The 57671-nt window shown below is 36.6% G+C and carries 53 protein-coding genes and 1 tRNA gene (2 of these 54 cut by a window edge); 28 read left to right on the top strand and 26 right to left on the bottom strand.

Going from position 1 to position 57671, the window contains the following annotated elements; genetic code table 11:
- From J2X31_RS03260 to J2X31_RS03230, 7 genes are all read right to left on the bottom strand, one after another.
- Positions 1 to 3, bottom strand: partial view of an ABC transporter permease gene (locus J2X31_RS03260; protein ID WP_310024363.1) — the 5' end (the start) only. Its footprint begins 2418 nt before the window's first position; only the first 3 of its 2421 coding nucleotides appear in the window; it begins with the start codon at positions 1 to 3; its stop codon lies off the left edge, out of view.
- 33 nt (positions 4 to 36) lie between these two features.
- The gene (locus J2X31_RS03255) at positions 37 to 837 is read right to left on the bottom strand and encodes a head GIN domain-containing protein (protein ID WP_310024361.1); all 801 of its coding nucleotides are present in this window, start codon (positions 835 to 837) and stop codon (positions 37 to 39) included.
- Positions 838 to 918: 81 nt separating this feature from the next.
- Positions 919 to 3351 carry an ABC transporter permease gene (locus J2X31_RS03250; RefSeq protein WP_310024360.1) on the bottom strand — a complete coding sequence of 811 codons (2433 nt, stop codon included), beginning with the start codon at positions 3349 to 3351 and terminating at the stop codon, positions 919 to 921.
- 70 nt (positions 3352 to 3421) lie between these two features.
- Complete coding sequence (locus J2X31_RS03245; RefSeq protein ID WP_310024359.1) at positions 3422 to 5845, bottom strand: ABC transporter permease; 2424 nt, start codon at positions 5843 to 5845, stop codon at positions 3422 to 3424.
- Between the two features lie 127 nt (positions 5846 to 5972).
- Positions 5973 to 6674, bottom strand: a complete 702-nt coding sequence (locus J2X31_RS03240; protein ID WP_310024358.1) for an ABC transporter ATP-binding protein — start codon at positions 6672 to 6674, stop codon at positions 5973 to 5975.
- A 66-nt stretch (positions 6675 to 6740) separates the two neighbouring features.
- Positions 6741 to 7151, bottom strand: a complete 411-nt coding sequence (locus tag J2X31_RS03235; RefSeq protein ID WP_310024357.1) for a hypothetical protein — start codon at positions 7149 to 7151, stop codon at positions 6741 to 6743.
- A 2-nt stretch (positions 7152 to 7153) separates the two neighbouring features.
- Positions 7154 to 8392 (bottom strand): efflux RND transporter periplasmic adaptor subunit, encoded by a 1239-nt coding sequence (locus J2X31_RS03230; protein WP_310024356.1) that lies wholly within the window; start codon positions 8390 to 8392, stop codon positions 7154 to 7156.
- A 142-nt stretch (positions 8393 to 8534) separates the two neighbouring features.
- Between J2X31_RS03230 and J2X31_RS03225 the strand changes: the two genes are divergently transcribed.
- From J2X31_RS03225 to J2X31_RS03215, 3 genes are all read left to right on the top strand, one after another.
- Complete coding sequence (locus J2X31_RS03225; RefSeq protein ID WP_310024355.1) at positions 8535 to 9878, top strand: sigma-54-dependent transcriptional regulator; 1344 nt, start codon at positions 8535 to 8537, stop codon at positions 9876 to 9878.
- Positions 9879 to 10081: 203 nt separating this feature from the next.
- Positions 10082 to 11401, top strand: a complete 1320-nt coding sequence (locus tag J2X31_RS03220) for a sensor histidine kinase (protein ID WP_310024354.1) — start codon at positions 10082 to 10084, stop codon at positions 11399 to 11401.
- 26 nt (positions 11402 to 11427) lie between these two features.
- Positions 11428 to 12195: a DUF1444 family protein gene (locus J2X31_RS03215; protein WP_310024353.1), complete on the top strand. Its 768-nt coding sequence runs from the start codon at positions 11428 to 11430 to the stop codon at positions 12193 to 12195.
- Between the two features lie 27 nt (positions 12196 to 12222).
- Here J2X31_RS03215 and J2X31_RS03210 read toward each other — a convergent pair whose 3' ends face one another.
- From J2X31_RS03210 to trmB, 3 genes are all read right to left on the bottom strand, one after another.
- On the bottom strand, positions 12223 to 12561 hold the full coding sequence (locus J2X31_RS03210; RefSeq protein WP_310024351.1) for an MGMT family protein: 339 nt from the start codon (positions 12559 to 12561) through the stop codon (positions 12223 to 12225).
- A gap of 101 nt (positions 12562 to 12662) precedes the next feature.
- On the bottom strand, positions 12663 to 13298 hold the full coding sequence (locus tag J2X31_RS03205; protein ID WP_310024348.1) for a LysE family transporter: 636 nt from the start codon (positions 13296 to 13298) through the stop codon (positions 12663 to 12665).
- A 1-nt stretch (position 13299) separates the two neighbouring features.
- On the bottom strand, positions 13300 to 13974 hold the full coding sequence (gene trmB, locus J2X31_RS03200; RefSeq protein WP_310024347.1) for a tRNA (guanosine(46)-N7)-methyltransferase TrmB: 675 nt from the start codon (positions 13972 to 13974) through the stop codon (positions 13300 to 13302).
- A gap of 391 nt (positions 13975 to 14365) precedes the next feature.
- Here trmB and J2X31_RS03195 point away from each other — a divergent pair, with 391 nt between their 5' ends.
- Positions 14366 to 15505 (top strand): glycosyltransferase, encoded by a 1140-nt coding sequence (locus J2X31_RS03195; RefSeq protein ID WP_310024346.1) that lies wholly within the window; start codon positions 14366 to 14368, stop codon positions 15503 to 15505.
- Here the strand turns inward: J2X31_RS03195 and J2X31_RS03190 are convergent.
- Both J2X31_RS03190 and J2X31_RS03185 read right to left on the bottom strand, forming a co-directional pair.
- Positions 15398 to 16453, bottom strand: a complete 1056-nt coding sequence (locus J2X31_RS03190; protein ID WP_310024344.1) for a sensor histidine kinase — start codon at positions 16451 to 16453, stop codon at positions 15398 to 15400. The genes J2X31_RS03195 and J2X31_RS03190 overlap by 108 nt on opposite strands.
- A gap of 111 nt (positions 16454 to 16564) precedes the next feature.
- Entirely contained in the window at positions 16565 to 17248 is a 684-nt protein-coding gene (locus J2X31_RS03185) for a response regulator transcription factor (protein ID WP_310024342.1), read from the bottom strand.
- A gap of 190 nt (positions 17249 to 17438) precedes the next feature.
- On the opposite strand from J2X31_RS03185, the gene J2X31_RS03180 reads away from it, so the two are divergent.
- From J2X31_RS03180 to J2X31_RS03150, 7 genes are all read left to right on the top strand, one after another.
- Positions 17439 to 20228, top strand: a complete 2790-nt coding sequence (locus tag J2X31_RS03180) for a TonB-dependent receptor (RefSeq protein ID WP_310024341.1) — start codon at positions 17439 to 17441, stop codon at positions 20226 to 20228.
- Positions 20229 to 20261: 33 nt separating this feature from the next.
- A complete protein-coding gene (locus J2X31_RS03175; protein WP_310024339.1) occupies positions 20262 to 21686 on the top strand; it encodes a beta-helix domain-containing protein in 1425 nt (474 codons plus the stop codon).
- Positions 21687 to 21757: 71 nt separating this feature from the next.
- Positions 21758 to 22318, top strand: coding sequence for a hypothetical protein (locus tag J2X31_RS03170; protein ID WP_310024338.1), 561 nt, complete (start codon positions 21758 to 21760; stop codon positions 22316 to 22318).
- 179 nt (positions 22319 to 22497) lie between these two features.
- Positions 22498 to 22830 (top strand): T9SS type A sorting domain-containing protein, encoded by a 333-nt coding sequence (locus tag J2X31_RS03165; RefSeq protein WP_310024335.1) that lies wholly within the window; start codon positions 22498 to 22500, stop codon positions 22828 to 22830.
- A gap of 111 nt (positions 22831 to 22941) precedes the next feature.
- Positions 22942 to 23880 carry a T9SS type A sorting domain-containing protein gene (locus J2X31_RS03160; protein ID WP_310024334.1) on the top strand — a complete coding sequence of 313 codons (939 nt, stop codon included), beginning with the start codon at positions 22942 to 22944 and terminating at the stop codon, positions 23878 to 23880.
- Positions 23881 to 23970: 90 nt separating this feature from the next.
- The gene (locus tag J2X31_RS03155) at positions 23971 to 24765 is read left to right on the top strand and encodes a T9SS type A sorting domain-containing protein (RefSeq protein WP_310024332.1); all 795 of its coding nucleotides are present in this window, start codon (positions 23971 to 23973) and stop codon (positions 24763 to 24765) included.
- Between the two features lie 76 nt (positions 24766 to 24841).
- Positions 24842 to 25822: a LuxE/PaaK family acyltransferase gene (locus tag J2X31_RS03150; RefSeq protein ID WP_310024686.1), complete on the top strand. Its 981-nt coding sequence runs from the start codon at positions 24842 to 24844 to the stop codon at positions 25820 to 25822.
- On the opposite strand, the gene J2X31_RS03145 is transcribed toward J2X31_RS03150, so the two are convergent.
- The gene (locus tag J2X31_RS03145; protein ID WP_310024330.1) at positions 25823 to 26266 is read right to left on the bottom strand and encodes a retropepsin-like aspartic protease; all 444 of its coding nucleotides are present in this window, start codon (positions 26264 to 26266) and stop codon (positions 25823 to 25825) included.
- A gap of 113 nt (positions 26267 to 26379) precedes the next feature.
- Here J2X31_RS03145 and J2X31_RS03140 point away from each other — a divergent pair, with 113 nt between their 5' ends.
- The 4 genes from J2X31_RS03140 to J2X31_RS03125 all read left to right on the top strand — a co-directional run bounded on the left by J2X31_RS03140 (position 26380) and on the right by J2X31_RS03125 (position 29515).
- A complete protein-coding gene (locus J2X31_RS03140) occupies positions 26380 to 27147 on the top strand; it encodes a TatD family hydrolase (protein WP_310024327.1) in 768 nt (255 codons plus the stop codon).
- 65 nt (positions 27148 to 27212) lie between these two features.
- Positions 27213 to 28349 carry a 1-acyl-sn-glycerol-3-phosphate acyltransferase gene (locus J2X31_RS03135; RefSeq protein ID WP_310024326.1) on the top strand — a complete coding sequence of 379 codons (1137 nt, stop codon included), beginning with the start codon at positions 27213 to 27215 and terminating at the stop codon, positions 28347 to 28349.
- Positions 28339 to 29367 carry an asparaginase gene (locus J2X31_RS03130; protein WP_310024325.1) on the top strand — a complete coding sequence of 343 codons (1029 nt, stop codon included), beginning with the start codon at positions 28339 to 28341 and terminating at the stop codon, positions 29365 to 29367. Before J2X31_RS03135 ends, J2X31_RS03130 begins: the two co-directional genes overlap by 11 nt.
- A 61-nt stretch (positions 29368 to 29428) precedes the next feature.
- Positions 29429 to 29515, top strand: a tRNA-Ser gene (locus tag J2X31_RS03125).
- 264 nt (positions 29516 to 29779) lie between these two features.
- Here the strand turns inward: J2X31_RS03125 and J2X31_RS03120 are convergent.
- Genes J2X31_RS03120 through J2X31_RS03110 form a run of 3 tightly spaced genes read right to left on the bottom strand, consistent with a single transcriptional unit; the run spans position 29780 to position 32755 of the window.
- The gene (locus tag J2X31_RS03120) at positions 29780 to 30412 is read right to left on the bottom strand and encodes a response regulator transcription factor (protein ID WP_310024324.1); all 633 of its coding nucleotides are present in this window, start codon (positions 30410 to 30412) and stop codon (positions 29780 to 29782) included.
- 7 nt (positions 30413 to 30419) lie between these two features.
- Positions 30420 to 32264, bottom strand: a complete 1845-nt coding sequence (locus J2X31_RS03115) for a tetratricopeptide repeat-containing sensor histidine kinase (RefSeq protein WP_310024323.1) — start codon at positions 32262 to 32264, stop codon at positions 30420 to 30422.
- Positions 32265 to 32272: 8 nt separating this feature from the next.
- Positions 32273 to 32755, bottom strand: coding sequence for a hypothetical protein (locus J2X31_RS03110; RefSeq protein ID WP_310024322.1), 483 nt, complete (start codon positions 32753 to 32755; stop codon positions 32273 to 32275).
- Positions 32756 to 33109: 354 nt separating this feature from the next.
- Here J2X31_RS03110 and J2X31_RS03105 point away from each other — a divergent pair, with 354 nt between their 5' ends.
- The 5 genes from J2X31_RS03105 (at position 33110) to J2X31_RS03085 (ending at position 36475) form a co-directional block, all read left to right on the top strand.
- A complete protein-coding gene (locus J2X31_RS03105; protein ID WP_310024319.1) occupies positions 33110 to 33442 on the top strand; it encodes a hypothetical protein in 333 nt (110 codons plus the stop codon).
- Between the two features lie 233 nt (positions 33443 to 33675).
- Positions 33676 to 33855 (top strand): hypothetical protein, encoded by a 180-nt coding sequence (locus J2X31_RS03100; protein WP_310024318.1) that lies wholly within the window; start codon positions 33676 to 33678, stop codon positions 33853 to 33855.
- 62 nt (positions 33856 to 33917) lie between these two features.
- A complete protein-coding gene (locus tag J2X31_RS03095; protein WP_310024316.1) occupies positions 33918 to 34853 on the top strand; it encodes a DUF6895 family protein in 936 nt (311 codons plus the stop codon).
- Positions 34854 to 34857: 4 nt separating this feature from the next.
- Positions 34858 to 35727: a hypothetical protein gene (locus J2X31_RS03090; protein ID WP_310024315.1), complete on the top strand. Its 870-nt coding sequence runs from the start codon at positions 34858 to 34860 to the stop codon at positions 35725 to 35727.
- Positions 35717 to 36475 carry a phytanoyl-CoA dioxygenase family protein gene (locus J2X31_RS03085; protein WP_310024312.1) on the top strand — a complete coding sequence of 253 codons (759 nt, stop codon included), beginning with the start codon at positions 35717 to 35719 and terminating at the stop codon, positions 36473 to 36475. The genes J2X31_RS03090 and J2X31_RS03085 overlap by 11 nt, the downstream gene beginning before the upstream one ends.
- 659 nt (positions 36476 to 37134) lie before the next feature.
- Here the strand turns inward: J2X31_RS03085 and J2X31_RS03080 are convergent.
- Entirely contained in the window at positions 37135 to 37449 is a 315-nt protein-coding gene (locus tag J2X31_RS03080; protein ID WP_310024310.1) for an HPF/RaiA family ribosome-associated protein, read from the bottom strand.
- A gap of 177 nt (positions 37450 to 37626) precedes the next feature.
- Here J2X31_RS03080 and J2X31_RS03075 point away from each other — a divergent pair, with 177 nt between their 5' ends.
- The gene (locus tag J2X31_RS03075; protein ID WP_310024309.1) at positions 37627 to 38337 is read left to right on the top strand and encodes a porin family protein; all 711 of its coding nucleotides are present in this window, start codon (positions 37627 to 37629) and stop codon (positions 38335 to 38337) included.
- Here the strand turns inward: J2X31_RS03075 and J2X31_RS03070 are convergent.
- From J2X31_RS03070 to J2X31_RS03045, 6 genes are all read right to left on the bottom strand, one after another.
- A complete protein-coding gene (locus J2X31_RS03070; RefSeq protein ID WP_310024307.1) occupies positions 38332 to 38937 on the bottom strand; it encodes a hypothetical protein in 606 nt (201 codons plus the stop codon). The two genes, J2X31_RS03075 and J2X31_RS03070, sit on opposite strands and share 6 nt — an antisense overlap.
- A 12-nt stretch (positions 38938 to 38949) precedes the next feature.
- On the bottom strand, positions 38950 to 39837 hold the full coding sequence (locus tag J2X31_RS03065; protein ID WP_310024305.1) for a carboxypeptidase-like regulatory domain-containing protein: 888 nt from the start codon (positions 39835 to 39837) through the stop codon (positions 38950 to 38952).
- A 41-nt stretch (positions 39838 to 39878) separates the two neighbouring features.
- A complete protein-coding gene (gene rpoN, locus J2X31_RS03060; RefSeq protein WP_310024304.1) occupies positions 39879 to 41342 on the bottom strand; it encodes an RNA polymerase factor sigma-54 in 1464 nt (487 codons plus the stop codon).
- Positions 41343 to 41425: 83 nt separating this feature from the next.
- Positions 41426 to 41818 (bottom strand): GxxExxY protein, encoded by a 393-nt coding sequence (locus tag J2X31_RS03055; protein WP_310024303.1) that lies wholly within the window; start codon positions 41816 to 41818, stop codon positions 41426 to 41428.
- 136 nt (positions 41819 to 41954) lie between these two features.
- On the bottom strand, positions 41955 to 43388 hold the full coding sequence (asnS, locus tag J2X31_RS03050; RefSeq protein ID WP_310024302.1) for an asparagine--tRNA ligase: 1434 nt from the start codon (positions 43386 to 43388) through the stop codon (positions 41955 to 41957).
- Between the two features lie 324 nt (positions 43389 to 43712).
- Positions 43713 to 46133 carry an efflux RND transporter permease subunit gene (locus J2X31_RS03045; protein ID WP_310024684.1) on the bottom strand — a complete coding sequence of 807 codons (2421 nt, stop codon included), beginning with the start codon at positions 46131 to 46133 and terminating at the stop codon, positions 43713 to 43715.
- A gap of 185 nt (positions 46134 to 46318) precedes the next feature.
- Here J2X31_RS03045 and J2X31_RS03040 point away from each other — a divergent pair, with 185 nt between their 5' ends.
- The 6 genes from J2X31_RS03040 (at position 46319) to J2X31_RS03015 (ending at position 53294) form a co-directional block, all read left to right on the top strand.
- Entirely contained in the window at positions 46319 to 48586 is a 2268-nt protein-coding gene (locus J2X31_RS03040) for a cation:proton antiporter (protein ID WP_310024300.1), read from the top strand.
- A gap of 108 nt (positions 48587 to 48694) precedes the next feature.
- Positions 48695 to 49024, top strand: coding sequence for a DMT family transporter (locus J2X31_RS03035; protein WP_310024298.1), 330 nt, complete (start codon positions 48695 to 48697; stop codon positions 49022 to 49024).
- A gap of 40 nt (positions 49025 to 49064) precedes the next feature.
- Positions 49065 to 49820 carry a sensor histidine kinase gene (locus J2X31_RS03030; RefSeq protein ID WP_310024681.1) on the top strand — a complete coding sequence of 252 codons (756 nt, stop codon included), beginning with the start codon at positions 49065 to 49067 and terminating at the stop codon, positions 49818 to 49820.
- A complete protein-coding gene (locus J2X31_RS03025; RefSeq protein WP_310024297.1) occupies positions 49786 to 50505 on the top strand; it encodes a LytR/AlgR family response regulator transcription factor in 720 nt (239 codons plus the stop codon). Before J2X31_RS03030 ends, J2X31_RS03025 begins: the two co-directional genes overlap by 35 nt.
- A gap of 120 nt (positions 50506 to 50625) precedes the next feature.
- Positions 50626 to 52896, top strand: coding sequence for a cation:proton antiporter (locus J2X31_RS03020; protein WP_310024295.1), 2271 nt, complete (start codon positions 50626 to 50628; stop codon positions 52894 to 52896).
- A gap of 2 nt (positions 52897 to 52898) precedes the next feature.
- Positions 52899 to 53294, top strand: coding sequence for a hypothetical protein (locus J2X31_RS03015; protein ID WP_310024294.1), 396 nt, complete (start codon positions 52899 to 52901; stop codon positions 53292 to 53294).
- On the opposite strand, the gene J2X31_RS03010 is transcribed toward J2X31_RS03015, so the two are convergent.
- The 3 genes from J2X31_RS03010 to pyrH form a co-directional block, all read right to left on the bottom strand.
- Positions 53295 to 55787: a DUF5686 and carboxypeptidase-like regulatory domain-containing protein gene (locus tag J2X31_RS03010; protein ID WP_310024293.1), complete on the bottom strand. Its 2493-nt coding sequence runs from the start codon at positions 55785 to 55787 to the stop codon at positions 53295 to 53297.
- Between the two features lie 117 nt (positions 55788 to 55904).
- On the bottom strand, positions 55905 to 56468 hold the full coding sequence (frr, locus tag J2X31_RS03005) for a ribosome recycling factor (protein ID WP_310024292.1): 564 nt from the start codon (positions 56466 to 56468) through the stop codon (positions 55905 to 55907).
- 79 nt (positions 56469 to 56547) lie between these two features.
- The gene (gene pyrH / locus J2X31_RS03000; protein WP_310024291.1) at positions 56548 to 57255 is read right to left on the bottom strand and encodes a UMP kinase; all 708 of its coding nucleotides are present in this window, start codon (positions 57253 to 57255) and stop codon (positions 56548 to 56550) included.
- A 170-nt stretch (positions 57256 to 57425) separates the two neighbouring features.
- Here pyrH and J2X31_RS02995 point away from each other — a divergent pair, with 170 nt between their 5' ends.
- Positions 57426 to 57671 carry the start of a thioredoxin family protein gene (locus J2X31_RS02995; RefSeq protein ID WP_310024290.1) on the top strand. It continues 348 nt past the right edge of the window, so only the first 246 of its 594 coding nucleotides appear in the window; it begins with the start codon at positions 57426 to 57428; the stop codon falls past the right edge of the window.

Raw genomic sequence — 57671 nt, 5'->3', positions numbered from 1 at the left:
CATGATGGTGTTCGTTTTTTGATGATGAGATGATGATTAACGCTTGGTTACGGAGCCTGAAGAACTCTCACTTTTTTCAACATTCGTTGGGTTTCCAAAAAAGGTAATCGAAGCACTCGAAGAAGCTGTTGCCACTAGTTTTTCTGTAGCATGAATAGTAACGTCGGATGAACTGCTGGATTCTACAACTGCATTTTTAGCGATCAGATTTTTAGCTTTACAATCGGCTGAACTGCTCGATTTGATTGTTATTTTATCGGTTGAACCTGATAATTCAACATCAGCCGAACTGCTGACTTTTACATCAATGGTTTTTGCTATAATATTGGCATCCACATCTCCGCTTGAAGAAGCTTCAATTGTTGCAGTCGAACATTTCACCATTCCGGAAAAACTTCCGCTTGACGAACAATCAATTGTAATATAATTTGCATCCAAGCTGTTTTTGATGAAAATCGAACCCGAAGAACTCGCTCTAAAATCTTCAACTAATGCATTACTGACATATACTTTCAAGACATCAAAATTGATGTTGTTGTAGCTGTTGCTGTAATTTTTTCTTTTGCGTTTGTTCTTCTTTTCAGGTTTTGGGGCGTTTTCGGTATTCAGATAAACACGTAAAGTCGAACCTTCGATTTCGGTTTTGATGTATTGCAACTTCTCGTTATCATCGGTTTCAACTTTCACTTCTTGAGCGGATGATTGGGTATAAATCAACTCAATTCCCTGCGAAACTTTGATTTTAGAGAATTCGCCAACCGTTCGTTTTTCTGAAACTTGGGCATTGCTTAATAAACTGAATAATAATGCTGTTGTAAAGAAGATAACTCGTGTCATAATTTTATTTTTTATTGATTATTTTTTATTTCTATTTATAAGTGATTCCGTTCCAACAATTCCCCTTCGGGGGTTAGGGGGCTATTCATATTTCAAATATTTTAAAACTTCAACCTGTGTCGCTTGATATGCCCGTGACATAACAACAATTAGGGTCAGAATCAACAAAACGACGAACCCAATCACAAAAGGAATTACCGAAATGTCAATACGATAAGCAAAATTCTCCAGCCATTTATCCAACAGGAAATACACAGGGAAAAGAGCAATCACAAATCCGATGAAACAGAAGACGATATATTGCTTTGCCAATTCTTTCAGCAATGTTTTGGTCTCGGCTCCCAGTGTTTTTCTAATTGCAATTTCCTTCATTCTTCGTTGGATGGAATAGGAGGCAAGTGCAAACAATCCGAAAAGGGAAATGCCGATAACAACAAAGTTTAATAGTGAAAACAAATTTCTTTGATAGACATAATTTTGATAGGAACGGGCAAAACTCTTGTCTGCAAAATCATAGCTAAACGGAAAATCGCCATCCACATTTTTTATCCAAAAGGTTTCAATTTCTGCTAAAGCCGATTCCATTTTTTCAGGTTCAATTTTCACATAAATGTTTTCCGCATTCAAAATCATCCATTCGATAGTCTTGTAGTGGAAAAAAGTCATTGGCGGAATTTCTTCCTGTGGTCCATTGATGTGAAAATCTTTTATAACCCCAACAATTTCAAGCTCCTTGTTGTTCCAAGTAATTTTCTTTCCAATTGGGTTTTTCTCATTCATCATCCTTACTGCAGTTTCGTTCAGTAGTATTGAACTAACAGTATCCGATGAAAATCGTGCAGAAATATCCCTTCCTTCCTTGATTTTAATCTTCATCATATCAAGCATTCCAAAATCAATCAGCATGTTTTTACTTTGCACCGTAACCTTGCTATTATAATCAAAACTTGATGAAGCTGTAACCATTTTTCCAAAGGAAAATGAACCTGCAGAAACCGTCTTCACACCATCAATCTTCCCAAGCTCATGTTTTATAAAAGCATAGCGATTGGCTACTTTCTTTATAAAGTCCTTTTCTTCATAATCGTATGGATTTCGGTAATCAATTTGAACAATCTGGTCGCCATTGAAACCAAGGTCTTTCGAACTGAAATAGTCAATTTGCTGATAGACAATGTACGAGCCTACCATGAAAAAAGTGGCAATTGCGAATTGAAAAACCAGCATTCCGTTTCTGAGCCATATACCGTTTTTACTTCTGGAGAAATTACCTTTTAAGACTTTTAGTGTTTCAAAATTAGAAACGTAAAGTGCTGGAAAAATTCCGGCAAGAACGATTATTACAAGTAAAATCAGCATCAATTCCAGATAAAATTCATGTGTATGAATCTTTAATGTTTTTCCTAAAAAGTCATTATAATACGGCAAGGATAATTCTACAATTACGAGTCCAATCAGCAAGGCAATTATTGTGGTGATGGCAGTTTCCAGTAAAAATTGCAAGACAATATTGGTTTTTGAGGCACCCAAAATTTTTCGTACTCCTACTTCTTTTGCTCTTTTGATAGCATTTGCCGTGGCAAGATTGATGTAATTGACAATCGATAATATCAAGATTAAGATTGAAATTCCCATCATGATCAATAAAAACTGCTTATTTCCCTGACCTTCAGGATAGCCATCAACATCTGAATACAGTCTAGCATTCATCAAAGGTTGAAGGTCGATAGCGGTAGGTCTTCCACCTTTTTTATGCCATTCGGCTAAAGTAATCCCTTCGGCTTTTGCCCATTTCAAATCGCGGTTTTCAAAAAGGATACGCTCCATTTTTTTAATAACAGAAGCCGTATCGGATTGGTTCTTAATCTTTAAGAGCAAACCATAATTAAAATTTCCCCATTCAGTAAGGTCTGTTTTTAGTCGCTTCTCCATATCGTTTACCACAACATCAGGAGCCATCGAGGATTTCCCTTGAATACGGTAAACACCACGAACTACATAAATTTTCTTTTTATAATTTACTTGTTTGTTCAAAGCCAATCCATCGCCAAAAAGAGCTTTAGCAACATCTTCAGAGATCGCCATACTGTTTTCATCTGCTACAGCATTCCTGCCATTTCCTTCGATAAATTCAAAAGGAAAAAAAGAAAAGAAATTTCCTTGAACGGCACTAATAGTTGCAACAGTTTTACGGTTTTGCGTCTTGATGGCTTCTTTTTCATACCAGTTTTCAAAAAAGCAATACGCTTCAATTTCTGGAAAATCTTTCTTGAAATAAGGTTCAAATCCCGCCACGTTCGAGGCCCATTTTACACCCCCGCCAATATGAGTAACCGAAAGATATACCTTTTCCTTTTCGGGATTCCAAGCATCATAAGAATGCTCATCGTTCCAATAAAGAATCGCAAAAATCAACCCCGCCATTCCAAGGCTCAACCCCAAAACGTTGAGAGCCGTAAAAAGCTTGTTGTTTTTTATCTGATAGATGAATATGTTAAACCAATTTCTAAGCATCGACTTTCTTTTTAATCTTTTAATCCTTCAATCCTTCAATATTTAAATCATAATCTCCCATCTCCTCAACTCATTCATATTTCAAATACTTCAAAACATCCACCCGTGTCGCCTGATAAGCTCTTGAAAGCACTACAATCAAGGTCAAAACCATCAAGGCTACAAACCCAATCGCAAACGGAATTGCTGATATGTCAATTCGATAGGCAAAATTCTCCAGCCATTTGTCCAAAAGGAAATATACTGGAAAAAGAGCAATTGCAAATCCGATGAAACAGAAAAGAATATATTGTTTTGAAAGTTCTTTTAGTAAGGTTTTGGTTTCGGCTCCTAACGTTTTTCTAATCGCAATTTCCTTCATTCTTCGTTGGATGGAATAGGAGGCAAGTGCAAATAATCCCATCAAGGCAATTACAATAACCACCACATTCAACAACGAAAATAAGTTTCTTTGTTTCACAAACTGACCATACGACCTTGCATATTCCTTGTTTACAAAATCATATACAAAAGGATAGTCAGGATCTACTTTACTCAACCAATATTGCTCGATTCCTGCAACCGTTTCGTCCATCGTTTCAGGGTCTATTTTGATGTAGATGTTATGAAGGTTGTTCAAGAGCCAACCTACATTCTTGAAATGAAAAATCGAAACAGCTTCTATCGGATTATGGGGTCCCTCGATATTGAAATCTTTTACAACGCCTACAATCTTCATCTTCTTTCCATTCCAATCTACTTCTTTTCCAATGGGGTTCTTTTCTTTCATCAACTTCATTGCCGTTTCGTTAATCAGCATTTTGTCAATAGTGTCCGATGTATATTTTTCATCCAAGAACCGCCCTTCTTTCAGTTTGATGTCCATCATTTCCAGCATCCCAAAATCAAGTGCCACATTCTGTCCGTTGATTACTTCATTCTTATAGTTGTAGCTAATCGTGGAGGAAATTCCGTTCCCGAATCCAAGCGTTCCTCCTGCAACTTCCTTTACACCTTTTATTTTCAAGAGCTCGCTTTTTATCCTCAGGTATTTGTCATATTGCATTTGGTTACTGATGCCTTCGCCATAAATATTACGGTAAACGACATCAACAACCTGGTCGCCTTTAAAGCCTAAATCCTTTTTGTTCATAAAATCGATTTGTTCATAAACGATATACGAACCCACAATAAAAAAGGAAGCAATTGCAAACTGTAAAACCAGCATTCCATTACGCAACCATATTCCAGCCTTGCTTCTCCCGAAGTTTCCTTTCAATACCTTCAGCGTTTCAAAATTCGAAACATATAAAGCTGGAAAAACACCCGCTGTAATAATCGTCACAACCAAAATAAGGAGCAGTTGCACAAAAAACGTCTCCGAATTCAAGATTAAAATTTTATCCAAAAACGAATTATAATACGGCAACGACAGTTCTACAATTACCAAAGCAAGCAGTATCGAAACAAAGACATTCAGCGTCGCTTCTGCAATAAACTGCACCACGATATTCCTCTTGCTGGCTCCCAATACTTTTCTAACCCCCACTTCCTTTGCTCTTTTTATAGCATTCGCAGTCGCCAGATTGATATAATTGAAGACCGACAAAACCAATATCAGGATACTCAGTCCCATCATACTCAACAAAAACTGATAATTACCCTTGCCTTCCGCAACACCACCGCTTTTAGTGTGTAGTCTAACGTCAGAAAGAGGCTCAAGGAGCACTTTATGCTCGCCCCATTTTTTTTGATACTCAGCAACAGAAATCCCCATCTTCTTCGCATACACAACCGTCATATTTTCATAGTTCAACGCATCAATCTTGGCTAGAATCGCATCCTTGTCTGAAGCTTTTTTAGCTTTGATGTACAATCCAAAATTAAAATTTCCCCATTGTGTATCATAGTGTTTCAAGGTAGCATCTATAAAATTCACAACCGCCATAGGCTGATAGGCTGCCTTGCCCGTAAGACGGTAAACACCCCTCACAACAAGCTTTTTCCCAGAATAAACCACCTCTTTCCCCACGGCAGGTTCGTTTTTAAACAATTGTTGGGCGGTGTTTTCCGAGAGGCAGATGCTGTTCTCATCCGGCATTGCCGTTTTGATGTTCCCTTCAACAAATTCGAAAGGAAAAAACTCAAAGAAGGTTCGTTGAGCATCCAATATTTTCGAAAACTGAATCTTCTTCCCTCCAGCTGCAATAATTTCATCCGCATAATAATCATTCAAATAGCAGTACGATTCCACTTCAGATGATTTCGCATCAAGATTCGGCCCAACAGCCGCCGATCCCGAAGTCCAAAAAACATTTTCATCAATTTGATTTACCAAAAGAAAAATCCTCTCCTTGTTTGGATTCCAAGCATCATAACTTTTTTCATCATTCCAATAAAGAATCGCGAAAACCAAACTCGCTATTCCAATACTCAACCCCAAAATATTCAGGGAAGTAAAGAATTTATTGTTTTTAATTTGGTACAGGTAAATATGGAGCCAGTTTTTAAGCATTTTTGTTTTGATTAATTATTAATTGTAGCTGATTAGGCCATTTTGGTTGATGATTTTTAGGCTTGTCTTGCGAAACCTGGCAACGCTTTTAAGTGTTTAACGTTCAAAGTCTTTAAATCTTTAAATCTTACTGAACAAATACATCCACATTTCTATTGTTCGTTTTTTCTGAAAGCACCATTCCATCCTTCATAAAAACCGTCTTTTGAGAAAACGAAGCATCATAATCCGAGTGGGTTACCATCAAAATCGTCGCACCGTTAGCGTGCAAATCCGTCAACAATTCCATCACATCGTTACCATTCTTGCTGTCCAGGTTTCCAGTTGGCTCATCCGCCAGAATGATTTTTGGATCGTTGATTAAAGCTCTCGCCACGGCAACCCTCTGTTGTTGTCCACCCGAAAGCTGTTGTGGAAAATGTTTCAAACGGTGCGAAATCGCCAATCGTTCTGCAATGGCTTCTACTTTTTTCTTTCTTTCAGATGCCGAAACGTTGTTGTAAATCAACGGCAACTCAATATTATCATACACCGAAAGCTCATCGATGAGGTTAAAATTTTGGAAGATAAAACCAATGTTCTGTTTTCTGATTTTCGATTTTTCTGATTCGCTCAAGCCAAGCATTTCCTGGTCTAGAAGTTTGTAGCTCCCGCTCGAAGCACTGTCCAGAAGTCCTACAATGTTCAATAATGTCGACTTCCCACAACCCGAAGCACCCATAATTGTGATGAATTCACCTTGTTTCACCTCCAAAGCAATCTCGTTCAATGCTTTTGTTTCCACTTCTTCCGTTCTGAAGATTTTCGATAGATTTTTGATTTGTATCATAATGATTCTTTTTTTATTATTTATCAGCTTGATTAGAGCTGTTCGCTTTTTGATTGATGATTTAATTTATTTTTTTAATTTCCAATTCACAACATACTTTCCTTTAGCATGATCTCCAGTAAAATACAAACGGTATTTCTTGCCTTTTTCCAAGACAATATCTTTTTGCAAATCGCATTTATCGGTTGTATTGCAGTAAAAATACTTGTTTTCGTTTTCATCCAGCAAGGTCACTTCGATTCTTCCTTTTTTAACTTCGGATAACGATCTAAAACTAACTTCTGTTGTCCGATCCACTTCCAAATTAACATAGCAAGAACCGTTAAAGTCAGAAAACGAAGCATTTGTAAAATCTTTTCCGTTGCTATTGCTCCATTTTGAGTCTTTCACTCCATCGATAAAATGGGTGCCGTCTGATTTGATGTTTTGAGCGTTTAAACTCATTACACATAAAAGGGTGATGATGATTGTTTTCATTTTTATTGAAGGTTTAAAATTTGTATTTCTATATAATCCTTATAGTTCGAAGTAACCACTTTTTCTCCACTTTTTAGTCCTTCAAGCACTTCATAATACAACGGATTTTCTCTTCCTAATTTGATGGTTCTTCGTTCGGCCTTGTTGCCGTTTACTACAAAAATCCATTTACCAGCTGTATCTTGCGAAAAACTTCCTTTAGATAAAACTGTTGTCTTGGTTTTTTCCGAAAGCATCAGCCTCACGCCAAAACTTAATCCTTGTCGCAAGTCCAATTCCTTCCCGTTTGTAAATTGCAGTTCCACCTGAAACCTTCCGTTTTTTACTTCCGGAATCACTTTAGAAATCACTACCGGAACCGTTTCATCTTTATAATCAACTGTTCCTTTTTGTCCTTCTGATGTTTTCTCCAGATAAAATTCATCCACATCAGCCATCAATTTATAGCCTTTCATTACATCAATTTTCCCAATGCTTTCGCCCGCCACATAGTTTTTTCCCAAAACAGGTTCAAACGAAGAAATCCTTCCTGCCAAAGGAGCCGTCACCAAGAAATTCTTTTTGTTATTTCTCAAAATCTCCAAGCTTTTCTGCATAATCCCTTGCGATTGATTGATCTGCGAAATCAAGATGGCATTCGCCTGCTTCTCTTTCTGAACACTCTGCTGGATAATATTTTTTCTTTCGGTCTGAAATCGAAAAGCTTCTTTCGTTGTTTCCCATTCATTCTTGGATAAAATCTCTTCCTTGAACAATTTCTCGTTCAGATTATACAAATTCTTTGCATCCAGATAGTCGTGCTCAATCGCCACCAAGTCTTTCGCCAAGTTCAGCTCTTGAGTTCTCAAATCCAGCTTCGCCTTGTTCAAATTATTGATCTGTTCAATCATCGAAGTTTCCTGTGTCATATAACCCAGTTCTGTATTCGGATTATACAACCTCGCCAACGGTTGACCTTTCTGAACAAAATCACCATTCTCAATAAAAATCTCCTGAATCGAACCGCCTTCAATCACATTCAGCAACATAGAATTCAAAGGTTCAACCTTCGCCTGAAACACAATAAAGTCTTCGAAGTAGGCATTTTCGACCGTTTTGATTGTAATTTCATTTCGGTTTACATCAAGACTTCTTTTTTTGGTCAGGGCCGAATAAACAAAATAACTTGCCAATAAAAAAATCGGAAAAGCAATTAAAAGGTATTTATTTTTTTTATTTTTACGAGGAACGATGGTATCCATTTTAAACTATTTGTAAGATGATATAGCAATTTTGTGCCAAAAGTTTAAAGTTTATAAAAGCTTAATTAATAGCGGTTTATATAATTAATAAAAATCCTCAAGTGTCCGATAATGAACACTTTTGTCCGAAAACGAACATGTAATGAAAAAGACAAGCTCTCAAATTTTAGTCATCGACGATCAGGAGGACATTCTTTTTGCTTCGAAAATGGTCTTGAAGAAACATTTCGAGACGATTTTCACCCTTAATGACCCTAAAAAAGTGATTCATCTCCTCTCCGAAAATGAAATTGATGTTGTGCTGTTGGATATGAATTACCGAATCGGTTTTGAAGAAGGACGAGAAGGTATTTATTTGTTAAAAGAAATCAAAACCTTTTCGCCTAAAACCGTAGTGATTTTAATGACCGCTTTTGGAAAGGTGGAAACCGCCGTCGAAGGTCTAAAACTCGGAGCGTTTGATTACATCTTAAAGCCGTGGGACAATGATAAGTTGGTTTCCATCGTAAAATCTGCAGTTGATGAATCACGAAAAGTGAAGAAAAAAGCATCAACCGAAGAAAAAAAGAATACCGTTTTCATTGGTAATTCTCCAAACATTCAAAAAGCGTATTCGTTAGCCGAAAAAGTAGCAAGAACAGATGCAAATGTTTTAATATTAGGCGAAAATGGAACCGGAAAATTTGTTTTGGCTCAATATATCCATCAAAATTCAAATAGAAAAGAACAGCCTTTCATCCACGTTGATTTGGGTTCTTTAAACGATAACATCTTCGAAAGCGAACTTTTTGGTTATGCCAAAGGTGCTTTTACGGATGCCAAAATCGACACTCCGGGAAGGTTCGAATTGGCTCAAAATGGAACCATTTTCTTGGATGAAATAGGTAATGTGCCGTTACATTTGCAGGCGAAATTATTGCAGGTTATCCAAAATAAATCGGTAACCCGTTTGGGAGAAGCAAAACCACGACAACTCAATGTTCGGATTATTACGGCAACCAACATCGATTTGAAGAGCGAGGTGCATCATAAGAATTTTAGGGAAGATTTGTATTACCGTATCAATACGATGGAAATTGTGTTGCCTCCTCTTCGCGAACGAAAGTCCGATATTATACCACTTGCTCAATTTCTTTTGGAAAACATCCTAGAAAAATATGAACGAAGCGAAATAGTTTTCGAAGACAAAGCGTTGGAACAAATGCAAAAACATTTCTGGAACGGAAACATCCGAGAAATGGAAAACAGGATTGAACGTGCCGTAATCCTTTGCGAAAACAATGTGATCACTATTTCTGATTTAGACCTGGATACCATTTCAATAGCAGAAGAAACCAATGAAGACAAGCAGTTGATGGATATCGAAAAGGCAACCATCGAGAAAGTCCTGCAAAAATACAATTATAACATCAGCAAATCTGCCGATGAACTCGGACTTTCAAGGGCTTCATTGTATAGACGAATGGAGAAGTTTGAATTGAAATAGAACACAGATTTCACAAATTTTCACAGATAAGAAATGTTTTTTTATAATCTAATTCCGCAATCTTGTCATTCCGACGAAGGAGGAATCTCATAAAGTAGCTCTTCAAACTCGAATTTGATTATGAGATTCCTCCTTCGTCGGAATGACAAAAAAGAGGAACGTCGGAATTATAAAAAAGAGGATAAGTAAAAGGAAATAAAACTATGAAACACTACAATGCCATTTTCATCCGCATGATTCTGATTCTAATCGGAATCGCAGTTGGCGTTTTCCTATTCCAAAAAGGCTTGGTCTTTTCTGGATTTTTCTGTGCCTTTATTTCTTTTTTGTTGCTGATGGAATTGTATTCGTTTGTAAAGAACACTTTTATATTCTACGATAAAACCATCAGTGCTATTCTAAACAATGATTTCTCTGCCGATTTTTCCAAGCATAAATCCTTTGATAATTATAAGAATCTCTTTAAGCTTTACGATCATTTAAAAAACAATCAGAACGATCAAGTTTCAAAAGATTTGGTGTATCGTTCCATTTTGAACAACATCGAAACGGGTGTTCTTATTTTGCAAAAAGACAATGAGGATTGGAATATTTTCCTGATAAACGATTATTTCTCCAAACATTTTCTCGTGCCAAAAGTTTCGAAATGGCATTATCTAAAAAGTCATCTTCCATCGCTTTGCAAGATTATCGAAGAACGAAATTTCGAAGAAATAAAAACATCCTTGCAAATCAAGATTGACAAGAAGGAAAGCGAAACGTTTATACTTCAAGCTTCATCAACCACTACTTTTAACCAAGAATATTATATTATTTTATTAGATTCCATCCAAAAAGTAATCGAGAAAAAAGAAAAAGAAGCTTGGATTAATTTGATGAAAGTCATTTCGCATGAGCTGATGAATTCCATAACGCCAATTCGTTCCCTGACGCAAAACCTGAACGATTTGATGCAACAGGAATCGCTTTCAAAGGAAGATTTGGATGACATCAAGCAAAGTGTTTCCACAATGATTTACCGAAGCGACCATTTGCAGAATTTCGTGGAGAGTTATAGGAAACTGGCAATGCTTCCAACCCCAAGCAAGGAAAAAACCGAACTCAATCAGTTGATTGAAGGTGTATTGCAAATTATGCAACCACTTTTTAAGAAGGAAAATATTTCGGTCAACAACACGATAAATTTCAATCGTTGGCTATCAGTCGATAAATTGCAGATGGAACAAGTGCTGATTAATCTGCTGACCAACAGCATGTATGCTTTGGAAGGAAAATCTGAAAAACACATCGAAATTTCATCCGAAATAAAAAACAACCGTATCTTCATCATCATTTCAGATTCAGGAAACGGCATCGAAAAGGAAATCGAAGACAAGATTTTCCTGCCATTTTTCACGACCAGAAAAGATGGGGCTGGAATCGGCTTGACCTTATCCAAGAATATTATTGAAGCACACGGTGGTTACCTGAATTATCAGATGGAGGAGGAGCGGACTAAGTTTATGATTTGTTTGATTAGTTAGTTGATTTATAAAGAAAAATCTACAATATGTATAATGAAACTGAATTTTCTCAAGAATTTGCCAAACGCTTAACTCAAAAAGTTGAAGGGCTAAAAATATACTCGATAGATGGACTCGAAATTCTAACAGAGTTTGAAAGTTCAAATAAAAATAGACATTTTCTTCATAATTGCTATTCAGAATATATAAGAGAGCCTGATGACATAGAAGAAATTTTCAAAAAATATCTAAATTCATCAATTAGCTTGTATAAACCTGATGAAACGTTAAATATAAATAGTGTTTTGCCTGTAATTAAAGACAAAAGATTTATTCAGCACTTGATGGATTTGAATGAGAATTTTGAAAAGAATCACTTGTATGAACAGTATAATGATGAATTATTTATTTTTTATGTTCAAGATACAGATACAAATATAAATTACTTAACGAAGGAAGACTTCAAAACACTAAATGTTGATATAAATGAATTAAAGAAAGTTGCAATTAAAAATTTGTCAAATATTATTGAAATCGAAAAACACGGAGAAAATGGTTATTATTTGTTATTAGCAGATGGAAACTATGAATCGAGTTTAATATTACTTGATATTTGGTACAAGGAAAATTTTGAAGTAAAAGGTGAATTCATAATTGGAATTCCTTCACGTGATTTATTGATAATTACTGGAAAAAAAGATATTTATAATTTAGAAAGGCTTAAAAAAACAATAGAAGAAATTAATGAAAATGGAGACCATTTAGTTTCTAAAGATATTTTTGAATACAAAGAAGGAAAATTTATAAAGATGTAAAATACTGAATACTGCGACTGGAAACTGCTAACTAACTTCAGGTTCCCAAAAGTATTTCTCCAAATCAACAATCTGATTGTTCACAATTTTCACACCTTCGCTTTCCAGAAGCTGTTGCATTAAATTAGTACCATCAAAATGATGTTTTCCAGTCAATAATCCTTTTCGATTTACCACTCGATGAGCCGGAACATCATCACGATTATGAGAAGCATTCATGGCCCAACCTACCATTCTTGCAGAACGTACTGTTCCTAAACATTTGGCAATTGCTCCATAAGAAGTCACTCTGCCATAAGGAATTTGCCTCGCGATAGCATAAACTCTTTCGAAGAAATTGTCGTTATCTGGATTTTTTGTAGCCACACATTAATATTTTAAAAAAGCAACTTGAATTTTAAACCATTAAGATATTAAGAAAATTAAGCCTTAATGAAACTTAATTTCTTAATGGTTCAAATAAAAAATTAATCACAATAATAATTAATCACATTGATAAGCGTGATAATCGAAACTAATCCAGTGATCGAACCAATAATATAATTCATATTGTTCAAGATAAAGGCCGTCTTACTTTCCATCTTTTTAAAGAAGGCGATGTAGCAGTAAAACGCAAAGTAAGCACCAATCCCAGAACCAAGTACGAACATATAAACGAAAGGCTTTTCAAACGAAAAAATATTATACGAATAAAGCGTAACACTGATCAAAACATAAAACGGAATCGGGAAAAGATTCAAGGCCGAAAGCAACATTCCTAGAAAAAACCGACTTCTTTTAGTTCGCAATTTTACTTTTTTTTCCTTCGGTTTCATCTTTTTTGAAGTCCAAAAGAAATAGAACGTCAAGGCGAGGAAAATGGCAAGTCCGATTTCGCGAAGTACAATGACCACATCGGGATTTCGGTTGATGAATTTGGCGAAAATAACCGCCAGAAACGTCTGAATCAAAACAATAAAGGTAGCACCTCCAGCAAAAACAAAAGCCCGAGTTCTACCTTCTTCAACACTCACTTTGGCCGCCGTCATGTTTATCAGTCCTGGAGGCGTGATGCCAATTACAGAAGTGATAAATCCTAGAGCAAGCGGTAAAGCTATTGTCATTTTATTTTATTTTGAATCTAATATAAGTAATTGCTTTGTTAATTTCCAAATATTGTTTCTCATAAAACGTCTGGATGCTAGTTACTTCATTTGGACTTCCTTCGTTTTTATAGACATTATGGTTGGCATACAAAACCTCGTGACCTTCACCGTGAAGCAATCCGAGGGTATAACCGTGCATGAATTCGCTGTCGGTTTTCAGGTTCATCACGCCATCTGGTTTCAAGATTTTTTTATACAATTTCAAGAATTCCGAATTCGTCATTCTATGTTTGGTTCGCTTGTATTTGATTTGTGGGTCTGGAAATGTAATCCAAATTTCGTCGACTTCATTTTCTGCAAAAATATGGTCAATCAGTTCGATTTGGGTTCTCACGAACGCCACATTTCGCATTCCGTCGTCAACGGCCGTCTTTGCACCACGCCAAAAACGAGCACCTTTGATGTCAATTCCAACAAAATTCTTATCAGGATAGCGTTCGGCCAAACCCACAGAATATTCTCCTTTTCCACAACCCAATTCTAGAATCAACGGATTATCATTTTGGAAAAAATCCGCGTTCCATTTGCCTTTGAGCGGAAATAAATTCCCTACCACTTCTTCTCTTGTCGGTTGAAAAACATTTTCGAATGTCTCGTTTTCCTTGAATCTTTTTAACTTATTTTTACTTCCCACGACGCTATTTAATATTTTGGTAAAATTAAGGAAATATAAACGAACTCAAATAGTTTTATCTTGCAGTGTGTTAAAATTTTTTCGGGAGCGAATGGCTCGGGCGTTTTCACAAGAGTAGGTTCCCGTCATTCCTTCCATCTCGTCCCAAAAGACGAGATTCCCTCCAGCCGGGGCTAGTGGGTAACCGAATTGTTTGTTTGGAATCTTTTTACATGAGATGCTAAAAAGGATAAAAAGAAGCCTAAAGATTTTATTTTAGCCCCGATGTTGCAATTGTTTGAGCTCTTATCTCGTTATTAAAAAACGAGATAAAGCGAGTTGCTGCAGCGGGAACAAGGATTAAAAATTGCCTGAAGTTTTGCTTCAACTAAATAAGATTTAAATTTTTAAGATGTCTAAAAAAAATATTCTTATCGCACCCTTAAACTGGGGATTGGGCCATGCCACACGTTGCATTCCGATAATTACAGCTTTGGAAAACCAGGGCTTTAATCCTATTGTTGCTTCGGATGGAGTTGCTTTGGAGATGTTGAAAAAGGAATTTCCGCACCTGCAAATGCTCGAATTGCCTTCCTACGAAATTGAATATGCCAAGAACGGCAATAATTTCAAGTGGAAAATGATCAAGAACACGCCAAGAATGATCGAGGCCATCTTGAGCGAAAGGAAAACGGTGAAACGATGGATCAAGGAATATGACATTTCGGGAATCATTTCCGACAATAGGTTGGGGGTTTACAGCAAGAAGGTGAAGTCGGTTTTCATCACGCATCAGCTTAATGTTTTGACGGGAAATACAACTTGGATAACCAGCAAGCTACATCAATTCATCATCAAGAAATACGACGAATGCTGGGTTCCCGATATTGCCGAAACCCCAAACTTGACAGGTAAATTAGGGCACCTTGACAATCCGCATTTCAAGATAAAATACATCGGACCTTTGAGCCGTTTGCATAAAAAAGTGCTTCCGAAAAAATATGATCTGATGGTTATACTTTCAGGTCCGGAACCTCAAAGAGGAATGCTCGAAGAAAAATTAGCCAAGGATTTGTTGGAGTTTAAAGGCGAAGTGGTTTTTATAAAAGGAAAGGTCGAAAAGGAACAAGTGGTAGAGCAAAAAGCGAATATTACGTTCTATAATTTTATGGCTACCGAAGAACTCGAACAGACGTTCAACGAAAGTGAGCTTGTGCTTTGCCGTTCAGGTTATACCACCGTTATGGATTTGGCCCAACTTGGAAAAAAGGCCTTTTTTATTCCAACTCCTGGACAATATGAACAGGAATATTTGGCCAAGAAACTAAAGAAGGAAGGATTGGTTCCGTATAAAAAACAGGAGAAATTCAAGATTGCCCATTTGCTGGAAGTGCCACTTTACAGAGGCTTGCAATCTTTTGAAACCAAGATTACTTGGAGTTCGTTATTTAATCTTTTCGAGGGTAAAGGAGAACTCCGATCCGATACCAAACTGACTTTCTACATAAATTTTCTCATCGTGAGCTTCGATAATATGTTTCACAATAGATAAGCCCAAACCTGAACCACCTTCGGCTCTTGCACCACTTTTATCGACACGGAAAAAGCGTTCAAAAAGTCGCGGAATGTGTTGTTTTTGGATGCCTTCGCCATTGTCTTTCACTCGGATGATGACTTTGTTGTTGACCAAATCTTCAATTCCCACTTCGGTATAGCCGTCTTGTTTTCCGTATTTTATGGAGTTTACAATAAGATTCGTAACCACTTGCTGGATTTTTCCTCTGTCGCCCAAAACCATTATGGATTTTGAATATTTATTGTCGAACGAAAGGATGATGTTCTTTTTCTCGGCTTCCATTTCGAGCAAATCAAAAACGTTCTGAACGAGCTCGACAATGTTGAATTCTTCCATCACAAGATTCAAATCGCCCATTTCAAATTTTGAAATCATGTCCAAATCGTTCACGATATACGTTAATCGTTCAACTCCTTTTTCGGCACGTTGAAGGTATTTTTTGCGAAGCGTTTTGTCGTTCATCGCTCCATCGAGCAAGGTCAGGATATAACCTTGAACGGTAAACAAAGGCGTTTTAAGTTCGTGCGAAACGTTTCCTAGAAATTCCCTTCGATATTCTTCACGGACTTTCAGGGTTTCGATTTCGAGTTTCTTGTCGGTGGCAAATTTTTTCACTTCCCGTGTAAGCGTTGCCATGTCGGTCGTGATGTGCTTCTTTGGAAACGAACTTGCTTCGAGAAACGAAACGTCGTCGTAGATTTTTTTCACCCTTCGGTAGATGAAGAATTCCACACGGTATTGGATGACCAGAAAGGAAAAGATATATAACGAAATGGCAAAAATAAGCAGGAACAGGGTGAGTTTTTCCTGATTGGGTTGAAAGATCAAATGGCTTAAGATTCCCACAAATCCAGTTGCAAAAACAGTAATGTATAGTGCTGATTTTACAGCAAACTTGTAGGTTCTTTTAAAATTTATGGCCATTTTTATAGAGTTGCAAATTCAAAGATACAAAGTATCAAGGAATTATGCTTGGGGTAATGTATAATTTGCAATCGGACAACTGCCAACTGCTACTGTAAACTGAATACTGGACTAAACTTCGAATTTATATCCAACACCTTTGATGGTTTTGAATAACTCTTCGCCGATTTTTTCTCTTAATTTACGGATGTGAACGTCAATCGTTCTTCCGCCAACGATAACTTCATTGCCCCAAACCTTATCCAAAATTTCTTCTCTCTTGAATACTTTTCCAGGTTTTGAAGCTAAAAGATAGAATAATTCGAATTCTTTTCTTGGCAAAACGATTTCGATATCGTCTTTCACGATTTTATATTCCTCACGGTTGATTTCGATTCCGCCAACATTCAATGTTTCTGAATTCTGTTCTTCGTCTTTCAGCCTTCTCAATAAAGCTTTTACCTTGCTAACCAACAATTTTGGCTTGATTGGTTTGTTGATGTAGTCATCCGCTCCAGCATCAAAACCGGCAACTTGCGAATAATCTTCACTTCTTGCTGTAAGGAAAGTGATGATTACGTTGCTCAATTCTGGGATTTTTCGGATGTTTTCGCAGGCTTCCATACCGTCCATTTCGGGCATCATTACATCCATGATAATAAGTTGGGGTAATTCCTTCTTTGCCTTTAAAATAGCTTCTTTACCATTACTAGCCGTTACAATCTGATAGCCTTCTTGCGTCAAGTTATAACCTACAATTTCCAGGATATCCTGTTCGTCATCTACAAGTAAAATCTTGATGTCTTTTTTCTTCATAATTGCAAAATGTTATGATTTGCGGATGTAAATGTAAATATAAAAAAAAACGATTTTGAGCAGTTAACTATAATTTAATCTGTTAACAATAGCGTAATATTTAGGATACCTAATAGTAATAAGTCGGTAACATCGGGTTTACAAGACTGTCCTTTCTTTGCAGAAAATTTTTAACAAACATTAAATTCTGATGAAATTCAAATTTCTAATTATTACACTTTTTATCTGTTTCATTTCTTTTGCCCAAAACAAAGGTACAGTTTCTGGAACAATAACCGATAAAGATTTAAATAATGAAGTATTGCCTTTTGCTAATGTGATGGTAAAAGGGACAACAATCGGTGTTTCTACCGATATGGATGGTAAATATTCGCTTTCAGTTCCTGCGGGAAACCATGTTTTGGAGATCAGTTTCGTGGGTTATGAAACTATGGAGGTTCCTTTTACAGTGAAAGCAAACGAAACAACAATTGTTGATCGTGCAATTGGATCGGGAAGTGTGAAGTTGGAAGATATCGTGATTGAAAACAATCGCAAACGAAATACTGAAACGGCTATTATGATGGAAATCAAAGAAGCCAAACAAGTTGTAAGTGCAATTTCGGCCGAACAGATGTCGAGAGGAACAGATGGGAATGCTGCGGAAGCAGTTCAGAGAGTTCCTGGGATTACAATTGTTGACGGAAAGTTTGTAATGATTCGTGGATTGAGCGAGCGTTATAATAATGTATTGCTTAACGGATCAATTGCACCAAGTACGGAAATTGACAAACGTACATTTGCATTCGATTTGATTTCTACGAGTACTTTGGATAAAATGGTTATTTATAAAACAGGATCGGCTTCAATGCCGGGAGATTTTGCTGGAGGTATTATCGCGGTTTCAACTGCTGAAAGTGCTGCTGAATTTACAAAAATCGATGTTGGTTTTGGATATAGACCTGGAACTTCATTTGATTCATATCTTCAGAGTGAAGGTTCAAGTACTGATTTTTTAGGTTTTGACAAATCGTTCAGACCCTTGCCTAGTGGTTTTGTTTCAGGAGCTAACAATGTAGTAGCTCCGGATGTTGCCAATCGTTTGCCTAATAATTTTAATCCAACCGAAAGCACTGCTTTCTTGGACAATAGTATTGGTTTTAGTCTTGGAAGGAATATACCTTTAAAAGGCAACAATAAGCTTTTTACAATAAATTCACTTTCATACTCTAATTCTTTTCAAAATATAGACCGTCAATTTACTCGTTACTCCACCTTAAATGCTGGGGAAACCGTAGCACCAATTTGGTTTCAATATCAAGATAATATTTATCAGAACACGATTAGTTTGACAGGTTTGTCCAACTGGATGTTGAAATTGGGAGATAATACGAAGATTAAGTTTAAAAACCTTTTCAATCAAAAAGGAACCAATGAAACAACGATTAGGAATGGAAATAATTTCTTGCAAAGAGGTGATGATTTATTGAGAAATTATTATATGATTTATCAAAGCCGTACCCTATATACTTCGCAGCTGGAAGGAGAGCATAAGTTGGGTTCTAAAAATATATTTGATTGGGTTTTAGGTTACAACAGTATTGCTGATAATGTGCCTGACTTTAGAAGATTTAGAACCTTTAAGCAAGATAATGATCCTGCATCTCCTTACATTATGATCGATCCACCTTCTTCAAATCCATTTGATGCAGGTAGATATTATGGTGAACTTTCAGAATATTCGGTTAACAATGGTATGAATTTCACACATTTGATCGAAAGAATAAAAGGTGACGAAGAACTAGGGACAATAAAATTAAAAGCAGGTTTCTACGGCAGTTACAGAAAAAGAGATTTTTCTGCCAAATACTTTACTTATTTAATTCCTGGAACTGTTGCATTTGAAAGAGCCGAAGAATTAAGAAGGTTACCAATTTCAGAAGTCTTTAGTAGCCAATATGTAAATGCTAATGGATGGTCATTAAGAGAAGGGACTAGACCTTCGGATTCTTACACTGCAGATAATAAGTTCTTGTCGGGTTATATGCAAGGTGAGTTTCCTTTGAAAAGATTTGATATAACAGCAGGTGTACGATTAGAGCATAATGTACAAACATTGGATTCGAGAGATGAAGTAAAGGCTATCAAAGTAGACAATCCAGTAACGTCTGTTTTGCCTTCCTTGAATGTTGGTTATAACTTAAATGAAAATTCGATATTGAGATTTGCTTATAGCAGAACGGTAAACAGACCGGAATTTAGAGAGCTTGCGCCATTCTTGTTCTACGATTATACAAACGATGTAAACATTGTAGGTAATCCTGACTTGGAAACGGCTACAATTGACAATTTGGATATCAGATACGAATTCTATCCAAGTAAAAGTGAAACGGTAAGCCTTGGTGCTTTCTATAAAAAGTTTGATACTCCAATTGAGTTGACAACCGTGATAGTTGGTGAAAATCCCCAATTTGTTTACAACAATGCAGCTTCTGCAAATAATTATGGGGTTGAATTTGAATTAAAAAAATCATTTAAAGGTTGGACCAATAGCATCTTCATGGATCGTATTTCGGCTAATTTAAATGCATCTTATATATTTTCAGAGGTTGATTTGGGTAGTGCTGCTATCGCTCAACAACAAAAGAGGGCTTTGCAAGGACAATCTCCTTATATAATCAATGCCGCATTAGGCTACAAGGATGAAAATGATTTTGGTGTTAATTTGGTTTACAACCGTTTCGGAGACAGGATATTCTCGGTAAGTGATAATAACTTTCCATCTATCTATGAACTAGCCAGAAACAATGTAGACCTTACGGTTTCCAAAAAAATCAATAAAACTACATTCAAGTTAGGGGTTCAAAACCTTCTAAATGATAAATACCGCTTTTTTGAGGATTCCAACAGAGATGAGAAAATTGACCGTGATGCGGATAATGCTACATCGGTTTTCAAAAGAGGGGCTCTTTTTACACTAAATGTTTCGTATAATTTTTAACAACAATAACACAATTAATTTAAATTTAAAATCATGAAAAAAAGTCTTTTTTATTTTGCAAGTTTGTTCTTGTCAGCCGCTGTAATGACCTCGTGCAGTGGAGATGACAATGGTGGTACAACTCCAGATCCAGATCCAGATCCAGTAGGGCCGGTTGTATTGACTGGAGATCTTACTACGCAAACTTTGACAAACGACAAACAATATCTTTTGAGAGGTATAGTTTATGTTAAAAACGCACAGACATTGACAATCGAGCCAGGAACAGTAATTATGGGTGATAAAGCTACAAAGGGAACTTTGGTTATCGTTCCAGGAGGAAAAATCATTGCCGACGGAACAGCAGCTGAACCAATTGTATTTACTTCAGCTTTGGAACCTGGTTCTAGAGATAGAGGTGATTGGGGTGGATTGATCTTGCTTGGAAAAGCTAAAGTAAATCAAGCTGCTCCTTCAATCGAAGGACTAGCTGTTTCTCCTGAAACTGTTTATGGTGGAGATATTGATGCAGATAATTCTGGTATCTTGAGATACGTAAGAGTAGAGTTTGCAGGTATTGAATTAACTCCAAACAATGAAACTAACTCAATCACTTTAGGTGGTGTAGGGAGTGGAACTGTATTAGAGAATGCTCAAGTTTCTTTTGGTGGTGATGATGGTTTCGAGTGGTTCGGTGGATCCGTAAATGGAAAAAACCTAATCGCATTTGCTACTTGGGATGACAGTTTTGATGTTGACTTTGGATACTCTGGAAAAAACCAATTTGGTTTGGAAGTACGTTACCCAAGTTTTGCTGATCAATCAGGTTCTAACTCTTTTGAGTGCGACAATGGTCCAAATGATAATGTAGGTGTAGGACAATACAATTTCTTGACTACCGGTGTTTTCTCAAACTTTACTTGTATCGGACCAAGAGCTATTGTTACACAAAGTATCAATGCTAACTACCAACATTCTTTAGATTTAAGAAGAAGAACTGCAGTTACTATCGCAAATTCAGTTTTCGTTGGATACCCAAGAGGAATCAGAATGAACCAACAATCGGTTTATGATAACTATGTAGCAGGAGAAGGTGTTTTAACAAACAACGTTATGGTTGCAGATTTGCAAACTTACAGTGTAGGTTCAGGAATGACAGCTACAGCAGCTGATGTTAATGCATTGTGGAATGCAACAAACACGACAATAACTGCTGTTCCAACTCCAGAACAAGGGGGTCTTGCCACAATCTATACAGCTTTAGGTTTGAATTCTAATGTTTTCTTTGGTGGGAATGTGGCTACAGCTTATAGCAGTAATCCAACATTCACTGTAACAACAGGTACTTTAACAGCAGGTGCTTCATTTGTAAATCCTAAATTGGCTGGTCTAGCAAATACAACTTATGTTGGAGCTTTTGGATCAACAGATTGGACTGATGGATGGGCTGAATTTAATCCTATTTCTAAAGAATATTAATCAAAATATTTTTATAAATTTGAAGAGCTTAATCATTTGGTTAAGCTCTTTTTTTAATCAACAAAATTCACATGAAATATTTCAGCTTACTTTTTTTTCTTCTCCTATTCACTTCATGTAAAAAGGATCCTAAAAATATAGATCCTAATGCTTATCTAACTGCCGAAGCCCAGGAAGAGTTTAAATATTCAATAATCAGACATGCAGATCGTTTGGTTAAAAAGGCTACCCATCAAACTAAATTTGATTCTATTTTTGATGAGGAATATAAGGAAAAAGCAGAGTCCAGTAATCTACTTTATTATTACATAGACAAGCAAACAGGTGTTCACTATTTTGCCTTAACAAAAATAGCTCCTAGCCTTATTGTAAAGAGGGTGGCAACAGTTGGTAAAATTGAATATGATAAAGAAGGCGGTATCGCATCTTATGAAGAGGGTTTTAGAACATGGAAAATGGAAGAGCCTGAACTTAATGAAAAAACAGCCACATTGTTTGAAAAATACATTGAAGGAGAAGATCTTTCATCCTATTATACTGCAAATAGTAAAGGAGAATTTTATATTGAATTTCCTGACGATAAAACTTATTATGACAAGGAAGAAAGGCTTTGGAAAAATAGCCAAAACTAAAACTAGATTGCTATAATGCGTTTTACAAGCATCCGTCAAATCGACGGATGTTTTTTTTGGCATAACTTTTGACTTTCAAAAAACAGCTTGAAGCCTATGTTTTTAATATAACTTTAAGTCTAATTCATAATTTATAATTCGCAATTATTTTATACCTTTGACCTAATCAAACCCTACTGATGGCTAAAAACTACTTTTATATTATTCTCTTATCGCTATGTTTCTTTTCTTCTGCTGTTGCAGCCCAGGAAAGCAAGCAACAGCCTAGTGCTTCTATAGAAGAATTGAGTTTCTATCCGAATCCAGTTAGCAACGGTAAAATCTACATCACCTCCAAAACATCACAAAGCAAAGAAGTTGCCATCTATGATGTGTTGGGAAAAAAAGTACTTCAAGCAACCCTAAACGTGAATGCAAAAGAATTGAATATTGCAACACTTTCCCCAGGGGTTTACATCATCAAGATTAAAGAAGGTGAGGCCACAGCCACTAGAAAGCTGATAGTGAAGTAATTCATTTTTCTCGGTTGTTATAATTTAATAATTTTTTCACATTGGATGTTGGAAAACTTTCAAAATACTTTCTATCTTTGCACAATAAATATTTTAAAAAAAAAACTCAAAATGAAAAAACTTTACACTTTATTGTTTATGGCTCTAACTTCAGCTGGATTCGCTCAAGTTACTTTGCCTTTTTCAGATTCTTTCAGCTATCCAGCAGGGAATTTACATGAAACCTCTCCATGGTCGGTAGTAGGAACTGCAAATGCAACAGATCATATACTGTTAGACGGAAGTAAGGTAACATTTGATGCAGGTGGTACGGATGCTCAAGTTATGGTAACTCCTCAAAATGCTGGAACAGTATATTTTAAAATAAAATTAAAAGTAGTGTCGATGGCTGGTGTGACTGATCCAAATGGAGGTTATTTGGCAGGTTTTGCGCAAAATAATACAACTTTTGGAGGCACCTTGTGGACCAAAAGAGTTGACGATAATACATTCAATTTAGGTATAGAAACTAGAACTGGTACAGGTGTAAACACTACTTACACAACTGAGACTTATACAACTGGTGTAGATTATAACGTTGTTGTTGCTTATACGTTTGGAGAAGGAGCAAGTGATGATACAACTAAATTGTGGATAAACCCATCAGCTAGTGATGAAGCAACTCCTCTGTTGACAGACACTCATACAGGTGGAGACTTAACGTCTATTGTTAGTTTCTTTTTAAGACAAGATAGCGCAACTGAAACTCCATCAGTTGAAGTAGATGATCTGAGTGTTTCATTAACTTTTGCGGGTACATTATCTAATGAAAAATTCAATTCAATCGAAGGATTAAAAGTTTACCCTAATCCAGTTGTTGACGGAAAATTGTTCATCAACACAGATGCAAATTCATCTAAAGAAGTTGTGATCTATGATGTACTAGGAAAACAAGTATTGAAAGCTACAACTAGCAATGCAGTAAACGTTTCTAACTTGAATGGTGGTGTTTATATCGTTAAAATCACTGAAGAAGGAAAAACAGCTACAAGAAAATTAGTTATCAGATAATTAATTCTTTCATAAATTTTTAAAAGCATCCGCTATTGGCGGATGCTTTTTTTTTGTATAATTGTATATATAAATCATAAATACAACAGTATGAAAAAACTCTACACACTTTTATTATCGATCTTGGTAACGGCAGGCTATGCTCAAACCACTGTGTTTTCCGAAGATTTGGCTACACCACCTGCAGGAAATCCCACGGCAACGGATTATACGGGATATCAAAACGGCAGTCCTATTGTATTCACAGGAAATGCAACCATCAGAACAACTTCTCCCTCAGAAAATTATACAGGTGCTTCAGGAAGCGGATGTGTCTTTATCGGAGGAGCCACTCCAAGCCAGTCTTTTATGATTGAAGGCATCAATACAACCAATTATTCAGATCTAACCTTGTCTTTCGGGCATTATAAGACTACAAATGCAGGAAGCAATGAACTTACTGTTCAGGTAAGTGGGGATGGGGAAAACTGGACACCCATGGCCTATTCCCGTCCTACAGGTACAGGAACTTCAAACTGGATTTTAGTGACGCCAACAGGGACCATACCTTCAACAGAAAATTTAAGAATTAAATTTGAAAACCCAGTTACAACCGTAGGTTTCAGGATAGATGACATCAAAATTGTTGGAACAACCCTAGGAATTGGTAAAAATTCAATCGAAGGATTAAAAGTTTACCCAAACCCAGTTGTTGACGGAAAATTGTATATCAACACAGATGCAAATTCTTCTAAAGAAGTTGTAATCTATGATGTATTAGGAAAGCAAGTATTGAAAGCTACAACTAGCAATGCAGTTAACGTTTCTAACTTGAATGGTGGTGTTTATATCGTTAAAATCACTGAAGAAGGAAAAACAGCTACAAGAAAATTGGTTATCAAGTAATTGATTTTTTATATATTTCAAAAGCCTCAATTAACGTTGAGGCTTTTTTATTTTCTTACTTTTGCAAAAAAATAACTTGATTCCAGCTCCTGACATATTCAACATCTCCAGCCAAAAGCAGTTTGAAAAGATCGCCCTCAAGGTGTTTCGTTTTCAATACGACAACAATGCGGTTTACCGTCAGTTTTGCGAATTGTTGAAGGTAGAGAAGGGAAACGTGAAATCATTAAGAGAAATCCCGTTCCTCCCGATTCAGTTTTTCAAGAGCCACGAAGTCCTTTCGGATGAAAATCCGGTGCAACAAATATTTACAAGTAGCGGAACGACCGGAATGGTAACGAGTAGGCATTTGGTTACTGATGTCACTTTATATGAAGAAAGCTACCGAAAAGCTTTTTCTGAATTCTACGGAAATATAGAGGATTATGCCGTTCTGGCATTGCTTCCTTCTTATTTGGAACGCCAAGGTTCGTCGCTGATTTATATGGTCGAGGATTTAATCAAACTCTCCAATAATCCAAATAGCGGTTTTTATCTTCACAATCATGATGATTTGATCGAGAAGCTGATTGAACTTGAAGAACAGGACAAGAACGTAATCCTAATCGGGGTTACTTACGCTTTGTTGGATTTAATCGAAAAAAGGAAATTCAATTTCAACAATACGATCATCATGGAAACCGGAGGTATGAAAGGCAAACGCAAAGAAATGATCCGGGAAGAATTGCACCAGCAGCTTTGTGATGGTTTCGGCGTTTCTGCAATCCATTCCGAATATGGAATGACCGAACTTTTATCGCAAGCCTATTCCCTTGGAAACGGAATTTTCGAATGTCCGTCCTGGATGAACATTCTAATCCGCGATACAGAAGACGCTCTTAATTATGTAGATAACGGAAAAACTGGAGGCATCAACGTGATTGATTTGGCCAACATCAACTCCTGTTCCTTTATAGCTACCCAAGATTTGGGCAAAAAATACCCCAACAATTCTTTCGAAGTATTGGGACGTTTTGATCATTCTGATATTCGGGGTTGCAACCTGATGGTGCTGTAATTAGATTTTCTTCAGATACAAATACTTATTCGAATAATCAATAATTGCCTTTCCTGCCAATAAAACATCGGCTCCAATAATGCCTTCAACCGGTTTGGTTTTGTGTTGCTTCAAGGCTTCATTCACATGCGATAGATCAAAGATGATGAGGTCGAATTCGGCCCATTTCCATAAACCCAACTTCAATACATTTTTTTGTGAAACCTGTGTCAGCATCCCAACAGCTCCAGCTCCGGCCGCCTTTGTCTTGGATTTTTTTGCAATTAGCGTAAAAAGTTCCACACTTTCAAATCCCACACAACTATTGGAGGCTCCGGTGTCGAGAATGAAATTTCCCTTAATGCCATTGATTTCTGCTTTTATCAATAAATGCTGGGTCTTGGTGACCTTGAATTTTATTTTTTTATAATTTTCCTTCTTGAGGATGTCCTGTATCTTTTTCATTTCTGTGATTTGAAGCTCAAAAATAAAGTAAAAAAGCAAACCACTTGTAGGCGTTAACGTTTATCAAGCAAAAAGTTTTAAACTTTGTATCTTTGTGGCTTTCAAAAATTAAAATGACAATTACCGATACCCACAGCCATATCTACAGTGAAGAATTTGCCCAAGACCGAAAGGACATGATGCAGCGTGCTTTTGACAATGGCGTTACCCGAATTTTTGTTCCTTCGATCGATTCCTCTTATACTTCAAAAATGTATGAGATGGAAGTCGAATATCCCGAAAAGGTGTTCCTGATGATGGGTTTGCATCCCACTTATGTAAAAGAAAATTATCTTGAGGAACTTGCTTTTGTGGAAGCTGAACTTTCCAAGAAGAAGTTTTATGCCGTTGGCGAAATAGGAATTGATTTATATTGGGACAAGACGTTTTTAAAGGAACAGCAGTTCGCTTTTAGAAAACAAATCCAGCTGGCAAAGCAGTACAAACTGGCCATCAACATTCATTGCAGAGATGCTTTTGACGAAGTCTTTGAAATTTTAGAAGAAGAAAAATCGCCCGAATTATGGGGAATATTTCATTGTTTTACCGGGAATTATGAACAGGCTTTGCAGGCCATTTCCTGTAATATGAAGCTCGGAATAGGAGGTGTGGTTACTTTTAAAAATGGAAAAATCGATCAGTTTTTGGATAAAATCGATTTGAAACACATCGTTTTGGAAACAGATTCGCCTTATCTGGCCCCAATTCCCTACCGTGGAAAAAGAAATGAAAGCAGTTATGTGGTGAATGTTATAAGTAAATTAGCTGAAATATATAATGTTTCTCCAGAGAAAATAGCGGAAATTACCACCGAAAATTCAAAGGCAATTTTCGGGATTTAATGAAAAGAGAACAAGGATGTCAATAAATTTTTGTTCTTTTGTTACACAAAAACAAAACTATCAAAATGCAGAAATTTGACGCAATTCGTCCGTTTTATGATTCTGAAATAAACGAGGCTATTCAAAAAGTAATTCATCATCCAATGATGAAAGCGTTGATGAATTTCGCTTTTCCAGATGTTGACGATGAAGTTTGGAAAGAACAACTCAGAAAAACGCATTCTATACGTGATTTTCAATGCAATTTCATTTATCAGGCATTGATGCAGGTGCTCGAAAAAACTTCTGAAGGACTAACAACTTCGGGTTTTGATAAACTCGACAAACATACACCCTACCTTTTTATATCGAATCATCGGGACATCATTTTAGATACTTCGTTGCTTAATGCTTGCTTGTTCGACCACGGTATGATCATGACGGCTTCGGCAATTGGTGATAACCTGGTGAAGAAATCGTTCCTATATACGCTATCAAAACTCAACCGAAATTTTTTGGTTCTCAGAGGTCTTCCGCCAAGAGAATTGTTGCAAAGTTCGAAGCTGATGTCGGAATATATTGGGCAATTGTTGTTGCGTGAAAACCGTTCGGTTTGGATTGCACAACGCGAAGGAAGAACCAAGGATGGTAATGACGCGACTCATCAGGGTGTTTTGAAGATGCTCGGAATGGGGTCGGACGAAGCCAATTTGATGGATTATTTCAAGAAAGTTAAGATTGTTCCGGTTTCTATTTCCTATGAATATGACCCAACCGATGCCTTGAAGATGCCTCAGTTGATGGCAGAAGCCAATAATGAAATCTACATCAAGGAAAAGAACGAAGATTTTATGACGCTGTTGAGTGGCATCATGGGGCAGAAAAAACGCATTCACATCCATGTTGGCGATGTTTTGGATACCGAAATCGATCAGATTAAAGCCGAGTTTGATAATTCGAACAAGCAAATTCAGGCTTTGGCACAAGTAATTGACGATTCAATCTTGAATTCCTACAAGCTTTGGCCGACGAATTATATTGCCTACGATATCTTAAACGATACCGAAAAATACGCTCATCTATATACCGAAAAGGAAAAATCACTATTCGAAAGGCGACTCGAAATAAGAATAAACGAAGATAATCCTGTTGAAATGCAGGGCTTTCTTTCGATGTATGCCAATCCGGTTGTAAACAAATCAAAATACGAAAATGCAGTCTAAATCCAAGATACTTTTAATTTATACCGGCGGAACCATTGGTATGATGAAGGATTTTGAGACCGGAGCCTTGAAGGCTTTCAATTTTAGCAAACTCCTTCAGCGAATTCCCGAATTGAAACAATTGGATTGTGAAATCGAAACTTTTTCATTCGAAAATCCTATTGATTCCTCCAACATGAACCCCGAAAAATGGCTCAAGATTGCCACAATAATCGAAGAGAATTACACCATTTTTGATGGATTTGTAGTGCTTCACGGTTCGGATACCATGTCCTATTCGGCTTCGGCATTGAGTTTTATGTTGGAGAATTTGGCCAAGCCCGTTGTTTTTACGGGTTCCCAATTGCCTATCGGAGATTTAAGGACGGATGCCAAGGAAAACCTAATTACGGCAATCCAAATCGCATCTTTGCAATATAAAAACAAGCCCGTTATTGGTGAAGTTTGCCTTTATTTTGAATATAAATTATACAGAGGAAATAGAACGACTAAGATAAATGCTGAACATTTTAATGCCTTTACTTCGCCAAATTATCCACCATTGGCCGAATCCGGAGTGCATTTGAAATTAAATAGGGAAACATTCCTTCCGAAAGCAAATTCTAAGAAACTCTTAGTGCATAAGGATTTAGATCCAAATGTAGTGATTTTGAAAATGTTTCCGGGAATCAACGAAGATGTCCTTTCGGCTATTTTCAATATCCCAAATTTAAAAGGAGTAGTGTTGGAGACTTACGGAGCTGGAAATGCCCCAACAGATGAATGGTTTTTGAATTCCTTGAAAAAAGCCATCAAAAGCGGATTGCACATTATCAATGTAACCCAATGTTCGGGCGGAAGCGTTAGTATGGGACATTATGAAACCAGTACTTCGATGAAAAAAATAGGTGTAATTTCTGGAAAAGACATCACCACCGAAGCGGCCATAACCAAGCTGATGTATCTTATAGGGCAAAAAGTTTCGTCAAATGTTTTCAAAACCATTTTTGAAACTTCCTTACGAGGAGAATTGTCATAAAAAGTACTTTTAAATTTCGTTAACTGGTATTTTTTTGTGTTCTTTGCAACCGCAAATATTTAGAGAGGTGTCCGAGTGGTTGAAGGAGCAAGCCTGGAAAGTTTGTATATGGGTAACTGTATCGTGGGTTCGAATCCCATCCTCTCTGCGATAATTCATTTAAATTACTTCAAACCCATTTAAATCCTAGGATTTAAATGGGTTTTTGTTTTCACGCTAGAATCCATCATTTTCACGGTAAACTTGAAACACCAAAGTTTGATGCAGTAACACATGGGCTTTTGATTGCGTACGTGTAACCATCAACTGGATTAGTTATGAAATATCTACGATAAATCTATTTTTAATGACTTTTTCCCACAGTTTCACGAGTTAAAATCCTTGCCATTTTTTTTCCAATATGTTTTATCTTTTAAATAATCCCATTTTCCATTGCCAGTTTTATCAACTCCGGAGACGTTTTTACCTGAAGTTTATGCATAATGTTACGCCGGTGCGTTTTCACGGTATGTTCACTAATGAATAGTTTTGCAGAAATAGCTTTGGTGTTCAACCCGTCGGCGACACATTTAATAATCTCTTTTTCACGTTCAGAAAGCACTTGTGCACCTGTCATAGATGGCTTTTTGTTTCTGAAATAATTAAATATTTGATCATTGATTTTATGGTGAAAATAGTTTCTGCCATTTGAAGTCTCTGTAATAGCCTGAACAAGTTCAGCTTTTGATGCATCTTTTAGAATATAGCCCTGAGCACCTTTTTCAAGCGCACTTTTAATTTGTTTTATGGATTGATGCATTGTTAGCATTAATACAGGCGTTTGATATCCTTTTAAATTCAGTAATTCCATACAGGCAATACCATCAAGTGCTGGCATATCAATATCCATCAAAATGACATCAATCTTCTCACCATCCAAAATTGCGGGTATTGCGTTGCCGTTAATTGTATGTGCTACGACCTCAATACCGTCTTCAGGTTTAAACATCGCTTTTATGCCTTCAGCAAAAAGTGGGTGGTCGTCAACAATTAGAACTTTTACCATAATTGTGTTAGTTAAGAGTCATTTTTATAATAGGCATGTCTATATTGATCGTTGTACCACTTGCTGGATTGCTGTCAAATCGTATTTCACCATGAAGCTCTCCAATAATCTTTGTCAAGGACTTTAGCCCCATGCCAGAATTGTTTTCACTTTCAGGAATTTCGAATCCTTTACCATTGTCTTGCACAAGTATGTTTATAAGATTGTCGTCATCAAAGCAAGTTAATGAAATCGATAATTTCGTCGCTTCTGCGTGTTTTAGTACATTACTAACAAGTTCCTGAACAATGCGATAAACAACAATCTCATTTTCAGAGCTCATTTGCTCTTCGCACATAGCAGCTGTAAATTCTACTTCAAGTCCGTTTACATGCTTAAGATGGTCAGTAAGCTCTTTTAGTGCGGGTACCAATCCAAAGTTTTCAGAAATTCCAATATTCAGCGAATGGGAAAGGTTTCGAATATCATTGCAAGCCTGATCCACAAGCGTAGCCAATATCTGATAATTCGGAATTGATTTTTCTTCAATCCTATTCAAGTTGACTTTAATTGTCGCCATTAGACTGCCAAAATGGTTATGAAGATCCTTCGCTAAACGCTGGCGTTCACTTTCCTGTCCTTGTACCATCGATTGGAGTGTCTTTGTTTCCTGCGCTACTAATAGATTCCTTATATTCTCGTCGTGTTGTTTTCGTTCGTTTTCAGACAAAAGCCTGGAGTTTTTAAAAAGCTGGCGGAAGTATAATGATAGCAATACGGCAAAAAGTAAAAGGAATACTGTTACGATAATATAAATACGGTTTGAAAGCTGCCGCTTCTCAAGCAAAACAATTTTTTTTTCTTTTTGACTAACTTCAAAATCTGTTCGTAGATTGGCGATCTGCTTTGTAGTTTCAGAATTTTCGATACTATCCTTATATATTACATACTGCTTTTGAAAAATATATGCTTTCCGAAAATCATTTTCTTGCTCAAATAATTCAGATAATAGTTGGGAGGCATCTCTAATTTGCTCCTTAAGATTGATACTTTTGGCTAATTGGAGTGCGGTTTCAGTATGGTATATCGCTTCCGAAATGTTTCCGGTTTCTGCAAACAGTCTTCCAAGTTGATTGTGATAGTCTGCCATCCCAAAGGTGTCACCCAATTTGTCCAGCAAACCGATAGCTCTGATTAAATCATCTTCAGCAATGTCATATTGCTTCTGTTTCCAATAAACTAATGCCCTGTTTCCAATGGTATAAGCTTTTCCTATTTTCAGGTTAATGTTGTCAAATAATCGACCCGCTTCATCATAAAGCGCCAGTGCGTGGTTAAATTCATTAATCTTATAATAGCTAAAGCCCGTATTCAAAAGGCTTATAGCAAGCTTGTCTTGAGTACCTTCCTGCCTGATAACGGTGATTGCTTTATTATTGTAAACAATTGCATTTCTATAATCATTATTAGCGATATAAGTGTTTGCAATTTCGAGATACGCATTTGTCAGTAGCTTATTGTTTTTTTGCCTGATAGCAAATTCAGCAGCCTCAAAATGATTATTTAATGACAACTTTAGATTACCAATTAATCGGTATGCGACACCTTTAGACTGGTAGGCCTCAATAATATAGTGTGGCTTTTCATACTCGTTTGCTGCTTTAAGCAACTTGTCCGCATACAACAATACCTCATCAGGATCTGGAGAGAGAGCCGCGATGTTGGCATATATCATCATTCTTTGATCAGGAGAAATAGCATCTTTCTCCAACAATAGTTTAAGGCTATCCGTACGCGCTTGATTTTGTGCCAATACGTTATAACCTGAAAAAAATGTCAAAAAGAATAAGATGATCCAACTTCCTAGCTTCATTGGCAAGTTTATTTTTTTGAATGAATAGTACCTTGGTTAGCACGTAGAACAGGATCAATAACTATTTCCATTTTCAGTTTTTCTCGTTGGCCGTCTTCTGTCACCCTTTCAAATTCCAATGAGGCTCCAAGCGTGAATACTGCTAAACTGCTCTTTGATGCATCTCCTAAGAAAATAGAAAAACTTAAAGGCTGATCGGGAAAGTCAATTTTGGTTGGTATTTGCATTTGCCCTTCTTTCACAACTGCCGTAAAATCCTTAAAATAAAGTTTGTGAAATGAAAAAAGTTTTAACGGAAGAATTGTAAAGTGAATGGTTTGATCACTATTCGCGTCAACAATAAAATTAGTTACTGCATTACCTAACGCCATTGAACCCTGGTCGTAAATTAGGGAATGTTCACATGCACTAACAGGAGCTGTCGGGTGAGGGTTGTTTATTAAAACGCTTTCTGTGTCCACCTGTACGAAAATGTGTCTTGTGTTTTTCATAATTGAGATATGTTATTGATTTCGGCAAATTTAACAGTATTGGGTAAACCTTTCATACCACTAAAGAGGTATTAGCAAATATACTTCTTCTATGTTATTTGTGGCAATTTGTATTTGCTTTTTGATAGTAGCCCTTTAAATATTAGCGGTTACAAATTAGGTAGTCAGAAAAATCATCCTTTTGGCGGATTTCCCACAATCGCAATTTAGCCAATTTTGTCTTGTCTTCAATTACAATTGTCGTTAAGATCAAAATGGTGGAGCAGATCCCACTTAAAAAAACGAACCTTCCTGTAGGTTTTATAGGGGCGTTAACCGAAAAGCCATAAGAGTAGGTAATAAAATTTTCAAAACATGAACAATTTAACCTTAACAGCTGACCAGGCAAAAGCAATGGGACAGAACATTAGCGGATCAAAATCTTTCGGACCGTTAACTCTCAATTACAACATCGATTTAAGCATTCCGCAAATTTCTGCCAGTGCGACACTTTATGGTGTTTCAATTGGAAGCGTAGTAATCAACCCAAACAGCCCGTCGGCAACGATTGGCGGAAATGTCGGGATTGCAAAAGCAGAATTGACACTAACGGCGAATTTTCAGTCGAATGAACTCGATTACAATGTTGATGTCGAGGCTTTCGGTCACACAATTTATTCTGGAAGCGGTAAATTATTCAGCTGGTAATTTATCCAATTCTTATTTGATCAGGCCCGAAGCTAGTCTTAGGGCTTTTTTGTTTCAGGTAAAAACACGTTATCAATACCCCAAAAGTAGTAGTTTCAAAATCACCTTTTTGGATTATTCAAGTTGATTGTTGTTTCCTCAACTTTGTAATGTCTTCAATGCGCATTACCAAAAGACAAAGGCGAAACCGAAAAGCCTAAATAGAGTAGGGCCAATATTTAATATACTATAAAATGAGCAACGAAGTTAAAATGACAAAAGAACAGATTTTGAGCCAATTGAAAAAAGAAGGGGTGACAAACCTTGACGAGTTTGCAAACTTCTTGGTTAAGAAAACCCACAAAAATGGGGAGGAAAACGGACCAATTGTGATGAGCGCTATCATCTACCAACACGGTTTCGTAAACCACTAATCTGGATAAAGGAGCGAGATTGTAAAGTCTTGCTCCTTTTTTTTAACTCAAATTATTTTGATATGGAAACATTATTGGAAAAAAAAGACCAAATACAGATGCTTGACGGCATCCTTCATTGGCTAAACGCCAACATAGAGAAATTTCAAATACCTATTGAAGCGGCTCCTTCAACCTGTGGTCCCGAAGAAATTACGGCAGATATTAAACGCAAAGCTTTTTCTGAACTGGGACTTGCAATAAGACTCGCGCAGAGATCGCCTTTCCTGCAACAGCATCCAGAGATGAAAAAACTTCAAAAATCGTGGGTTGATATCATTGACAGCCAGGATTTTTTCTTCGATACCAGACGCCGACTGCAATTGTACCCACACCGTGTTGTTGCCTATTCTGTACTCAGATCATTGGGGATAGAAAACGATGCCGCCAAAAGCGATCTTCAGGCTGTTCTAGACCGTGGATTCATGGAAAATGCTGAACGTAATGCATGGGAGAAGCTCGACATGAAATATTATATCAAGGCCTGTGGCCTAAACCATAAATTTCCTTCCGACGAATACCTGTTAAAATATTCTTCATTAACCAACCTGCCAAATCTGGCATACGTACAAAACCTTGACTTATATGGATTGACGCATTTGCTTTTCCATTTTGCAGATTTCGGTGACATCGATATGAAACAATTTTTGCAACAGGATTACAAGCACATTCAAGATTATACAGACTTGTCGCTATCAATGTCGGTCGTCAAACAAGATTGGGATCTTACTGCCGAATTGCTCATCAATCAATATTGTCTTCAAAAAACATTTTCTGAGTTTGACCGACATGCCGCTGCGACACTTCTAAAAGCACAGCAGTCCTCTGGCTTCATTCCTGGTAGGGAGTGGGTGATAGCTCAAAAAACGGAAACTGAACCTGCGAGCCATATTTTTGAAGACGTCTATCATCCAACAATCGTGAGCCTGATATTACTTGATTGTGAACTAATGAACTGAAAACATGAAAAATAACATACTAAACACTAGCCTTCAACTTGACCAATGGATTATTGATCATTCAGATTATTTAACTAACGACAACCTAACTTCTATGCTTGCACTATCTCAATTGTGCGCCATAACAACTGGTTCATTTACAAAATCTACCGCCCATCTAAAATTGTTAATTTCTGGTGCAAATAGTCTTGATTTTTCATCAGGAACACTCATCTCAGGAATTCTATCTGCAATTTTCGTCACTGAGCATGGAACTGAAAAGCAAAAAATAGATGCCGTTGACTACCTCACAATACTATCGGAAGTAAACCCTGATGCGATGACAATCAATGCTGCCGTCTTAAAAGCTGTTTTTAAAGAGAACTGTGTAGAAACATGGCCTGTTGAAATACATCAAATTCCGCTTTTTGAAATCGATATAAGCGCGATGATTGGGCACACGCTAACACAAACGGAAATACTGTCCATGTTTGGTGCCAGAGAAATAGCTGCCGATTTTATCTTCAGAACTAAAATCGAAGGAATGGCAATCCATACAATGAGAATTTATGATCTTACTACAGCCATGCGATGCTTGCGGGCTTTAAAGTATATCAAACAGGATAAAAATCTGGTATCCCGTATTGGTGCGGATTATATTTTCCAGCAACAATGCTATGACGGTAGCTTTGGTGATTTTGACACAGCTCTTTCTGTAATTGAGGATTCTGCGAAAAATGCAGAGATTCGAATGGCAATCAAGCTCGATGTCGCTTTCCAAATGATGTGGACACTTTTTGAAATTAGTGACTCCACACATAATCTAATGCAACATTTACAAACCCATACTCTGGCAATACTCCAACAAAATAAAAATGCAAGTTATGCTGAATAAACAACAAATTGAAACCTTCAAAAATGATGGTATTCTTATCTTGGAAAATTTCTTTTCAGAAGAAGAAGTAGTTGCATGGCGTAAGCAAGCGCTTGCCTATCATGATTATCCTATCACAGATGATGATTGGAGAGCGGCCATTAGGAAAGTCAATTCTAATGCTTTCAAACTGATTGATGAACCTACGCCATACACCCATCCAAAAATGCAGGCATTATACGAATCACTTGCGGCAGGTATTATATGGAATGGTGAAAACGAATTGGTTGCCCGCGCTCCAGAAATGCATCGCGAATGGCTCGGAGCTAGAACACCCCATTTAGATTTTCCAGTTTACGACAGTATTCGAACATTGGTCAACAGTGTTTTCTATCTGGCAGATGTTGATCCATATGGCGGTCCTTTTATGTATTGGCCAGGTAGCCATCTCGACTCGTGGGAATATTTTAAAGAAAGCCCAAAAGACTACATGTCACAAGGTGACCTAAGCCAAGATCAGATTTTCGAACGCATTACAAGCCGTGTTTCTAGAGAGGTTCAATCATTTTCCGGAAAAGCAGGAGACTTAATGCTCTGGCATTCCCTAATACTTCATTCAGCGTCAGTCAACAAATCAAATTCAGCGCGTCTTGCCGTCATCGGTAGATGGGGCAATATGCTCAAAAATGGTGAAACACGATTTGACTTCAACAAATCAATTTGGGATGAATGGAAATTTAATGGACAAGATTTGCCCGTCCTGCAGTAATATTATGATAAAAGATAAGCAAATTTCCTGTATCGCATGCAAATCTGACATTTCTTTAGAATCGACCGGCAACACTTGTATGCAAAAAAAATGTCCTTACTGCCATAAGAAACAGCCAATATTATATATAACGGTCTTACTTATGTAGTTTTATAGTGTAAAGACAAATTGACACTGTGCCAATTTTATTATTTGTAGCGATTGTAATTATTAGAATTCGACTGAAGGTTGGATTTGTGCTTTAAAATGACGAAAAGTGACGCTTAATACTTTTTAAACGGCATATAGATTTAATGATGTGCAATACCTGTTTCTAAATCGTAACAAATAATTCCCCTATGTTTGGACCTAAAATGCTAGTGCTGAAAATTATAAAAGCTCAATATTTACTTTTCACAGAAATAATCAAAACTAGTCCAAATATTATTACAATTTCAGCAAATTTCATTTCATCTATCGCCCAATTTTTATCTTTGAGTATCACTAAGGCATTAGTAGGTAGGGGTATAATTCGAGGAGGGTAAAAAATTTAGTTTTGTAAATGCTTATTATAATATATAAGAGGAAATGAAAATGATTCGAATCCCATCCTCTCTGCAAAGCAAAAAAGCTCTTATGAATTTTCATAAGAGCTTTTTTTATAATGTAAAATCTATTATTTAATGACTTTTCATTTTCTCAAAAGTAGTAGCTAAAACCCTCTTTATCTTATCCGAAGCACCACTGAATGCTTTTTCGATTGTATCGGCATTATGTGTTACAGCCATTGGGTTTAAACCTGCCAAACGAACTTCAATCAAGCAACGTTTATCGTCTGTTCCAAATTTATCCTTGTTTTCATCGCCAAGATGCACTTCTACTCGCGTAATTTTGTCTTCAAAACGGCTTAATGTTTTTTCTAATTCTTCCGAAAAATAAGTTTGTAATCTTTCGTGGCCTTCAATTGTACTGTCTGTGTTGAATTGTATTTGCATAATTTTTTTTGTTTTAATTTGATTTGTATAAATTTAGAAATTCATTCGCACTTTAAAGCTTCAATTAATATAAGTTTATGATTTTATCAAGCCAAAATTAAAGCCACTCCTAAATGTTTTTGATATATTTGTCTGACCGATGCAAGCTTTAACTGTTGGTAGCTCAACCCAAAAAATATGCGTTTATATTTTAAAATAGTTTTCTTACTCTTTTTCGTAAAATCGTTTGCACAGGACACGATTCCTACGGTCGTGAGAGATACCCTATTCTACACCAAGATTGATTCGCTTTACAGGGAAGACCAGTTTTATTTTGGCTTGACCTATAACCAATTGATGAATACTCCAGCGGGATTTTCGCAGGACGGAATCTCAACCGGAATCAGTGCGGGTTTTCTTCGAGATATGCCAATCAATAAAAGACGAACTATGGCTGTTGCTTTAGGACTCGGACTTTCCTACAATAAGTATCATACCGATTTGGTGGTTTCAAAAGTTCCTAACGGAAGGGTTTATGGCATTACAGATCCAAATTCTTTTTCGAGAAATAAGATGGAACAGGTTTTTGTAGATGTGCCAATTGAGTTCAGATGGCGGAATTCTATACCCGAAAGCCATAAGTTTTGGAGGGTTTATGCTGGATTTAAGGTGAGATATTTAGCTTTGGGGAAAACGAAATATGTAGCTTCGGACGAAACCCAAGTAATCATCAACAATCCAGATTTTAATAAGTTGCAATACGGTCCGTTTTTATCTTTCGGATACAATACTTGGAATTTTCATGCCTATTATGGTTTGAATTCGCTATACAAATCCGCCCAAACAGTTGATGGAGATGCTATCGATTTTACTACCCTAAACATCGGTTTGATGTTCTATATTCTATAGCCAAAAATAGAAAAGTCCTATTTGGGGCAAGGTTCCAATCAAGCTTCCTAAAATTAATTCGGTTGGTGTGTGAGCTTTCATTTCCAATCTGGATGAAGCTACAAATCCGTTGCATAAAATCAAGGGAACAATCGGGAAGATCAATCGAACTTGAAAATGCAGGCTAATTCCGATGGTGAAAACCGTCAAAGCTGTAATCCCAATCATGTGGAGGCTTGCCTTTTGTTTAAAGTAAATTAAAAACAGGGCGAGAAGCGTGCTGATCAAACTTCCGAGAAAAAAGAAATGCAGTTCTAGAAAATTATCAACCGTTATGCTTTTTTTGATTAAGATATAAAGCAAAATGGCGTGAATGATTAACGGTATAATCCGCTGATTTCTTTTCGCAAGCATAATGGAATCTACCTTTCCCATAGAAAGTAAAAGGTAATAAAACGTCACAGGGATAAAAATGGTAATAATGACGATTTGGATGATAACCAAATAGATATCGGGATATAGAAAATAATGTTCTCCGAAAAGAAAAAAAATCAAAACCGCATAAACCGAGATGAATAACGGATGTAGGATGTAGGAAAATGTGGTGAGGAGTTTTTTCAAATTTTTATGTTTTTAATTTGAAAGTATTGTTTCAATAGCTAAGGTAGAAAAGGATCCTTTGTCTTTTCCTACACTTATAGTATCAAATTTCTTCCATTGGGCATTCAAATAAATCCAAGTATTGCCATATTCAGGGGTCATATAGGCAGAAAGCGTTGGTTCATACCGAAATGCTTTTTTGTAACCTTTGGAATTTAAATCTTTAAATTTATATTGAAATTTATTTTGCTCAATCGTTAGCCATTCAAAGGCAACAAACAAACCTTTCTCTGGAAATGCAATTTTATATTTTGATACATCTATTGTAGTTTCTCTATGTCCTTTGGGAACGGAAAAAATGATATCTTCATTGTATAGATAATCGCCAGGGGCTCCTTTTTCATCTGGTACATACAAAACCATTTTAAATAGTGCTCCTTTTATATTGCTATTTGTCGCCAATTTGATGGTATTCAGATAGGGTGTTTTTTCATACGATTGATCGTACTCAAAAAACCGACCAACGATCCAAGGTGCTAATTGAATGCCAAATCCAGTAGTTGCTGTTTCTAGGTCAAATGTAGAAATGGTGTTGAAAATTGTTTTCTTCTGTGACTGAACCAAAACTTCTTCCAACTGGATAGAAGCTTTTTTCAGATAAAAAACTTGATTGTTATGGGATAACTTGATGGCTTTGGTTTCATATCCAACACAAGAAAGTATAAGTGTCTTGTTTAGAGCGTCGTTTGAAATAGTAAAGCTTCCGTTTTCTTCAGAAGTGGCACCGATGTTCTCATTATCAACCCAGATATTGACATAAGGGATGGTTTTTTTGGTCAGGCTATCTTGAACAATACCAGTAGTTTGTGCAAAGTTTTGGACTGCTAAAAGCAAAAATATTGCCTGAAGATAAAATTTCATCTATATTTCTTTTAATTCTAAACTTAAGGATTAAAGATTTATTACATTTTCTTCCTCATCCTCGCCACAGGAATATCAAGCTGTTCTCTATACTTTGCAATCGTCCTTCTAGCAATCGGGTAGCCTTTTTCTTTTAAGATATCGGCCAATTGATCGTCGGGAAGTGGTTTTTGCTTGTCTTCTTCCTCGATTACATTCTGCAATATTTTCTTGATTTCAAGGGTTGAAACATCTTCGCCTTGGTCGTTTTTCATCGCTTCCGAGAAAAATTCCTTGATGAGTTTTGTTCCATAAGGCGTTTCTACGTATTTACTGTTTGCAACACGCGAAACGGTCGAAATATCCAAACCAACCATATCGGCAATGTCTTTCAAAATCATCGGTTTCAGCTTGGTTTCATCGCCTTCCAAAAAGAATTCCTGCTGATAATGCATAATCGCATTCATCGTTACAAAAAGAGTTTCCTGACGTTGTTTTATAGCATCAATAAACCATTTAGCAGAATCTAATTTCTGTTTAATAAATTGTACAGCATCTTTTTGAGCATTCGATTTATCGCGGGAATCTTTATACGTCTGCATCATTTCCTGATAGTCCTTGGAAACGTGAAGGGAAGGAGCATTTCGCCCGTTTAAGGTCAGTTCCAATTCGCCGTCAACAATCCTGATGGCAAAATCGGGAACCACATTTTCGGTAACTTTGTTGTTTCCAGTAAAAGAACCGCCCGGTTTTGGGTTTAATTTTTCAATTTCATGAATGGCTTTCTTGAGTTGTTCGTTCGAAACGCCATATTTCTGCAATAATTTATCGTAATGTTTCTTGGTAAAAGCCTCAAACTGATTTTCGATGATGTCAGTAGCCAAAGCCACCGATTCTGTTGGGGTTTTGTGCTTCAATTGCAACAACAAACATTCCTGCAAATCTCTAGCTCCAACACCAGATGGTTCGAGTTCATGAACAATATGAAGGATTTTCTCCACCGTTTTTTCATCCGTATAAATACCCTGTGTAAAAGCCATATCGTCCACCATATCAGGAACGCTTCTTCGGATATAACCCATATCATCGATGCTTCCTACAAGAAATTCTGCAATTTCCCGTTCTTCATCATTCAAGATAAAAGTATTCAGCTGATTGATCAGATCCTGATGAAAACTCACCGGTGCAGCCAAAGGCGATTCACGATCGTCATCATCGTCACTGTAATTGTTGATTTGGGTCTTGTATTCCGGAGTTTCGTCGTTACTTAGATATTCATCAATGTTGATGTCTTCGGCTTCAATTCGGTCGCCTTCAAATTCATCGTAATCGTCGTATTCTTCACTTTCAAATTCGTCCTTTTCATATTCCTCTTCATCTCCACCTTCCAAGGCCGGATTCTCGTTCATTTCCTCTTTCAGACGTTGTTCAAAGGCTTGCGTAGGCAATTGAATCAGCTTCATCAGCTGGATTTGCTGTGGAGATAATTTCTGTGATAATTTTAAATTTAAAAACTGCTTCAGCATAAAAGGCTCTAATTTATTTTTTGCCACGAAGGCACAAAGGCTCTAAGTTTGTTATTGATTAACTTTATTGAGATACAAAGTTATTACTTTTTTCTTGTGTTGATGAAGCGTTTGATACCGCTTTTTATTAAAGGTACATTAAAATTTATTAAAAATCCCAAATCTTTATTAGTTAGTTTCAGATGACTGATTATTTGTGCTTCCCAAACGGAGTTAACTTGCTCAACAGCTTTAACTTCGACAATGATGCAATCTTCTACAAGCAAATCCAATCGCAAACCCTCACTGAAAACAATGTTGTCATAGACAATCGGAATGTCAATTTGTCCTTTCACTTCAAGCCCTGCTTTCGCAATTTCGTGTGCCAGACAAATCTCATATACTTTTTCAAGTAATCCAGGACCAAGTTCTTTGTGAACTTTAAAAGCCGAATGCACAATAATTTTAGCAATTTCCTCTGTTCTTTCCGTAATCATATATGGCTTTTATTTTAGAAATAAAGGTACAAAGACCTAATTTTAATTAGAAACTTCGTACCTTAAAATTATTTGATTTTTTAATATAATTTAAAAAACTTTGAGTCTTAGAGCCTTCGTGGCAAAAATCCGTGTCTTAAAATTCTGCACTTCCAGGAGTCCTAGGAAACGGAATTACATCTCTAATATTGGTCATTCCAGTAACAAACAATACCAGTCTTTCAAATCCTAGTCCAAAACCAGAATGTATTGCCGAGCCGAATCGTCTGGTGTCTAAATACCACCAAAGTTCTTCCTCGTCAATTCCGATAACTTTCATTTTTTCAAGCAAAACGTCCAAACGCTCTTCTCTTTGAGAACCTCCTACGATTTCTCCGATTCCCGGGAAAAGGATGTCCATTGCTCCAACCGTTTTTCCATCTTCGTTCAAACGCATGTAGAATGATTTGATATTGGCTGGATAATCGTAAACAATTACAGGCGATTTAAAGTGTTTTTCAACCAAGAAACGCTCGTGTTCAGATTGCAAATCAGCTCCCCATTCTTCAATAATATAGTTGAATTTTTTCTTCTTGTTAGGTGTAGAATTCTTCAAGATGTCAATCGCCTCTGTGTAGGAAACACGTTTGAAATTGTTCTCCAAAACGAAATTCAATTTCTCCAACAACGCCATTTCGCTTCTTTCGGCTTGTGGTTTTGATTTTTCTTCTTCGAGCAAACGACCTTCGAGAAACTTCAAGTCATCGGCACATTTGTCAACCGTATATTTAATTACATATTGGATAAAGTCTTCCGCCAAATCCATATTGTCGTGCAAGTCGTTGAAGGCAACTTCCGGCTCAATCATCCAAAACTCAGCCAAGTGGCGAGAAGTGTTTGAGTTTTCAGCTCTAAAAGTTGGTCCAAAAGTATAAATTTGACCCAAAGCCATCGCGAAAGCTTCACCTTCCAATTGACCAGAAACAGTCAGGTTGGTATGCTTTCCGAAGAAATCTTTCTTGTAGTCAATTGCTCCATCTTCCGTCTTCGGCAAATTGTCCAAAGGCAATGAAGTCACTTGGAACATTTCTCCAGCACCTTCAGCATCAGCACCCGTAATCACAGGCGTGTTCACATACACAAAACCTTTTTCCTGAAAATATTGATGCACTGCAAATGCCAATACCGAACGTACTCTCATGATTGCTCCAAAAGCATTGGTTCTTACACGTAAGTGAGCATTTTCACGCAAAAATTCCAACGAATGTTTCTTTGGTTGCATCGGGAATTTCTCTGCATCCGAATCGCCTAAAATTTCAAGTTTCGAAACCTGGATTTCAAATTTTTGTCCAGCACCTTTGCTCTCCACCAAAGTTCCCGTTACCGAAACCGCAGCTCCAGTCGTAATTCTCTTCAAAGTCGCCTCCGGTGTGTTCTCAAAATCAACAACACACTGAATATTATGAATCGTCGAACCATCGTTCAACGCGATAAATTGATTGTTTCTAAAAGTTCTAACCCAACCTTTTGCATTAACTTCGTGAAGCGTCTGTGTACTGTTTAATAAGTCTTTAACTTTTGTGTGTTTCATTTTAAATTAGGATTTTAAAATTTAGGATTTAGGAATTCCTCCAAATCAGCCTGCAAATATATAGTTTTTGATAGTATTTTTTAGGAGCTTTCCCGCTATCCGTTACAATCTTTTTGTCTCGTTAAAAAAACGAGACAAAAAGGATTTCCACTACTATCGGGGCTAACCCAATCAAATGGCTCGGTAATTCAGGAATTTTTTGATTGAATTTAAGCTTCAAGCTCCAATCCTGCAAGGTTTTCAAAACCTTGTAGGTATATTATTTAAATTCCCGCAAGTTCAAAAGACCTTTCAGGAAATCATTTTAAATCTGTGAATCTGTGGCTATAACTTCTTATTATCCAAATCGTCAATTTCCGCATCAGAATATTCCCGAAGTCGGATATTTGGTTCAGGCAATTCCTGTGCATTCGCCAAACGCTTGTTCATTGTCAAAACCAAAGCCGGTAAAAGCATCAGGTTCGAAAGCATTCCAAAACACAACGTGATGGAAACCAATCCGCCAAGTGCAATCGTACCGCCAAAACTCGATAACATAAATACCGAAAACCCAAAGAATAATACGATGGAAGTATAAAACATACTCAAACCAGCATCATTAAAAGTAGCATAAACAGATTTCTTGATTTTCCATTTGTTGTTTCTCAATTCCTCTCGGTATTGCGAAAGGAAACGAACCGTGTCATCAACCGAAAGTCCAAACGCGATCCCAAAAACCAAAATAGTAGAAGGTTTCAGCGGAATACCAAAATAACCCATAATTCCAGCCGTCATCAGCAAAGGCAAAAGATTCGGAATCAAGGCCACCAAAATCATCTTGAACGAACGAAACATAAATCCGATAAGCAAAGCCGTCAAGAAGAAGGCAAAAACCAATGAAGACAAAAGGTTGTCCAGTAAATAATTCGTTCCTCTCTGGAAAACCAACGATTTCCCCGTAATGTTCACTTCATAAGCATCTTTCGGGAAAACTTCATCGGCAATTTTTCGGATCGAAGCTTCAATCGCAGGCATATTCTCGCCATTGTCATCCCGCATAAAAGTGGTGATTCGGGCAAATTGACCATCATCGCTTACATAACTTTTCAAGACATTATCTTTGCTGTCTTTCGCAGTATTTTTTACATAGCTCAAGATAAAACTTTGCTCTTGAGAAGTTGGCAATTCAAAATATTCTGGATTTCCGTTATAGTAAGCTTGTTTGGCATATTTAACCAAATTAACAACAGAAATCGGCTTTGACAATCCTTCAATCTTTTGGATTTTGGTTTCAAATTCTTCCATCCTTCTCAAGGTTGAAGCTTTCATAACGCCTTTCTTTCGTTTGGTGTCAATCACGATTTCCAGTGGCATAATGCCGTCAAATTCATCTTCAAAAAACACGATGTCTTGGAAAAATTCAGTCTTTTTTGGCATGTCTTCGATGATGCTTCCCGTTACTTTCATCTGCAAAATCCCGATAATGCTCAAAACAGCAAAAATCCCTGCTACAGCATAAATTTTAACACGATTGGTTTTGATGTTTCTCAAAATCCAATCCATAAAACGCCTTACAGAACCCCTGTCCAAATGTTCCAAATGACGTTCAACTGGAGCTGGAATATAACTGTGGAAAATTGGAATCACGAACAAACACAAAAAGAACAATGCAAAAATATTGATGGCGGTTACGATTCCGAATTCAATCAATAAATCATTATTCGAGGTAACAAATGTTCCAAAACCAATGGCAGTTGTCAAGTTGGTAATCAAGGTTGCCATACCGATTTTGGTGGTAACACGTTGCAAAGCTTTTGCTTTATTTTTATGGACTTTGTATTCCTGATGGTATTTGTTGGTGAGGAAAATGCAATTTGGAATCCCGATTACAATAATCAGCGAAGGAACCAACGAAGTCAGGATTGTAATTTCATAATTGAACAATCCTAAAATTCCAAACGACCACATTACACCAATAATTACAATGATAATTGAAATCAAAGTCGCTCTGAAACTTCTAAAAAAGAAGAAAAATAGTAATGAAGTAATTAAAAGTGAAGCTCCAATGAACATGCCAATTTCGCCCTTGATGGTTTCGGTGCTCATCGTTCGGATGTAGGGCATTCCCGAAATATGGAGGTCGATTTTGTTTTCCAGTTCGAATTTTTCTACCGCTGGATTTAGAATTTCCAGCACAAAATCCTTTCGTTCGGCTGTGTTTACGATTTTTTTATCCAGATAAATCGCTCCACGGATGGTTCCCGATTTTTTATTAAACAGCAAACCTTCATAAAAAGGCAAGTCGTTTCGCAATTCGTTTACTTTATCCGAAAGGTATTTGGCATCTTTTAGTTTGGAATTATCAAGGAAGGGTTTTAATTCGAAGGTTTGAAGCGAATCATTTTTCTTCAATTCCTTTAAATTATCAATACTCAAAACCAAATCAACCGATTTGTTTTCTTGAAATTGACGCATCATTTTGCACCAATTTTCGAAGATTTCTGGTGTAAAAAGGGAATCATTCTTTGAACCGATGATGATAAGGTTTCCTTCTTCGCCAAATTTTTCTAGAAAGGCATTGTATTCTATACTTGCGATTTCATTGTCTGGCAAAAGGTTGGCTTCCGTGTAAGTGAACTTGATATTTTTCCATTGCAATGCAAGAAAAATCGTAATCAGCACCACCGAAATTAGGATTGCAACCCTATTGCGAAGTACCAATCGTGCCAAAAGAGCCCAAAATCCCAAACTAAACCACTTAACCATCATCACAATTTAAGAGTGCAAAAATAAAGAAAACAATACTTTTTTTCGGCATGATGCAAACTTAAATCTCTATTTTCGGTTTATTTTAACATTCATATTATATTTACATCAATTGATTTTTTTCATTGTTAAAATTGATATATTTGAATCGTTTTTTAGTCCTCAATTTTGCTTTTTAGAACCGTATGAAAAACTACAAGAATTCTATTTTTTATATATCAATAACTGGAGGTTTTTCGGTTTTAATCTATTGGATTTTATCAAAAGGAAAATCTCTGGAAGAAGGTCGTGAAATCGTAGTTCCTAAATCGTTAAATGACCATTGGGCTGAATTTGTGGATTCCATGTCGCATAGTTTGAAGGAACCACTAGCCATTTTGTTGCTACAAATCATCAGTATCATTTTAGTGGCCCGTTTCTTCGGATGGATTTTCAGAAAAATTGGTCAGCCGTCGGTAATTGGCGAAATGGTTGCCGGAATTGTAATTGGTCCTTCGTTGATGGGGCTTTATTTTCCGGAGTTTTTTGACACCTTGTTTCCGGTTGCTTCTTTTGGGAATTTAAAATTCTTGAGCCAAATCGGACTTATCTTTTTTATGTTTGTCATTGGGATGGAACTGGATTTGAAAGCTTTGAAAAATAAGGCCAATGATGCGGTTGTCATCAGCCATGCCAGTATCATTTTTCCGTTTACGTTGGGAACAGCTTTGGCTTATTTTATCTACAACCAATTTGCTCCAGATGGCGTTGAGTTTATGTCGTTTGCACTTTTCTTGGGAATTGCAATGAGTATTACGGCATTTCCAGTTCTGGCACGAATCGTTCAAGAACGAGGCATCCATAAAACCAAATTAGGAACCATTGTGATTACTTGTGCAGCGGCAGATGACATCACGGCTTGGTGTATTCTGGCAACTGTAATTGCGATTGTAAAAGCAGGTTCGTTTGTTAGTTCGTTGTATGTAATCGCTTTGGCAATTGGATATGTTTTCCTGATGCTGAAAGTGGTGAGGCCTTTTTTGGAACGAGTTGGACAATTGAAAAATTCACGTCAGAGTTTGAGCAAACCCGTTGTGGCTATTTTTCTTCTAACCTTAATAGTTTCGGCTTATACTACGGAAATCATCGGAATTCATGCCTTGTTCGGAGCTTTTCTGGCTGGAGCAATTATGCCTGACAATGCAAAATTTAGAGCCATCTTCATCGAAAAAGTAGAAGATGTTTCGGTTATTGTTTTATTGCCTTTGTTTTTTGTTTTTACAGGTTTAAGAACACAAATCGGACTCATAAACGACCCTTATTTATGGAAAATAACAGGTTTGATTATCGCAGTTGCCGTTATTGGAAAGTTTTTGGGTAGTGCGATTGCTGCGAAATTTGTAGGGCAAAATTGGAGGGATAGTTTAACCATCGGAGCCTTGATGAACACCAGAGGTTTGATGGAATTGATTGTGCTGAATATCGGATTGGATTTAAAAGTATTGTCGCCAGAAATCTTTACGATGATGGTCATTATGGCTTTGGTCACAACTTTTATGACCGGACCAGCTTTAGATTTGATCAATTTTATATTCAAAACCAAGGACGCCATTATTCCAGAAGAAGTTCAAGTAGTCAATAAATATAAGGTGCTTTTTTCTTTTGGAAATTCCGAAAGAGGAAAATCGCTCTTGAGGTTGGCCAATAGTCTTGTGAAGAAGGAAAATAACGAATCTATCGTAACGGCAATGCATCTTACCTCAAGCAACGAACTTCATACGTTTGACTTGGAAGAACAGGAAAAGAAAAGTTTTACACCCATATTGGCGGAATCTAAAAATCTGGATCAAAAGATTGTTACTTTGTTTAAAGCTTCCAACGACATCAACACGGATATTGTTGAAATTGCCAATCATGGAGAATACGATTTGCTTTTGGTGGGACTCGGACAATCTATCTTTGAAGGAACTTTGTTGGGGAAAGTATTGGGTTTTACAACAAGAATTATTAATCCGGATCGCTTGATTGATAAATTTATAGGAAAGGAAGGTCTTTTTGAAAATTCTCCTTTTGATGAAAGAACAAGACAGATTATAGCAAAAAGCAAAATGCCTGTTGGAATTTTGGTGGATAAAGACCTAAACAATCCCGACAAGGTGTTTATGCCGATTTTCAGTACAGACGATGCTTTTTTGATAGAATATGCCGAAAAATTAGTTTACAATAACGATTCGCACATTACGTTCATCGACCCAAATCAGGCTATTGCAAATAATGACGAAATTACCGAGAAAATCAGCGAAATTGAGCAGAACAGTCCAAATTCCACAAAGATGGGAGAACGAATCATCAAGAAAGATTTTCTTAAAAGTCAGGATATTATGATCATCAGTTTAGAAAGTTGGAAAAAATTAATCGACACCCAAAGTATTTGGCTCACAAATATTCCATCGGTTTTGATTATTAAACCATAAATTGCTATATTTGATTTGTCATTTTCTATATGTTTTAAAGTTAAACAATAAGAGAGCCTGTTAAGTCCAAAAGATTTAGCAGGTTTCTTTTATTATGCCAATTGCATTATGAACTGGATTCTATTGATTATCGCAGGATTATTTGAAGTTGGTTTTGCAACCTGTTTGGGCAAAGCCAAAGAAACTTCGGGAACTATTTCCGGTTTGTGGATGGGGGGATTTTTTGTATGCCTTGCCATCAGCATGTTTTTGTTGTATAAGGCAACCCAGACTTTGCCAATCGGAACAGCCTATGCGGTTTGGACAGGTGTTGGAGCGGTAGGAACGGTTTTGGTTGGAATTTTTATCTTCAAGGAACCTGCCACTTTTTGGAGGATATTTTTTATCTCAACGTTGATTGCATCGATAATCGGACTCAAGTTTGTTTCTTCTCATTAAGTAAGAAATGTCTACTTTTGAATTCCATTTTTAAATGAATATGAAAGAAAGCACGACTCTGATTTTACTGTTAGTACTTGTTCTGGTACTTGCGTCATTGGTCTTTTGGCTTGTTTACCGTCTGTTTCAATCGGAGAAAAAGAAAAATAAGGCGGAGGAAAAATTTTATCTTTTGGAGATGAAAATCAATGATTTGCAACTCGAAACACTGGAGTCAAAATTGAATCCGCATCTTTTCAAGAATATATTGAATTCAATACAATCGCATGCTTACCAGACTTATATTGCCTTGGATAAATTGGCCAATGTATTGGATTATATCTTATACGAAAGCCAGAAAAAACTGGTTTCTCCAAAAGAAGAAATAGAGTTTGCCATGAATCTTATCGAAATAAATAAGATTAAAGTCAGTCCGCTTTTTGAACTTAAAGTAAAAACTAAAATCAAGGAAAGCGAAGCACTTTTTGAACAGAATTTGATTGCTCCACTTATTTCTATTGATTTAATTGAAAACGCCTTCAAGCATGCCGATTTGCAAAGTGCTGATGCCTTTATTTCGGTATTATTTGAATTCAAGGATAATTGTTTTTATTTGACGGTTTCCAATAAAATATCCGAAAAGAAAGCACTCAAAAAAGAACGAAGTGGAATTGGTGCCACAACTTTAGAACAAAGGCTGAAAATCATTTATAAGAATAATTTCAAGCTCGATAAGTTTGTAGAAGACAACGTTTATATTGCTCACTTAAAAATAGATTTACTTGAATACAAAGCTCAAATGCTTACTGATCGATGATGAATTGCCAGGGTTGACGTATCTGAAAATGTTATGCGAACAAATTCCAGAATTGGAAATCGTAAAAACATTCAATGACCCCGAGAAATTGATGCGTGAAATACCGTCACTCGATTTTGATTTGTGCATTACGGATATTGAAATGCCCGGGATTGATGGGCTCAATCTTGCAGGGATGTTAAAAGGTAAGATGATTATTTTTATAACGGCCTATAAGCATTATGCAGTTGATGCTTTTGATATTGATGCCGTGGATTACATCACCAAACCTGTAAAAAAAGAGCGTTTAGAAAAAGCCATCAGCAAGGCATTGGAAAAACTTGATCGAAAAACGGAAACTAAAAATTCCATGCAAATCAACACCGATAAAGGTAAAGCCATATTGTATTTCGATACTATTGTTTACATCAAAACTGCTACAATTGACAGTCGCGACAAGGAGGTTTTGTTAGAAGACGGAAGTTTCTTGGTGCTGAAAAACATCAATTTTAATACACTTCTCGAAGAACTTCCGGATGTTGATTTTTGCAGGGTAAATAAAAAAGAAATCATTGCGTTAAAAAGAGTGAATTTTTTCAGTCACAATGAAATTACTTTATCCGAAAGAGATCTAAACGACAAAAAAATAACCTTTTCTTTGAGCGAAACCTATCGTTCGGATTTCTTATTAAAGGTAAAAATATAAGTTATTACAAAATTTTACCATCTTATTACATCCTACAAAAATTAGGCTTCAGATTATTTTATTTCCAATAAATCAGTTCCCATATTTGCCTCAAATTTCACACTAAAAGCAAAAGCAAATATGAAGAATTTTAAAAGCACTTTCTTTTATATCGCCATTATTGGTGTCTTCTCAAGTTTAATGTACTGGATTATCCAAAAAGGAAAAGTACTTGAAACAGGAAGAAATATTGTTACCGACCGTATTGAAAACGGACATTGGAATGATTTTAGAGATTCGATGGTTCACAATTTGAAACATCCGTTGGCGATACTTTTGGCACAAATTGTTACTATCATCTTGGTTGCAAGATTCTTTGGATGGGTTTCCCGTAAAATCGGACAGCCAAGTGTAGTTGGAGAAATTATTGCAGGAGTCGTTTTAGGACCGTCTTTAGTTGGGATGTATTGGCCTGAATTTTCAGCAATGTTATTTCCAAAAGAATCACTGGGTAATTTACAATTCCTAAGCCAGATAGGTCTTATTCTTTTTATGTTTGTCATCGGGATGGAACTAGATTTGAAAGCATTGAGAAACAAAGCACACGATGCTGTTGTAATCAGTCATGCGAGTATTATCATTCCGTTTGCATTAGGATTGGGGCTTGCCTTTTTCATCTATCAATCCTTCGCTCCAGAAGGGATTGAATTCATTTCGTTCGGATTATTTCTGGGAATTGCAATGAGTATTACCGCTTTTCCGGTTTTGGCTCGGATTGTCCAAGAAAGAGGTATTCATAAAACCCGATTAGGAACAATCGCCATTACTTGTGCTGCAGCTGATGATATTACGGCTTGGTGTATTTTGGCCGCGGTAATTGCAATCGTAAAAGCTGGTTCGTTTGTGAGTTCGCTTTATATTATTGGTTTGGCATTGATATATGTTTTAATTATGCTAAAAGTGGTACGACCATTTTTAAAAAGAGTTGGCGATTTAAAAGCAACCCGAGAAAGCTTGAGCAAACCGGTTGTGGCTATTTTCTTTTTAACGCTATTATTGTCTGCTTATGTTTCGGAAATTATCGGAATCCATGCCTTATTTGGTGCTTTTATGGCAGGAGCCATAATGCCAGAAAGTGGTAAGTTTAGAAATATTTTCATTGAGAAAGTAGAGGATGTTTCAGTTGTCATCCTACTTCCCTTATTCTTTGTGTTTACAGGACTTAGAACCCAAATCGGATTGTTAAACGACCCTTCCTTGTGGAAAATAACAGGTCTGATTATTCTAGTTGCAGTTGTGGGTAAATTCTTTGGGAGTGCATTGGCAGCAAAATTTGTAGGACAAAATTGGAAAGACAGCCTTTCGATTGGAGCTTTGATGAATACAAGAGGATTAATGGAATTAGTGGTACTGAACATCGGATATGATTTGGGCGTTTTATCTGCCGAAATTTTTACAATGATGGTCATCATGGCTTTGGTAACTACCTTTATGACAGGACCTGCACTCGATCTGATTAATTATTTATTCAAATCTAAAACCGAAAATGTTCCAGAAGAAATCAGCAATAAAAGCAAATACAAGATATTGCTTTCATTTGGAGATGCCGAAAAAGGTAAGACTTTGTTGAAAATTGCCAACAGCCTTTCTAAAAAGCAAGATAGTAGCACGATGATTACGGCAATGCATTTGTCTTTGAGTTCGGAACTTCATTCATTTGACGTTAAGGATTATGAAAGAGATACTTTTCTGCCAGTTATCGCTGAATCCGAAAACTTGAACCAGAAAATTATAACATTGTTTAAGGCTTCTAATGATATTGATTCAGATATTGTAGAAACCGCAAACCAAGGCGAATATGATTTGTTATTGATTGGTTTGGGACAGTCTATTTTTGAAGGAACTTTGCTTGGTAAGGTGTTAGGATTTACAACAAGAATCATCAATCCTGATCGTTTGATTGATAAATTTACGGGTAAGGAAGGCTTATTTGATAATTCTCCTTTTGATGAAAGAACAAGGCAAATTGTTACGAAAAGTAAGATGCCTGTCGCTATTTTAATAAATAAAGAATTGGAAGATGTCAATAGCATTTTCCTTCCGATATTCTCTAATCAAGATGCTTTCCTGATGAGCTATGCTCAGAAATTGATTCACAATAACGGTTCTCAAGTTACTGTTCTGGACGCTGTTGGTCATATAAAAAACAATGAGGAAATCAGGGAAAACATCCGTTCGATTGAACAAAATGCTCCAAATCATATTATGGTCACTACTGAAAAAACAATCAAGAAGGAGTTCTTAGAACAACAAGACTTGATGATTGTCAGTTTGGAAAGCTGGAAAAAATTAGTCGACTCTCACAGCATTTGGCTCAATAATACGCCTTCTGTACTTATCATAAAGCCTTAATTATGAATTCAAATTTTAGTAAGAAGGCACTTTTTTTATCAGCAGTGCTCTTTTCTTGTGCTGCAATTTCTCAAACCAAAGAAGAACCAAAACTAGAACCGAAAGTAGAAAATCCCACAATCAATTTTGCCTTGGAAGGAATGATTGGAGTCGCTGTTGGGAATAATGCTGTTGGAATCAATGTTGGCGGGCCAAGTCTAAAACTCAAACTTAAAAATTATAAAATAGGAGTGGGAGCTTTTCCTTCCTTGCTTATTTTAAATGGAGAAGCTGCACCAAGATTGGCTGTTTCTCCGATTGTTGAATATAAAAAATGGATGCTAATCACACCTTATTACGGTTATGATACAGATAAGAAAATGATTTGGACATTTGGAATTGGATATAAATTTAAATAATTATAATCCCAAATCCAGTACAAAACTCAATTTCACAGAAATATTGTCTTCAAATCTCGGAAGCTGGTTGGGTCCATATCTATAAAAACCAGACAATCCCAAGCCTTTGTAGATTTGGTTTAGCTCAATTCCAGATTCAAAATAGCCGTCGTTCAACGTTTTATAATCAATTCCAAAATGCTGTTCCGTTTTTTCCATGTTTCCCCAGGCTGCTCTCGAAACCAATACCAAAGCAGGTTTCACTTTCCTAAATAAGGTTGTTCGTTTGAAGGCATGTTTTATTTGAAAAAGAGCATATTGACTTGAGAAAAACTCATTGAAATACATCGTTTCAAAACTGTTCTTTCCAGCAATTGTAATACGTTGAATGATATTGTCCTTGGTTAAGCTGTTTGGTGAGGTGTTGTACAGATGTGTCAGCGGAACGTCGCCAAAAGCATATCCAAGTTCAGAATAAACAGCTGTTTTTTGACCGTTTAAATACTTTTTTTGATATTCGGCCCTGATGTCTATTTTTCCGAAATCGAAATCATTTCCCATAATGTCCGGAAGTGATTTTGTAAACTGGAACGTGAATTTTGGATATTGCTTGTCGATTTCCAATTTCCCAACCGGAGTTTGCATAAAGGCGCTCGAAGGATTCCACTGAAGAGAAACCATAGCCGTGGTCATATTATATGATGTGTAATCTGTGCCATTTTGATTGTACACATAATTGAATAGTGGTTCGATATGACTTTGTGTAATTTGCCAAACGCTTTCTGTTTTCGGAATAATTTTCGTCTCGATATAAGCCCTCCAAGTTTTATGGCTGTAAAATGTACTCAAGTTAATTGGTCGAGGGTCATAAATCTTGAAAACGCGCTTGTCAATTGCAAAAGCCGTACTTGCAATTTCCCGAACATCATCCGTGTAGGAACCACCAATCCATGTATTGGAGAATCTACCGACTCTCACGGCACTACCTCCGCTGTATTTGAATTTTCCGTCTTTTAATCCGTAAGCTCCATATCCGTCAAGGCGAAATTTATCCGAAAATTTTTCATTCGTAATTCCTCCAAGACCCAGTCTGAAACCCTCATAGTTGTTGTATTTGATGAGATAACGCAAATCCATATCAAAAAAACCAAAAGGCACATAACCGTTTAGAATCCTTCGGCCGATCCTTAATTTCTTTTCAATTCCTTGTTTGATTACGATGCTGTCCAGTGTCTTGTATGTTTGTTTTCCCCTAGCATCTAGGCTGTCTTTTCGGTATTTCTGCCAAAAAACCTCTTCTTTTTTTATGGCATCATCTTTAATTTCGATAGCAATTGCAGGCTTTCTAATCGTCAGAGGAACATTAAACTCAAAATCAAAGTGGTTGGATTCCGATATCAGATACACAAAATCGGAAGTCACTTTTTCTTTAGAATCCGATTTTCCATCTTCCGAATCGCCTTCAAATTGAATCTGACCACCCAAAATATTAATATTCTCGCTGTTGTTTCCCTTTACAATTTTAAAAGTTTTCCCTCTTGGAAACCATAAATCACTTTCGGGAAGATACTCATAATCGTGAATCCCGCTAATGTCGATGATATTTTTAACCCTAAAAATGGCTTTTGCAATAGCATTATTTTTTTGGTCGATATACAAAACGCCATGAAGTCCGTTTTTCTTGGATCTTTTCTTATTTTTAAAGAAAATCACATACAAATCTCGCCCTTGAATTTTTACGGTATCCAATATTTTAAACGAATATTGTTTTAAAGCGTCACCAGCCAAAGGCCCGTCATAACGGTTTTCCAGCAATTCATATTTAGAATCATACACCGAAAAAGATTGAAATTTCAGCCCGATCAATTCATAGATGGGTTGTTTGAAACCCGCCATTTTAGTTGCCAACACATTTTCCTTGAAATTTTTTCCGTCGTATTGGTATTGCGAAATTTTTTCGGTTTGATAGATGTGTTGCTTGTCGATGATTTTCTTGAATTTATAATCGGTTGAATCCAATTTAACAAATTTTCGAACACCTTTATTGGTTACAAAGATAGAATCCAATGTTCCGTTGATGGAATCAGGATTGGCGGTAATCACTAATTTATTATAGGCTTTAAACTGAAAGCTGTTGAGTCTTTTCTCTGGATTGTTCTGATTTTTTAAGGCAATCGATTTTTTAATGATGGCAATTGCTGGATTCTCGCCAACTGTAATTTCTTGCAAACTTTCCGATTTAGGCGAAAGCAAAACAGTAAAATTTTTCTTTCCATCGGTTTGAATTTCTTTTTTTTGATATCCTACATAAGAAATTACGAAAGAGAAAATAGGCTCCTTGCTTTCGATGCTGAACTTGCCATCAATATCGGTAATTTCAAAACCGTTTTTGGAAGAAATTGAAGCAAACGGAAGTGGTTTGTTAGTAGTTTCGTCCCGCACAACTCCCGTGATTTGGAATTGGGCTTGAGCCGAAAACGACAAAAGAAAAAAGAAAAAAAAGAGTTGCTTCATAGGGTTGTATAGCAAACGAATAAAAGGCCGATTTGTTACACGAAGCAAAAGTAAGTTAGTTGCATAAAAAAATCCACTTTTTTAAGTGGATTTTAGTATTTTGTAATGATTAAAAATTTAAACCTTCATAATTTCAGCCTCTTTAACCGCCAAAAGTTCGTCGATTTTTCTAATATAACTATCGGTCAATTTCTGAACATCTTCTTCTGCTTTTTTACAGATGTCTTCAGAAGTTCCGTCTTTTTCCTGTTTCTTGATGTCGGTATTGGCGTCTTTTCTGGCATTTCTGATTCCGATTTTTGCATCTTCGGCCTCAGCCTTTGCTTGTTTGGCCAAATCACGACGACGTTCTTCCGTCAAAGGTGGAACGCTGATGATGATCATATCACCATTATTCATCGGATTAAAGCCAATATTCGCAACCTGGATTGCTTTTTCAATTGGCTGAATCATATTTTTTTCAAACGGTTGGATTGTAATCGTTCTTGCATCAGGAACACTAATTTTAGAAACTTGGGAAAGTGCAGTTTGCGATCCATAATAATCTACAAAAACACTTCCTAACATCGCTGGAGATGCTTTTCCTGCACGGATGTTCAAGAATTCTTTCTCCAAATGAGCAATAGAACCTACCATAGATTCTTTTGTGCTGTCTAATATAAATTCAATTTCTTCAGTCATTTTTTTTAGTTTAAGGGTTTAACGTTTATTAGTTTAAAAGGCTATACTCTTAACCTTTTAACCTCATAACCTTTCAACTTTATACATTTACTACTGTTCCAATATTTTCTCCTTCGCAGATTTTCAATAAATTGCCTGGTTTGTTCATGTCAAAAACAAGAATAGGCAATTCATTTTCCTGGCTTAATGTGAAAGCGGTTGTGTCCATTACATTCAATCCTTTTTTCAACACGTCTTCAAAAGAAATGTAATCGAATTTTGTAGCGGTTGGATCTTTTTCAGGATCAGCTGTGTAAATTCCATCGACTCTTGTTCCTTTCAAAATTACATCTGCATTGATTTCAACACCTCTCAAAACCGCTGCCGTATCGGTTGTAAAGTAAGGATTTCCGGTTCCGGCTCCAAAGATTACGATCCTACCTTTTTCAAGATGACGAACTGCTCTTCTTTTGATATAAGGTTCTGCAATCGCTTCAATTTTTAAGGCAGTTTGCAAACGCGTCAGCATTCCTTTGTCTTCCAAAGCACCTTGCAAGGCCATTCCGTTGATAACGGTTGCCAACATTCCCATATAATCACCCTGAACACGATCCATTCCGTTACTCGCTCCGGCAACCCCTCTAAAGATATTTCCTCCGCCAATTACAATCGCAATTTCCACACCTTTGTCGTGAATTTGCTTGATATCTGAAGCATATTCGGCCAATCTTGCAGGATCAATCCCGTATTGACGATCACCCATTAACGCTTCACCACTTAATTTTAAGAGTATTCTTTTGTATTTCATTCCGATTTTTTATTTAAAACTTGGAGTCATGCTGTCGCAAAGCTCAAGTCATTCCTTTTTCTTTAGTTGAGTTGTGCAAATATATACATATTCTGTTTTTTAGAAATATAGTTTTTAGAAAAATATGGAATTCGTTTTTTTGAATTAATTTTGCAACTCAAATTTTGACTATGAAGGATATAATTAAGGAAAGTCTTGAAAGAAGTTTTTCCTATTCAGAATATAGAAATGCAGTTTCGCAATTGCTTCTAGAAGGGAAATCTTCAGGAAACACACAATCAGAAGACTTGTTGCATTACAGTCAATTGAACGAAACGCGGATGAATCGGTTGGAAAAAACGATAAAGGTTTCAGATGAGAATCTATTGAAATTGAAAAATCTCAACAAGGAATATATCTGGTTGGTCTTGTCAGAA

Source organism: Flavobacterium arsenatis (assembly GCF_031456785.1).
Taxonomy (GTDB): domain Bacteria; phylum Bacteroidota; class Bacteroidia; order Flavobacteriales; family Flavobacteriaceae; genus Flavobacterium; species Flavobacterium arsenatis.
The sequence above is the reverse complement of the archived record's forward strand: the minus strand, read 5'-3'. Positions and strand labels throughout refer to the sequence as shown.

Coding starts and splice junctions, on each gene's coding strand:
- J2X31_RS03175 (WP_310024339.1), top strand. CDS start 20,262: ATGAAAAAAAGTCTTTTTTATTTTGCAAGTTTGTTCTTGTCAGCCGCT.
- J2X31_RS03240 (WP_310024358.1), bottom strand. CDS start 6,674: ATGATACAAATCAAAAATCTATCGAAAATCTTCAGAACGGAAGAAGTG.
- pyrH (WP_310024291.1), bottom strand. CDS start 57,255: ATGAAATACAAAAGAATACTCTTAAAATTAAGTGGTGAAGCGTTAATG.
- J2X31_RS03110 (WP_310024322.1), bottom strand. CDS start 32,755: ATGAAAAACACAAGACACATTTTCGTACAGGTGGACACAGAAAGCGTT.
- J2X31_RS03095 (WP_310024316.1), top strand. CDS start 33,918: ATGGAAACATTATTGGAAAAAAAAGACCAAATACAGATGCTTGACGGC.
- J2X31_RS03100 (WP_310024318.1), top strand. CDS start 33,676: ATGAGCAACGAAGTTAAAATGACAAAAGAACAGATTTTGAGCCAATTG.
- J2X31_RS03170 (WP_310024338.1), top strand. CDS start 21,758: ATGAAATATTTCAGCTTACTTTTTTTTCTTCTCCTATTCACTTCATGT.
- J2X31_RS03020 (WP_310024295.1), top strand. CDS start 50,626: ATGAAGAATTTTAAAAGCACTTTCTTTTATATCGCCATTATTGGTGTC.
- J2X31_RS03195 (WP_310024346.1), top strand. CDS start 14,366: ATGTCTAAAAAAAATATTCTTATCGCACCCTTAAACTGGGGATTGGGC.
- J2X31_RS03015 (WP_310024294.1), top strand. CDS start 52,899: ATGAATTCAAATTTTAGTAAGAAGGCACTTTTTTTATCAGCAGTGCTC.
- J2X31_RS03145 (WP_310024330.1), bottom strand. CDS start 26,266: ATGAAAAAGATACAGGACATCCTCAAGAAGGAAAATTATAAAAAAATA.
- J2X31_RS03180 (WP_310024341.1), top strand. CDS start 17,439: ATGAAATTCAAATTTCTAATTATTACACTTTTTATCTGTTTCATTTCT.
- J2X31_RS03230 (WP_310024356.1), bottom strand. CDS start 8,392: ATGGATACCATCGTTCCTCGTAAAAATAAAAAAAATAAATACCTTTTA.
- J2X31_RS03165 (WP_310024335.1), top strand. CDS start 22,498: ATGGCTAAAAACTACTTTTATATTATTCTCTTATCGCTATGTTTCTTT.
- J2X31_RS03045 (WP_310024684.1), bottom strand. CDS start 46,133: ATGGTTAAGTGGTTTAGTTTGGGATTTTGGGCTCTTTTGGCACGATTG.
- J2X31_RS03075 (WP_310024309.1), top strand. CDS start 37,627: ATGCGTTTATATTTTAAAATAGTTTTCTTACTCTTTTTCGTAAAATCG.
- J2X31_RS03215 (WP_310024353.1), top strand. CDS start 11,428: ATGTATAATGAAACTGAATTTTCTCAAGAATTTGCCAAACGCTTAACT.
- J2X31_RS03065 (WP_310024305.1), bottom strand. CDS start 39,837: ATGAAATTTTATCTTCAGGCAATATTTTTGCTTTTAGCAGTCCAAAAC.
- J2X31_RS03235 (WP_310024357.1), bottom strand. CDS start 7,151: ATGAAAACAATCATCATCACCCTTTTATGTGTAATGAGTTTAAACGCT.
- J2X31_RS03155 (WP_310024332.1), top strand. CDS start 23,971: ATGAAAAAACTCTACACACTTTTATTATCGATCTTGGTAACGGCAGGC.
- J2X31_RS03205 (WP_310024348.1), bottom strand. CDS start 13,298: ATGACAATAGCTTTACCGCTTGCTCTAGGATTTATCACTTCTGTAATT.
- J2X31_RS03225 (WP_310024355.1), top strand. CDS start 8,535: ATGAAAAAGACAAGCTCTCAAATTTTAGTCATCGACGATCAGGAGGAC.
- J2X31_RS03090 (WP_310024315.1), top strand. CDS start 34,858: ATGAAAAATAACATACTAAACACTAGCCTTCAACTTGACCAATGGATT.
- J2X31_RS03085 (WP_310024312.1), top strand. CDS start 35,717: ATGCTGAATAAACAACAAATTGAAACCTTCAAAAATGATGGTATTCTT.
- J2X31_RS03220 (WP_310024354.1), top strand. CDS start 10,082: ATGAAACACTACAATGCCATTTTCATCCGCATGATTCTGATTCTAATC.
- J2X31_RS03160 (WP_310024334.1), top strand. CDS start 22,942: ATGAAAAAACTTTACACTTTATTGTTTATGGCTCTAACTTCAGCTGGA.
- J2X31_RS03130 (WP_310024325.1), top strand. CDS start 28,339: ATGCAGTCTAAATCCAAGATACTTTTAATTTATACCGGCGGAACCATT.
- J2X31_RS03080 (WP_310024310.1), bottom strand. CDS start 37,449: ATGCAAATACAATTCAACACAGACAGTACAATTGAAGGCCACGAAAGA.
- J2X31_RS03185 (WP_310024342.1), bottom strand. CDS start 17,248: ATGAAGAAAAAAGACATCAAGATTTTACTTGTAGATGACGAACAGGAT.
- J2X31_RS03245 (WP_310024359.1), bottom strand. CDS start 5,845: ATGCTTAAAAACTGGCTCCATATTTACCTGTACCAAATTAAAAACAAT.
- J2X31_RS03010 (WP_310024293.1), bottom strand. CDS start 55,787: ATGAAGCAACTCTTTTTTTTCTTTTTTCTTTTGTCGTTTTCGGCTCAA.
- rpoN (WP_310024304.1), bottom strand. CDS start 41,342: ATGCTGAAGCAGTTTTTAAATTTAAAATTATCACAGAAATTATCTCCA.
- J2X31_RS03115 (WP_310024323.1), bottom strand. CDS start 32,264: ATGAAGCTAGGAAGTTGGATCATCTTATTCTTTTTGACATTTTTTTCA.
- J2X31_RS03190 (WP_310024344.1), bottom strand. CDS start 16,453: ATGGCCATAAATTTTAAAAGAACCTACAAGTTTGCTGTAAAATCAGCA.
- J2X31_RS03105 (WP_310024319.1), top strand. CDS start 33,110: ATGAACAATTTAACCTTAACAGCTGACCAGGCAAAAGCAATGGGACAG.
- J2X31_RS03040 (WP_310024300.1), top strand. CDS start 46,319: ATGAAAAACTACAAGAATTCTATTTTTTATATATCAATAACTGGAGGT.
- J2X31_RS03135 (WP_310024326.1), top strand. CDS start 27,213: ATGCAGAAATTTGACGCAATTCGTCCGTTTTATGATTCTGAAATAAAC.
- J2X31_RS03250 (WP_310024360.1), bottom strand. CDS start 3,351: ATGCTTAGAAATTGGTTTAACATATTCATCTATCAGATAAAAAACAAC.
- frr (WP_310024292.1), bottom strand. CDS start 56,468: ATGACTGAAGAAATTGAATTTATATTAGACAGCACAAAAGAATCTATG.
- J2X31_RS03035 (WP_310024298.1), top strand. CDS start 48,695: ATGAACTGGATTCTATTGATTATCGCAGGATTATTTGAAGTTGGTTTT.
- J2X31_RS03255 (WP_310024361.1), bottom strand. CDS start 837: ATGACACGAGTTATCTTCTTTACAACAGCATTATTATTCAGTTTATTA.
- J2X31_RS03030 (WP_310024681.1), top strand. CDS start 49,065: ATGAAAGAAAGCACGACTCTGATTTTACTGTTAGTACTTGTTCTGGTA.
- J2X31_RS03055 (WP_310024303.1), bottom strand. CDS start 41,818: ATGATTACGGAAAGAACAGAGGAAATTGCTAAAATTATTGTGCATTCG.
- J2X31_RS03140 (WP_310024327.1), top strand. CDS start 26,380: ATGACAATTACCGATACCCACAGCCATATCTACAGTGAAGAATTTGCC.
- asnS (WP_310024302.1), bottom strand. CDS start 43,388: ATGAAACACACAAAAGTTAAAGACTTATTAAACAGTACACAGACGCTT.
- J2X31_RS03120 (WP_310024324.1), bottom strand. CDS start 30,412: ATGGTAAAAGTTCTAATTGTTGACGACCACCCACTTTTTGCTGAAGGC.